Origin of the sequence: Ornithinimicrobium sp. (genome assembly GCF_051004135.1) — a bacterium.
GTDB lineage: Bacteria > Actinomycetota > Actinomycetes > Actinomycetales > Dermatophilaceae > Ornithinicoccus.
Genome location: NZ_JBPCKQ010000145.1, coordinates 1 through 51,588 on the forward strand (window position 1 = coordinate 1; position 51,588 = coordinate 51,588).

Annotated in this window: 51 protein-coding genes and 1 other RNA gene; 33 read left to right on the plus strand and 19 right to left on the minus strand. The window is 70.6% G+C overall.

All coding sequences use genetic code 11. From position 1 onward, the window contains the following. The coding region (locus tag ACR2FV_RS09550; RefSeq protein ID WP_434015507.1) for a DEAD/DEAH box helicase at positions 1 to 842 on the minus strand (842 nt) is incomplete at its 3' end. Continuing rightward, a complete protein-coding gene (locus ACR2FV_RS09555) occupies positions 839 to 1,066 on the minus strand; it encodes a hypothetical protein (RefSeq protein WP_434015461.1) in 228 nt (75 codons plus the stop codon). The genes ACR2FV_RS09555 and ACR2FV_RS09550, both read right to left, overlap by 4 nt. A gap of 215 nt (positions 1,067 to 1,281) precedes the next feature. Between ACR2FV_RS09555 and ACR2FV_RS09560 the strand changes: the two genes are divergently transcribed. Together ACR2FV_RS09560 and ACR2FV_RS09565 are read left to right on the plus strand one after the other, a co-directional pair. Beyond that, positions 1,282 to 3,348 carry an ABC transporter transmembrane domain-containing protein gene (locus ACR2FV_RS09560; protein ID WP_434015462.1) on the plus strand — a complete coding sequence of 689 codons (2,067 nt, stop codon included), beginning with the start codon at positions 1,282 to 1,284 and terminating at the stop codon, positions 3,346 to 3,348. A gap of 29 nt (positions 3,349 to 3,377) precedes the next feature. Further along, a complete protein-coding gene (locus tag ACR2FV_RS09565) occupies positions 3,378 to 5,297 on the plus strand; it encodes an ABC transporter ATP-binding protein (RefSeq protein WP_434015508.1) in 1,920 nt (639 codons plus the stop codon). Positions 5,298 to 5,321: 24 nt separating this feature from the next. On the opposite strand, the gene ACR2FV_RS09570 is transcribed toward ACR2FV_RS09565, so the two are convergent. Then, entirely contained in the window at positions 5,322 to 5,957 is a 636-nt protein-coding gene (locus tag ACR2FV_RS09570; RefSeq protein ID WP_434015463.1) for an HAD family hydrolase, read from the minus strand. A gap of 75 nt (positions 5,958 to 6,032) precedes the next feature. Between ACR2FV_RS09570 and ACR2FV_RS09575 the strand changes: the two genes are divergently transcribed. Beyond that, positions 6,033 to 6,254, plus strand: coding sequence for a DUF3046 domain-containing protein (locus tag ACR2FV_RS09575; protein WP_434015464.1), 222 nt, complete (start codon positions 6,033 to 6,035; stop codon positions 6,252 to 6,254). A gap of 112 nt (positions 6,255 to 6,366) precedes the next feature. Here ACR2FV_RS09575 and ACR2FV_RS09580 read toward each other — a convergent pair whose 3' ends face one another. Both ACR2FV_RS09580 and ACR2FV_RS09585 read right to left on the minus strand, forming a co-directional pair. After that, entirely contained in the window at positions 6,367 to 7,488 is a 1,122-nt protein-coding gene (locus ACR2FV_RS09580; protein WP_434015465.1) for an aspartate-semialdehyde dehydrogenase, read from the minus strand. Further along, positions 7,485 to 8,765 (minus strand): aspartate kinase, encoded by a 1,281-nt coding sequence (locus ACR2FV_RS09585; RefSeq protein WP_434015466.1) that lies wholly within the window; start codon positions 8,763 to 8,765, stop codon positions 7,485 to 7,487. Before ACR2FV_RS09585 ends, ACR2FV_RS09580 begins: the two co-directional genes overlap by 4 nt. A 155-nt stretch (positions 8,766 to 8,920) precedes the next feature. Between ACR2FV_RS09585 and ACR2FV_RS09590 the strand changes: the two genes are divergently transcribed. From ACR2FV_RS09590 to ACR2FV_RS09600, 3 genes are read left to right on the plus strand one after another with little or no spacing between them, the layout of a single operon-like run. Next, positions 8,921 to 9,844 carry an ABC transporter ATP-binding protein gene (locus ACR2FV_RS09590; protein ID WP_434015467.1) on the plus strand — a complete coding sequence of 308 codons (924 nt, stop codon included), beginning with the start codon at positions 8,921 to 8,923 and terminating at the stop codon, positions 9,842 to 9,844. Next, a complete protein-coding gene (locus ACR2FV_RS09595; RefSeq protein WP_434015468.1) occupies positions 9,844 to 10,650 on the plus strand; it encodes an ABC transporter permease in 807 nt (268 codons plus the stop codon). The genes ACR2FV_RS09590 and ACR2FV_RS09595 overlap by 1 nt, the downstream gene beginning before the upstream one ends. Next, positions 10,647 to 11,474, plus strand: coding sequence for an ABC transporter permease (locus ACR2FV_RS09600; RefSeq protein ID WP_434015469.1), 828 nt, complete (start codon positions 10,647 to 10,649; stop codon positions 11,472 to 11,474). The genes ACR2FV_RS09595 and ACR2FV_RS09600 overlap by 4 nt, the downstream gene beginning before the upstream one ends. A gap of 4 nt (positions 11,475 to 11,478) precedes the next feature. Here ACR2FV_RS09600 and ACR2FV_RS09605 read toward each other — a convergent pair whose 3' ends face one another. Further along, on the minus strand, positions 11,479 to 12,030 hold the full coding sequence (locus ACR2FV_RS09605; RefSeq protein ID WP_434015470.1) for a Uma2 family endonuclease: 552 nt from the start codon (positions 12,028 to 12,030) through the stop codon (positions 11,479 to 11,481). Between the two features lie 164 nt (positions 12,031 to 12,194). Continuing rightward, positions 12,195 to 12,776, minus strand: coding sequence for an MOSC domain-containing protein (locus ACR2FV_RS09610; protein WP_434015471.1), 582 nt, complete (start codon positions 12,774 to 12,776; stop codon positions 12,195 to 12,197). A gap of 47 nt (positions 12,777 to 12,823) precedes the next feature. Between ACR2FV_RS09610 and ACR2FV_RS09615 the strand changes: the two genes are divergently transcribed. From ACR2FV_RS09615 to ACR2FV_RS09625, 3 genes are all read left to right on the plus strand, one after another. Next, positions 12,824 to 13,960, plus strand: coding sequence for an NYN domain-containing protein (locus ACR2FV_RS09615; protein ID WP_434015472.1), 1,137 nt, complete (start codon positions 12,824 to 12,826; stop codon positions 13,958 to 13,960). Between the two features lie 203 nt (positions 13,961 to 14,163). Next, entirely contained in the window at positions 14,164 to 15,243 is a 1,080-nt protein-coding gene (gene recA / locus ACR2FV_RS09620) for a recombinase RecA (RefSeq protein WP_434015473.1), read from the plus strand. A 278-nt stretch (positions 15,244 to 15,521) separates the two neighbouring features. Next, positions 15,522 to 15,977 (plus strand): regulatory protein RecX, encoded by a 456-nt coding sequence (locus ACR2FV_RS09625; RefSeq protein WP_434015509.1) that lies wholly within the window; start codon positions 15,522 to 15,524, stop codon positions 15,975 to 15,977. Between the two features lie 32 nt (positions 15,978 to 16,009). On the opposite strand, the gene ACR2FV_RS09630 is transcribed toward ACR2FV_RS09625, so the two are convergent. Continuing rightward, positions 16,010 to 16,510, minus strand: a complete 501-nt coding sequence (locus ACR2FV_RS09630; protein WP_434015474.1) for a DUF5709 domain-containing protein — start codon at positions 16,508 to 16,510, stop codon at positions 16,010 to 16,012. Positions 16,511 to 16,621: 111 nt separating this feature from the next. On the opposite strand from ACR2FV_RS09630, the gene ACR2FV_RS09635 reads away from it, so the two are divergent. The 6 genes from ACR2FV_RS09635 to ACR2FV_RS09660 all read left to right on the plus strand — a co-directional run bounded on the left by ACR2FV_RS09635 (position 16,622) and on the right by ACR2FV_RS09660 (position 21,238). Continuing rightward, on the plus strand, positions 16,622 to 17,368 hold the full coding sequence (locus ACR2FV_RS09635) for a TSUP family transporter (protein WP_434015475.1): 747 nt from the start codon (positions 16,622 to 16,624) through the stop codon (positions 17,366 to 17,368). A 51-nt stretch (positions 17,369 to 17,419) separates the two neighbouring features. After that, positions 17,420 to 18,976 carry a tRNA (N6-isopentenyl adenosine(37)-C2)-methylthiotransferase MiaB gene (miaB, locus tag ACR2FV_RS09640; RefSeq protein ID WP_434015476.1) on the plus strand — a complete coding sequence of 519 codons (1,557 nt, stop codon included), beginning with the start codon at positions 17,420 to 17,422 and terminating at the stop codon, positions 18,974 to 18,976. An 85-nt stretch (positions 18,977 to 19,061) separates the two neighbouring features. Further along, positions 19,062 to 19,853 (plus strand): MBL fold metallo-hydrolase, encoded by a 792-nt coding sequence (locus tag ACR2FV_RS09645; RefSeq protein WP_434015477.1) that lies wholly within the window; start codon positions 19,062 to 19,064, stop codon positions 19,851 to 19,853. A 6-nt stretch (positions 19,854 to 19,859) separates the two neighbouring features. Continuing rightward, a complete protein-coding gene (locus ACR2FV_RS09650) occupies positions 19,860 to 20,456 on the plus strand; it encodes a gamma-glutamylcyclotransferase family protein (protein ID WP_434015478.1) in 597 nt (198 codons plus the stop codon). 174 nt (positions 20,457 to 20,630) lie between these two features. Next, the gene (locus tag ACR2FV_RS09655; RefSeq protein ID WP_434015479.1) at positions 20,631 to 20,855 is read left to right on the plus strand and encodes a hypothetical protein; all 225 of its coding nucleotides are present in this window, start codon (positions 20,631 to 20,633) and stop codon (positions 20,853 to 20,855) included. Next, positions 20,852 to 21,238, plus strand: coding sequence for a type II toxin-antitoxin system VapC family toxin (locus ACR2FV_RS09660; protein WP_434015480.1), 387 nt, complete (start codon positions 20,852 to 20,854; stop codon positions 21,236 to 21,238). The genes ACR2FV_RS09655 and ACR2FV_RS09660 overlap by 4 nt, the downstream gene beginning before the upstream one ends. Before the next feature lie 13 nt (positions 21,239 to 21,251). Here the strand turns inward: ACR2FV_RS09660 and ACR2FV_RS09665 are convergent, their stop codons facing one another. Both ACR2FV_RS09665 and ACR2FV_RS09670 read right to left on the minus strand, forming a co-directional pair. Then, positions 21,252 to 22,040, minus strand: a complete 789-nt coding sequence (locus ACR2FV_RS09665) for a DUF1295 domain-containing protein (RefSeq protein WP_434015481.1) — start codon at positions 22,038 to 22,040, stop codon at positions 21,252 to 21,254. Positions 22,041 to 22,043: 3 nt separating this feature from the next. Then, positions 22,044 to 23,363: a class I SAM-dependent methyltransferase gene (locus tag ACR2FV_RS09670; protein ID WP_434015482.1), complete on the minus strand. Its 1,320-nt coding sequence runs from the start codon at positions 23,361 to 23,363 to the stop codon at positions 22,044 to 22,046. A 50-nt stretch (positions 23,364 to 23,413) separates the two neighbouring features. Here ACR2FV_RS09670 and ACR2FV_RS09675 point away from each other — a divergent pair, with 50 nt between their 5' ends. Then, complete coding sequence (locus ACR2FV_RS09675; protein ID WP_434015483.1) at positions 23,414 to 23,797, plus strand: hypothetical protein; 384 nt, start codon at positions 23,414 to 23,416, stop codon at positions 23,795 to 23,797. A gap of 9 nt (positions 23,798 to 23,806) precedes the next feature. Here the strand turns inward: ACR2FV_RS09675 and ACR2FV_RS09680 are convergent, their stop codons facing one another. Next, positions 23,807 to 27,922: an FtsK/SpoIIIE domain-containing protein gene (locus ACR2FV_RS09680; RefSeq protein WP_434015484.1), complete on the minus strand. Its 4,116-nt coding sequence runs from the start codon at positions 27,920 to 27,922 to the stop codon at positions 23,807 to 23,809. 185 nt (positions 27,923 to 28,107) lie between these two features. Here ACR2FV_RS09680 and ACR2FV_RS09685 point away from each other — a divergent pair, with 185 nt between their 5' ends. From ACR2FV_RS09685 to ACR2FV_RS09765, 17 genes are all read left to right on the plus strand, one after another. Then, positions 28,108 to 29,340, plus strand: coding sequence for a CpaF family protein (locus ACR2FV_RS09685; protein ID WP_434015485.1), 1,233 nt, complete (start codon positions 28,108 to 28,110; stop codon positions 29,338 to 29,340). Continuing rightward, positions 29,337 to 30,203 carry a type II secretion system F family protein gene (locus tag ACR2FV_RS09690; RefSeq protein ID WP_434015486.1) on the plus strand — a complete coding sequence of 289 codons (867 nt, stop codon included), beginning with the start codon at positions 29,337 to 29,339 and terminating at the stop codon, positions 30,201 to 30,203. Before ACR2FV_RS09685 ends, ACR2FV_RS09690 begins: the two co-directional genes overlap by 4 nt. Next, positions 30,203 to 31,135 (plus strand): type II secretion system F family protein, encoded by a 933-nt coding sequence (locus tag ACR2FV_RS09695; RefSeq protein ID WP_434015487.1) that lies wholly within the window; start codon positions 30,203 to 30,205, stop codon positions 31,133 to 31,135. Before ACR2FV_RS09690 ends, ACR2FV_RS09695 begins: the two co-directional genes overlap by 1 nt. Before the next feature lie 124 nt (positions 31,136 to 31,259). Then, a complete protein-coding gene (locus ACR2FV_RS09700) occupies positions 31,260 to 31,478 on the plus strand; it encodes a hypothetical protein (RefSeq protein ID WP_434015488.1) in 219 nt (72 codons plus the stop codon). Further along, complete coding sequence (locus ACR2FV_RS09705) at positions 31,475 to 31,867, plus strand: TadE/TadG family type IV pilus assembly protein (RefSeq protein WP_434015489.1); 393 nt, start codon at positions 31,475 to 31,477, stop codon at positions 31,865 to 31,867. Before ACR2FV_RS09700 ends, ACR2FV_RS09705 begins: the two co-directional genes overlap by 4 nt. Beyond that, a complete protein-coding gene (locus tag ACR2FV_RS09710; protein ID WP_434015490.1) occupies positions 31,867 to 32,298 on the plus strand; it encodes a pilus assembly protein in 432 nt (143 codons plus the stop codon). The genes ACR2FV_RS09705 and ACR2FV_RS09710 overlap by 1 nt, the downstream gene beginning before the upstream one ends. Before the next feature lie 8 nt (positions 32,299 to 32,306). Beyond that, entirely contained in the window at positions 32,307 to 32,798 is a 492-nt protein-coding gene (locus tag ACR2FV_RS09715; protein WP_434015510.1) for a pilus assembly protein TadG-related protein, read from the plus strand. A 263-nt stretch (positions 32,799 to 33,061) separates the two neighbouring features. Further along, on the plus strand, positions 33,062 to 33,874 hold the full coding sequence (locus tag ACR2FV_RS09720) for an HAD-IA family hydrolase (protein ID WP_434015491.1): 813 nt from the start codon (positions 33,062 to 33,064) through the stop codon (positions 33,872 to 33,874). Between the two features lie 179 nt (positions 33,875 to 34,053). Beyond that, a complete protein-coding gene (locus ACR2FV_RS09725; RefSeq protein WP_434015492.1) occupies positions 34,054 to 35,517 on the plus strand; it encodes a nitronate monooxygenase in 1,464 nt (487 codons plus the stop codon). 30 nt (positions 35,518 to 35,547) lie between these two features. After that, the gene (prfB, locus tag ACR2FV_RS09730) at positions 35,548 to 36,669 is read left to right on the plus strand and encodes a peptide chain release factor 2 (RefSeq protein WP_434015493.1); all 1,122 of its coding nucleotides are present in this window, start codon (positions 35,548 to 35,550) and stop codon (positions 36,667 to 36,669) included. Between the two features lie 101 nt (positions 36,670 to 36,770). Further along, entirely contained in the window at positions 36,771 to 37,481 is a 711-nt protein-coding gene (ftsE, locus tag ACR2FV_RS09735) for a cell division ATP-binding protein FtsE (protein ID WP_434015494.1), read from the plus strand. Next, a complete protein-coding gene (gene ftsX, locus ACR2FV_RS09740; protein WP_434015495.1) occupies positions 37,478 to 38,401 on the plus strand; it encodes a permease-like cell division protein FtsX in 924 nt (307 codons plus the stop codon). The genes ftsE and ftsX overlap by 4 nt, the downstream gene beginning before the upstream one ends. A gap of 82 nt (positions 38,402 to 38,483) precedes the next feature. After that, the gene (locus tag ACR2FV_RS09745) at positions 38,484 to 39,947 is read left to right on the plus strand and encodes a peptidoglycan DD-metalloendopeptidase family protein (protein ID WP_434015496.1); all 1,464 of its coding nucleotides are present in this window, start codon (positions 38,484 to 38,486) and stop codon (positions 39,945 to 39,947) included. Between the two features lie 100 nt (positions 39,948 to 40,047). Further along, on the plus strand, positions 40,048 to 40,524 hold the full coding sequence (gene smpB / locus ACR2FV_RS09750; protein ID WP_434015511.1) for an SsrA-binding protein SmpB: 477 nt from the start codon (positions 40,048 to 40,050) through the stop codon (positions 40,522 to 40,524). A 158-nt stretch (positions 40,525 to 40,682) separates the two neighbouring features. After that, positions 40,683 to 41,050: a transfer-messenger RNA gene (ssrA, locus tag ACR2FV_RS09755) on the plus strand. Between the two features lie 210 nt (positions 41,051 to 41,260). After that, a complete protein-coding gene (locus ACR2FV_RS09760; RefSeq protein ID WP_434015497.1) occupies positions 41,261 to 41,944 on the plus strand; it encodes a hypothetical protein in 684 nt (227 codons plus the stop codon). Continuing rightward, a complete protein-coding gene (locus tag ACR2FV_RS09765; RefSeq protein WP_434015498.1) occupies positions 41,935 to 42,435 on the plus strand; it encodes a tyrosine-type recombinase/integrase in 501 nt (166 codons plus the stop codon). The genes ACR2FV_RS09760 and ACR2FV_RS09765 overlap by 10 nt, the downstream gene beginning before the upstream one ends. A 298-nt stretch (positions 42,436 to 42,733) precedes the next feature. Here the strand turns inward: ACR2FV_RS09765 and ACR2FV_RS09770 are convergent, their stop codons facing one another. The 8 genes from ACR2FV_RS09770 to ACR2FV_RS09805 all read right to left on the minus strand — a co-directional run. Continuing rightward, the gene (locus tag ACR2FV_RS09770) at positions 42,734 to 43,366 is read right to left on the minus strand and encodes a sarcosine oxidase subunit gamma family protein (protein WP_434015499.1); all 633 of its coding nucleotides are present in this window, start codon (positions 43,364 to 43,366) and stop codon (positions 42,734 to 42,736) included. Positions 43,367 to 43,382: 16 nt separating this feature from the next. Continuing rightward, on the minus strand, positions 43,383 to 46,181 hold the full coding sequence (locus ACR2FV_RS09775; protein WP_434015500.1) for a 2Fe-2S iron-sulfur cluster-binding protein: 2,799 nt from the start codon (positions 46,179 to 46,181) through the stop codon (positions 43,383 to 43,385). A gap of 47 nt (positions 46,182 to 46,228) precedes the next feature. Further along, positions 46,229 to 46,495 (minus strand): sarcosine oxidase subunit delta, encoded by a 267-nt coding sequence (locus tag ACR2FV_RS09780; RefSeq protein ID WP_434015501.1) that lies wholly within the window; start codon positions 46,493 to 46,495, stop codon positions 46,229 to 46,231. After that, positions 46,495 to 47,778: an FAD-dependent oxidoreductase gene (locus ACR2FV_RS09785; protein WP_434015502.1), complete on the minus strand. Its 1,284-nt coding sequence runs from the start codon at positions 47,776 to 47,778 to the stop codon at positions 46,495 to 46,497. Before ACR2FV_RS09785 ends, ACR2FV_RS09780 begins: the two co-directional genes overlap by 1 nt. Beyond that, complete coding sequence (locus tag ACR2FV_RS09790) at positions 47,771 to 48,652, minus strand: methylenetetrahydrofolate reductase (protein WP_434015503.1); 882 nt, start codon at positions 48,650 to 48,652, stop codon at positions 47,771 to 47,773. The genes ACR2FV_RS09785 and ACR2FV_RS09790 overlap by 8 nt, the downstream gene beginning before the upstream one ends. After that, the gene (locus tag ACR2FV_RS09795; RefSeq protein WP_434015504.1) at positions 48,639 to 49,694 is read right to left on the minus strand and encodes a homocysteine S-methyltransferase family protein; all 1,056 of its coding nucleotides are present in this window, start codon (positions 49,692 to 49,694) and stop codon (positions 48,639 to 48,641) included. The genes ACR2FV_RS09790 and ACR2FV_RS09795 overlap by 14 nt, the downstream gene beginning before the upstream one ends. After that, on the minus strand, positions 49,691 to 50,899 hold the full coding sequence (locus ACR2FV_RS09800) for a glycine cleavage T C-terminal barrel domain-containing protein (RefSeq protein ID WP_434015505.1): 1,209 nt from the start codon (positions 50,897 to 50,899) through the stop codon (positions 49,691 to 49,693). Before ACR2FV_RS09800 ends, ACR2FV_RS09795 begins: the two co-directional genes overlap by 4 nt. A gap of 58 nt (positions 50,900 to 50,957) precedes the next feature. Continuing rightward, on the minus strand, positions 50,958 to 51,588 hold a 631-nt coding region (locus ACR2FV_RS09805; RefSeq protein WP_434015506.1), incomplete at its 5' end, for a hypothetical protein.

Consider the following 51,588-nt stretch of genomic DNA (forward strand, 5'->3'; position numbering starts at 1 on the left):
TGGCGGTTCTGGTTGTAGCCACCTTTGTGTCGGGGGGCATAGCAGCTCCACCCACCCAAACCGGTCCCCGGCCCGGCCGGGTTCGAGTCGTGCGGACGCCCGGGGTCGGTCATGTCCGGCACCGGCACGGTGACCTGCAGGTCCCACCGCTTGGCCGACGGTGGCTGCACCGTCGTGACCGGTCGGCCTCCAGTCAGGTAGCGGGCGACCTCTTCGACGGGGCGGACCGTGGCGGACAGTCCGATCCGTTGGGCGGGGCGCTCCAGCAGAGCGTCGAGCCGGTCAAGGCTCAGGGCCAGGTGCGCGCCCCGCTTGGTGCCGGCGACCGCGTGCACCTCGTCGACGATCACCGTCTCGATCCCGCTCAGCGCGCTGCGGGCAGCAGAGGTGAGCAGCAGGAACAACGACTCCGGGGTGGTGATCAGCACCTCCGCGCCCTGCTTGGCGAAGGTGCGGCGCTCGGCGGCCGGAGTGTCCCCGGATCGGATGGCGACACTGACGTCGGGCAGGCTCTGGCCGAGCCGGGTCGCGGCGTGCCGGATGCCGACCAGGGGCGAGCGCAGGTTGCGCTCGACGTCGACGGCCAGTGCCTTCAGTGGGGAGACGTAGAGCACCCGGCAGCGCGGCTGGTCATCCGCTCTCGGAGTGGCCCAGATCCGGTCGATGGCCCACAGGAACGCCGACAGCGTCTTGCCCGAGCCGGTCGGGGCCACCACCAGGGTGTGGTCACCGTCGCTGATCGCCTCCCAGGCGCCGCGTTGGGCCGCCGTGGGCTCGGCGAAGCTGGCGCCGAACCAGGCTCTGGTGGGGGCGGAGAACCGCCCCCACACCTCCTCGCTCAGTGCTGCCGGTCCTCACGCTGCGGCACTCGGCGTGGCTGCTGGGGGCGCACCACGATGTTGCCGTATGCCCCGGTGACCGGCGGCGGCGTGGGGCGCTCCATCTCCTTCATCACATGATGCATGGTGCGGTGCGGCGGCCGCCAGATCTTCAGCGCGACCAGGCCCTTCTGCCACCAGGCCAGCTCTGGGTCGGGCGGTCGCTGCGTGCCGAACGTTCCTGGCATGGGTCCTCCGTGGTCGTGAGCAGCTTCGTCGTGGACAGCTCGTCGTGGACAGCGTCCTCGTGGGCAACCGTTGTCCGGCCATCATCGCACCCCGGTCCGACGGGTGTGGCGCATTGCCGCGGGCCCCGACAGGCACGGGGCCCAGCCGCAGGCCACGCACGGCCCGACGAAAACCCGTGGCCGGTGTCGGGGGGCGAACCTAGGCTGGTGCTGCAATGCGCGACTTCCCACCGCCGGTCTCGGCCTACACCGGGGACGCCCCGCAGCGCCCTGACGCGCGCTCACCGCGACACCTGTTGTGGTGGTTGGTGCGCCAACAGGGCGATCTGCTGGCGGCGGCCTCGGTCTTCAGCGTGCTCTGGATGCTGCCCACGGCACTGACCCCCTGGGTGTTCGGACAGGCCGTGGACGAGGGGATCGACACCGGCGACGCCGGCCAGGTCGTCGGCTGGCTCGGGGTGCTGCTGCTGATCACCGTCCTAGGCGCGAGCAGTGGCATCTTCTATCACACCGTCGTGGTCCGCTCCTGGCTCGTCGCGCTCTACGGCACCACTTCCCACGTCACCCACCAGAGCGTGGCGTTGGGCCATGTGCTGCCCCGGCGCAGCCCCACCGGTGAGGTGCTCAGCGTCTCCGGCAGCGACGGCGACCAGTTCGGCGGGTTCATGGAGATCCTCAGCCGGGCCATCGGCAACCTCGTCGCGTATGCCGTGGTCGCCCTCATCGTGCTGTCCGTCTCCGTCGAGCTCGGCCTGGTCGTGCTGCTCGTGGCCCCCCTGTTGGTGCTCACCTCGGCGCCGCTGCTGCGCCCGATGGGCCGCGCGCAGACCCAGGAGCGCTCCCGGGACTCCGAGCTGACCTCGCTCGCGACCGACATCGTCGCCGGTCTGCGCATCCTGCGCGGCATCGGCGGGGAGCGGGTCTTCGGCGACAACTACGCGAGCCAGTCCCAGCGCGTCCGCGTCGCCGGCGTGCGGGCCGGCCTGTGGCAGGCGATCGTCGAGGCGGTCGGGGTGCTCTTCTCCGGCTTGTTCGTGGTGGCGCTGATGTGGCTGGGTGTCCGGGAGCTGGCGCAGGGGCGCCTCACCATCGGCGAGCTCATCGCCTTCCTCGGCTACGCGCTGTTCTTGGTGCAGCCGATCCGGGTGTTCTTCGAGTTCGCCCAGAAGGTCACCCGCGCCCGGGTCTCGGCGCGCAAGGCGATCGCGGTGCTCGGTCAGCCCGACCCGTGGCCGAGCGCGCGACATACCAAGGCCGCACCCGCGCAAGGGTCCACAACAGCGTCCGCACCCGCGCAAGGGTCCGCACCCGCGCAAGGGTCCGCACCCGCGCGAGGGGCGCCAACATCCGCCGCGCCCGCACTGTCCGGCAACGCCGAGCTGTATGACGCGGCCTCGGGACTGCGGGTCGCTCCAGGAGTGCTGACGATGGTGGTCAGTGCCGTGCCCGACGAAAGCGCCGCCCTGGCCGACCGGCTCGGGCGCTACCTGCCCGGCGGCCCGGAGCCGACTCCGCTGGACCCCGGCGAGGAGCTCACCGGCCGGGCCGCGCGGGAGGCGCGCCGGGCCGCGGAGCAGCAGCGCCGCGACCTCATCGGCCGCGACGCAGAGCGGGCGTCGAGCGCGTGGCGGGTGAGTCTGGGCGGGGTCGACCTCGCCGACGCCGACATCGCCCGAGTGCGCGAGACCATCCTGGTCAGCGACACCGGTGCCCACGTCTTCGCCGGCACGCTGCAGCAGGCCGTCGACCCGCACAGCCGGCTCACCCGGCAGCAGGCCGAGCGGGCCCTGCACACCGCCGCCGCCGAGGACGTCTACGACATCCTGCCCGGCGGCTGGCAGGGCGTGCTCGACGAACGGGGCCGGGGACTATCCGGTGGACAGCGCCAACGCCTGGTGCTGACCCGGGCGCTGGCCGCCGACCCGCCGATCCTGGTGCTGGTCGAGCCCACCTCGGCCGTCGACGCGCACACTGAGGCCCGGATCGCGCAGCGGCTGCCCGCCGCGCGCGCCGGGCGCACGACGGTGGTGATGACCGCTTCGCCCCTGCTGCTGCACCACGCCGACGACGTCGCGCTGCTGATCGACGGGCAGGTGCGGGCGGCCGGCACCCACGACGAGCTGATGGCGAGCAGCACCGCATACCGCCGGGTGGTCATTCGGGGTGATGACCGGCGGGTCGACGACATGGCCCCCACGCCCGGCCACTCGCACGAGTCCGACCGTCCGGAGCAGATCGACCCGGCCCCCGGCACACCACATGAGGAGGTGACCCGACCGTGAACACCCCCAGTGACTCCCTCGACGAGCGCATGCTCGCCGACTCGGCCCGCACCTGGGCGCCCTCGGGCGGGGCGGACCCGGCTGTGCCTGAGGGCCTGCGGCCACCGGGCGAGGGGAGCCTCGGCGACCGGTGGCAGCACCTGTGGTCACGGCACCGGATCCGGGCCGGGCTCGCGAACGACTACCTGGCCGGTGCCCTGGACCCTGACCGCGGGCTACCGGTGGCCTCCAGCCGCACGGTGCTGGCCTACCTGCGATCGTTGCTGCGCGGTCAGCGCCGGCTGCTGCTGGCCGTCATCCTGGCCAACGCGCTCGCAGCCACCAGCGCCCTCGCCGTGCCCTATCTGCTGGGGCGCCTGGTCCAGGCCACGGTGGAGGCCGACGGCGCGGTCGCGGCGGGCACCGTGCAGCGACTCGTCCTGCTGGTCGTCGCCGCCCTGGTCGCCCAGGCCGTGCTGACCTTCCTGGCCAAGTGGATGGCGGCGGTGCTGGGGCACGGCGTGCTGGCGCAGGCGCGCGAGCACGTCATCCGGGCCGTCCTCCGGTTGCCCCTGGGCCGGGTGGAGAGCGCCGGGACCGGCGACCTGGTCACCCGGGTGACCCGGGACGTGGGCTCGATGAGTGAGAGCGTGCGCTGGGCGCTGCCCGAGTCGATCATCGGCGCGGTCACCGTCGTGCTGACGATCACAGCGATGGTGTTCAACAGCTGGCTGCTGGCCGTGCCGACCCTGGTCATGGTGTCGCTGTCGACGATCCAGATCCGGCGCTACCTGCGTGACGCCCCCGCGGGCTACCTCAAGGAGGGCTCCACCTACTCGCGGATCAACACCACGCTGACCGAGACCGTCGAGGGCGCCCGGACCGTCGAGGCGCTCGGGATACAGCCGGTGCGTCGGCAGGCGGCGGCCGAGGACATCGAGGTGTCCGCGCAGGCCGAGCGCTACACCCTGACCCTGCGCAACCTGCTCTTCGCCGCGATGGACATGGCCTTCAGCCTGCCCCGGGTGCTCACGCTGGGCATGGGCGCGATCGGCTACAGCCAGGGCTGGGTCGACCTGGGCCAGATCACGACCGCGATGCTCTACATCGAGACGTTCTACGGACCCTTCGACCGGCTGGTCTCGACCATCGACCACCTGCAGGTGGGGGTGGCCTCGACGACCCGGCTGCTCGGCATCGCCGAGGTCCCGGCGGACCGGACCCCGAAGGACGCCCGCCCTGAGGGTGACGAACTGGTCGGTCGCGACCTGCACTACGCCTACCGGGAGGGTCACGACGTGCTGCACGGCATCGACCTGAGACTGCGGCACGGCGAGCGGCTGGCCGTGGTGGGTCCGTCGGGGTCGGGCAAGTCCACGCTCGGCCGGCTCCTGGCGGGCATCCACGCACCCACCGCGGGCAGCGCCACCGTCGGCGGCGTCGAGCTCACCGACCTGCCGCTGCCGGTGCTGCGCACCGAGGTGGCGCTGGTCACCCAGGAGCACCACGTCTTCCGCGGGTCGGTGCGCGACAACGTCGTGCTGGCCCGGGAGGGCTCGCCCGACGAGGTGCTGGTGACCGCGCTGCGCACCGTCGACGCGTGGGACTGGGTCGCGGCGCTGCCCGAGGGTCTGGCCACCCGGCTGGGCTCTGGCAACCAGGCGCTGACGCCGGCGCAGGCCCAGCAGATCGCCCTGGCCCGGTTGATCCTGGCCGACCCGCACACCCTCGTGCTCGACGAGGCCACGTCGCTGATCGACCCGCGCACGGCCCGGCACCTGGAGGGCTCGATGAGTGCGCTGCTGACCAACCGCACGGTCGTCGCGATCGCGCACCGGCTGCACACCGCGCACGACGCCGACCGGATCGCCGTGGTGCAGGGGGGCCGGGTGATCGAGCTCGGCAGCCACGACGAGCTGATGGCGACCGGTGGGGAGTACGCCGCGCTCTGGCGAGCCTGGACCTCCTGACCCGCCTGGTCGATGCCCGCGCCGTCAGTCGGCGGGCAGCGCCCCCAGCTTGGTCAGCTGCGCGCGCAACGCCGGGCTGTCGGTGAATGTGACCGTGCTGAAGCCGAGCCGGGCAGCGGCATCGGTATTGGCGGGTTGGTCGTCGACGAAGACGGTGCGGGCGGGGTCGAGACCGAACCGGTCGAGCGCCAAGGTGAAGATCGCCGGGTCTGGCTTGACCAGGCCGACCTCCCCGGAGACCAGCACCTGCTCCAGCTCTCCGATCACCGGCGCCGCGGGCACCGCGTGCTCGAACAGCTCGGCCGACCAGTTGGTCAACCCCAGGGTGCGCGCGCCGCAGCGGTGCACGTCGCGGACGATGTCCGCGCTTCCGGGTATCGGTCCGGTCAGGGTCCGCGGGAAGCCGGTGACGTAGGCGTCGAGGTACGGCACGCAGTGAGGTGCGGAGGCAGCGACCTCGGCGCGTGCCTTCGCCCACGGGCGACCGGCGTCCTGCCGGCGGTTGAGCGCCGGGAAGTCGACGGCGTCGAAGAACTCCTGGATCTGCTCGGGGGTGTAGTCGTGCGTCAAGGCCCCCGCCGGGTCCCAGCCGACCAGGACGTTGCCCAGGTCGAACACCACGGCATCGAACGCCGCGGGTCGTGGCCTGGCCTTCGTCACCGGCCACACGGTACGCGCAGGCAGGGGAGGTCGCGGGGCTCGGCGATGTCGTGGCGACCGCGTTACGTTAGCGGTATGCGGTTGAGTGAGTTCTGGGCGTTGATGGAGCAGGAGTTCGGGGGACCCTACGGTCGCTCGGTCGCCGGCTCGCATGTCATCCACGCGCTGGGCGATCGGACTGCCGTCGATGCCATCGACGCGGGGGTGCCGGTCCGGCGCGTGTGGGGCGCCCTGTGCGACGACCTGCAGATCCCGCCCGAGCGTCGCTATCCGGCAGACCGCCGCAGATCTGGTTGACGCGCACAGGGATCGGCGCCGTCGTCGTCCACCTGCAGCGAGTGCACCGCCGGAAGGGCCGGGCTGCGGTGCGGATGCTGCCGCTCGATGAGAGCGCGGCGGCACGCGGGACTCAGTGGCCGACCAGGCCCCGCTGCGCCAGCGCCTCGACGATCTGCACGGCGTTGAGGGCCGCGCCCTTGCGCAGGTTGTCGCTGCTGACGAACAGCACCAGACCCCGGCCGCCCGGGACGGACTGGTCGACCCGGATGCGACCGACATACGACGGGTCGTGGCCGGCCGCCTGCAGTGGCGTGGGCACCTCGAGCAGCTCGACACCGGGTGCCGCCCGCAGGATCTCCGTCGCCTCCTCGGGGGTGATCGGCTCGGCGAACTCGGCGTGGATCGCCAGGCTGTGCCCGGTGAACACGGGGACCCGCACGCAGGTGCCGGCGACCGCGAGCTCCGGCGCGCCGAGGATCTTGCGTGACTCCTCGCGCAGCTTCTGCTCCTCCGTGGTCTCCCCGGAGCTGTCGTCCACGAAGTCCCCGGCCAGCGGCAGCACGTTGAACGCGATCGGTGCGGTGTAGACGTCGGGCTCGGGGAGGTGCATGGCCTCACCCTCGTGGGTGAGCTCCTCCAGCACGCCGGCCACCGCCGCGCGGGCCTGACCGGCCAGCTCGGAGACGCCGGCCAGTCCGGATCCGGAGACCGCCTGGTACGTCGCCACGACCAGCCGCTCCAGCCGGGCCCGGTCGTGCAACGGCTTGAGGACCGGCATGGCCGCCATGGTGGTGCAGTTGGGGTTGGCGACGATGCCGATGCCGTGCTCGGACACCGCCAGCTCCAGCGCCTCCGGGTTGACCTCGCTGACCACCAGCGGCACCCGCTGGTCCATTCGCCAGGCCGAGGAGTTGTCCACCACGACCGCACCGGCCTCGACGAATCGCGGTGCGTGCTCCCGGGAGGTGCCACCCCCGGCGGAGAAGATCGCCACGTCGATCCCGCTCAGGTCCGCCGTGGCCACGTCCTCCACGACGACCCGGCGGCCCGACCCGGCATACCCCGCTCCGTTGGTGCTCCCCTCCCAGGCGAGCTCCGTGCCGGCCGAGCGGGCCGAGGCGAAGTAGCGGACGCCGGCGACGGGCACCCCGCGCTCGGCGAGCAGCCGACGCACGACGGCGCCGACCTGACCGGTGGCCCCGATCACGGCCACGCACAGACCGGCGGGAAGCTGCTCGTCGTGGTTGCTCATCGTCCGGTCCCTCCGTAGACCACGGCCTCGGCGTCGGCGTCGAGGTTGAAGGCCGTGTGCACCGAGCGCACGGCGTCGGCCAGGTGCTCCTGGTCGGTGATGACCGAGATGCGGATCTCGCTGGTCGAGATCATCTCGATGTTGACCCCGGCCTGCGCCAGCGCACCGAAGAACCGGTGCGCGACGTCGGGGTTCGACCGCAGCCCTGCCCCGACGAGCGAGATCTTGCCGATGTGGCTGGTGTAGAGCACGTCGGCGAAGCCCATCTCGTGCTGCAGGTCGCGCACCGCGGCCACCGCCCGGGCGCCGTCGCTCTCCGGCAGCGTGAACGAGATGTCGGAGGTGGCGCTGTGGGAGGTCGAGACGTTCTGCACGATCATGTCGATCGACACCCCGACCGAGGCGACGGCGCCCACCACCTTGGCGGCGGCGCCCGGGCGGTCCGGGATCCCGACGGCGGTCACCTTGCCCAGGGACTTCTCGTGCGCGATTCCGGAGATCAGGGGATCTTCCATGGGGTCCTCCACAGCGGCGGTGAGGGGGCGGCCGACCAGGATCCAGGTGCCCTCCTGGTCGGAGAACGAGGAGCGGACATGCAGCGGCACCTTGAAGCGGCGGGCGTACTCCACGGCCCGCAGGTGCAGGATCTTGGCGCCGTGCGCCGCCATCTCCAGGGTCTCCTCGACGGTGATCCGGGTGACCCGGCTGGCCGAGGGCACGATCCGCGGATCGGCGGTGTAGAGGCCGTCGACGTCGGTGTAGATCTCGCAGACGTCGGCATCGAGTGCGGCGGCCAGCGCGACGGCGGTGGTGTCCGACCCGCCCCGGCCCAGGGTCGTGACGTCGTCGTCCTCCGAGACGCCTTGGAAGCCGGCGACGATCGCGACGGCGCCCTCGCGCAGGGTCGCCTGCACCCGGTCCGGGGTGACCGACAGCAGGCGGGCCCGTCCGTGGGAGCTGTCGGTCCGCATACCGGCCTGCTCGCCGGTGAAGGACCGGGCCCGGACGCCCTGGTCGGCGATGGCCATGGCCAGCAGCGCCATCGAGATCCGCTCGCCGGCGGTGAGCAGCATGTCCATCTCGCGCTCCGGTGGCGGCCCGGGACTAATCGCGATGGCCAGTTCCAGCAGCTCGTCGGTCGTGTCGCCCATCGCCGAGACGACCACGGCCACATCGTGCCCGGCCCGGTGGGTCTCCACGATCCGCTGCGCGACGCGCCGGATGGCGGCGACGTCGGCGACCGAAGAGCCGCCGAACTTCTGGACGAGCAAGGCCATGGGTGAGCGTTCCTGGGCATCGTGGGGACGGGGGTATGCAGGGGGGCAAGGCTGGCGCGGTCGTGCTCGGCCGGGCCGGCGGCTCAGTCTAGAGCCCGCCGCGTGACGTCCGGTAAACCGGTGGTCCGGGGGTGCCGGCATCTACAGTCGTCAACATGACCGAGCTGATTCAGGCGCGGGGCCTGAGCAAGACGTTCGGTGACCTGGTGGCCGTCGACGGCATCGACGTGACCGTGCAGCAGGGTGAGGCGTTCGGCTTCCTGGGGCCCAACGGCGCCGGCAAGTCCTCGACGATGAAGATGGTGGCGGCCACCTCGCCGCCCAGCGGCGGCGAGCTGCGGCTGTTCGGCCTCGACCCCGCGACCCACGGCCCGCAGATCCGGGCCCGCCTCGGTGTGGTGCCGCAGCGGGACACTCTCGACGAGGAGCTGACCGTCGCCGAGAACATCGAGATCTACGGCCGCTACTTCGGGCTGAGCCGGGCGCACGTGCGGCGACGGGCCGCGGAGCTGCTGGACTTCGCCCAGCTCACCGAGCGGGCGGGGTCGCGCGTCGAGCCGCTGTCCGGAGGGATGAAGCGGCGGCTGACCATCGCCCGCTCGCTGGTCAACGACCCCGAGATGCTGCTGCTCGACGAACCCACGACCGGGTTGGACCCGCAGGCCCGGCACGTGCTCTGGGACCGGCTGTTCCGGCTCAAACGCTCCGGGGTGACCCTGGTGCTGACCACGCACTACATGGACGAGGCCGAGCAGCTGTGCGACCGCCTCGTCGTGATGGACCACGGCCGTATCGTGGCGCTGGGCTCGCCGCGCGAGCTCATCGCGACGCACGCCACGCGGGAGGTGCTGGAGCTGCGGTTCGCCCAGGACGACCTGACCGGCCCGGCGGCTGCGGTCGAAGGGGTGGGTGAGCGGGTCGAGGTGCTGCCCGACCGGCTGCTGGTCTACACCGCGGACGGTGACGCGGCCTCCGCCGAGGTGCACCGGCGCGGCGTGCTCGCCGTGTCGTCGTTGGTCCGCCGCTCCACGCTCGAGGACGTCTTCTTGCACCTGACCGGGCGAACGTTGGTCGACTGATGCTTCCGCATACCGACGAGCGGGCGGGATCCGCGCCCCGCTGGACAGCGGCCTTCGAGATGTGGTGGGCGCAGTATCTGCGGGTCTGGAAGGGCAACCTGGTCAGCCGGTTCGCGCTGCCCGTCATGTTCCTGGTCTCGATCGGCATCGTGCTCGGCGGTGTCGTCGACGACCGCGCCGGCGGGGTCGACGGGGTGCCCTACCTGCAGTTCGTGGTGCCCGGCATCCTGGCCGCGCAGGCGATGTTCGTGGCGATGGGGGAGTCGACCTACTCGGTGACCGGAGCCATCCGGTGGAACATGCAGTACCACGCGATGCTCGCTACCCCCCTGACCGTGACCGACGTCCTGCTCGGGCACCTGGCGTATGTCGCCGTGTCGGTGAGCATGGCGGCGGTGGTCTTCGTCGGAGTGGGCGCGGTGTTCGGGGCCTGGGCGTCGTGGTGGGTGCTCGCGGCCATCCCGCTGGTGGTGCTGACCGGGATGGCCTTCTCGGTGCCGTGCTTCGCCTTCGGCGCGCAGGTCCGCGACAACACCGAGCTGGGCTACTCGCTGCTCTTCCGCTTCGTGATGACCCCGTTGTTCCTGTTCTCCGGCACGTTCTTCCCGGTCGAGCAGCTGCCGGCGCTGTTGCGCCCGGTCGCCTGGGCCACGCCGCTGTGGCACGGCGTCGCGGCCTCCCGCGACCTGGCCCTGGGGTCACCGGACTGGGGCATGCTCGCGCTGCACACCGCATACCTGCTGGTGTTCGTGGGCCTGTCCGGGGTGTGGGCGCTGCGGGCCTTCCGCAAGAGGCTGGTCGTATGACGTCCGGCTCGCCGCCGCGTGCCGTCCAGGCACTGGCCCGGGCGCTTCCGGTGCCGGCTGGGGCGGGCATGGCCCGGGTGCTGGTCGAGCGCAACGTCGTCGCGTTCCGCCGGGGTTGGGTGGTGCTGCTGTCCGGGTTCGTGGAGCCGGTGTTCTACCTGTTCAGCCTCGGGGTCGGGCTCGGTGCCCTGGTGCAGACGGTGACCACCGATTCGGGGACGGAGGTGCCTTATGCCGTGTTCGTGGCTCCCGCGCTGTTGGCGGCCTCCGCCATGAACGGGGCGATCTTCGATTCGACCTTCAACGTCTTCTTCAAGCTGAAGTACGCCCGGCTCTACGACTCGGTGCTGGCTACCCCGCTGGGGCCGCGCGACGTGGCGGTGGGCGAGATCACCTGGGCGTTGATGCGCGGGGCGCTGTACTCTGCGGCCTTCCTGGTCGTGGCGGCGCTGGCCGGTTTCGTCGAGTCGTGGTGGGCGCTGCTCGCGCTCCCGGGGGCGGTGCTGATCGGCTTCGCGTTCGCCTCGGTCGGCATGTTCGCCACGACCTACATGCGCTCCTGGGTCGACTTCGACTATGTGACCCTGGCGATCCAGCCGATGTTCCTGTTCTCGGCCACCTTCTATCCGTTGTCGGCCTATCCGGAGACGCTGCGCTGGGTCGTCGCCTGGACCCCGCTCTACCAGGGGGTGGCGCTGGAGCGTGCGCTGCTGCTCGGCGAAGTCGGTGCCGGGTTGCTCGTCCCGGTGGTCTATCTGCTGGTGATGGGACTGCTCGGGGTGCTCGGCTCGGCCCGGCGGATCGAGCGGCTGTTGCTGTCGTGACCGATCAGTCGAGCAGGGCGGCGAGATGTATCTGCACGGCAAACGGACGGGCCAGGGTCACGTCTGCTGGCGCCGTGGAGTCCGCCACCAGCTGGTAGCTGCCCTTGCGGAGCTCCCACGCGGTCAGGCTCGGAGCCTCGGGATCGACGACCCAGTAGCTCGTGCACCCGGCCCGCTCGTATCGCGCCTTCTTCAGCGTCAGGTCGATGGTGCGGGTGCTGGGAGAGAGCACCTCGACGGCCAGCACCGGATGCCGCACGTAGCGATCCCCGACGTCCGGTCGGGCAACGACCAGGATGTCGGGCTGCAGGACGGTCATGTCGTCGATGCGCACGTCGAGGGGGGCCATCAAGACCTGCAGATATGCGGGCACGGCCGCATGCAGCGTCCGGGCCAGAGCGAACGCCACGATCTGGTGTCTGGGAACCGGTGCCGGGGTCACGATGAGCGATCCATCGATGAGCTCATAGCGGTGCCCGTCCTCGACCTCGCGCAACGACTCGAGGTCCAGCGCGGTCAGCGGCCGACTCTGCGGCAACGCGGTCATGCTGTCCATGGTGCCTCCTCGCTCTCATCATGGCCACTCTCCCCGATCGGCGGGGGACGTGGGTCGGGTTGTCCACAGGCGGCATACGGTGACGGCGTGGGCAAGGCCGGGTGGGGTCGGGTCGGTTCGGGTCGGCTGGATCGTGCACGTGCGCACTTTGGCCGATGAGCGGCCTACACCGGGGCCAGTAGTTGGTGTGGGACGGCAGGAAGGTGCACGCCGATCGGCATACCCGGTCGCACCGGTCCACCGCGTGTCACAACGGCCATGATGCCCACCTTGCGGATCAAGGTGCCGTCGGGTCTCTGCTCCAGAGCGACCCGGAGCAGGCCGTCCTGGAAGCGGTCGATCTGCCGGCACGGGTTGCGCAGCCCGGTGACCTCGATGGCAGCACAAGGATCGTCGCTGCACTCACCAAAGGTCAGCATGGTCCCCTGCGGCAGACCCAGCAGGTCGAGCCCGGCGGTGAGCACGTTGTCACCCAGCGCACCCGGACCAACGGCATACCCCCACTCGGCGGCCTCGGCCAGGAACTCCTCGGCGATCAGGTGGACCTGGCGCAGGTTGGGTGCGTCGGCGTCGCGGCGCAGCCGGGACCGGTGCTGGATGGTCCGACCGGCGTGCGCATCACCGGCTACTCCGAGCCCCTCGACGAGCTCAATGCCCCCGACCGGTTCCTTGCTGAATCGGTGTGCGGCGTCCCTGGCCACCGACCGGACGACCGGACCGGATGAGGAGGACCCGGCGCACGACATACCTCATGGTGGCAGGCCGGGCGACCGGTGGCGCGTAGGGTCGAGGGGTGGACGACGAAGACCGGATTGCCCTGTTCCTGGACTACGAGAACCTCGCGCTCGGTGCGCGGGACCACCTCGGCGGCGCGTTCGACCTCAAACCGGTCAGCGACGCGCTCGCCGAGCGAGGGCGGGTCGTGGTGCGCCGGGCGTATGCCGACTGGTCCTACTTCGACGAGGACCGCCGGATGTTGACCCGCTCGCACGTCGAGCTGATCGAGATGCCGCAGCGGATGGGGGCCTCGCGCAAGAACGCCGCCGACATCAAGATGGCCGTCGATGCCATCGAGCTGGCTTTCGTGCGCGACTACGTCTCGACCTTCGTGATCTGCACCGGTGACAGCGACTTCACCCCGCTGGTGCACAAGCTGCGCGAGCTCAACAAGCGGGTGATCGGCGTCGGGGTGCGCGACTCGACCTCCAAGATGCTGCCACCGTCGTGCGACGAGTTCCTGTTCTACGACAACCTCGAGGGCGTGGAGCCGGCGCCCGAGTCCGGCCCGCAGAAGGGCGGCGGTCGCTCCCGTCGTGGCCGGGGCGAGGCCGCCAAGTCCGCAGCCAAGGGGGAGAAGGCGGGCGCCGCGTCCGCGAAGGAGCCGACCGAGCCCGCCGAAGCGGTCGAGCCCGCCGAGGTGGAGAGCGAGGACACGCCGCGCGACCAGACCGACGTGGCCGTGCTCGTCGCCCAGACCGTCGCGGGGGTGCAGCAGTCGTCCGGGGGAGCGGTGACGGCCTCGGTGCTCAAGCGCACGCTGATGCGCAAGGACCCGACGTTCAGCGAGACCGACCACGGCTTCCGCGCCTTCGGAGACCTGTTGGAGCACCTCTCCGAGCGCGGGGTGATCGAGCTCGCCACCGGACCGGCCAAGGGCGACCCGGAGATCCTGCTGCCCGAGGTCGGCGACGGGACTGATGCCTTCACGTTGCTGCGGGGGGTTGTGGCCGAGCGCTCGGACGCCGGCGAGACCGTCGGTCTGTCGGGTCTGAAGAACCAGCTGCGCCGCAGCCAGCCGGGGTTCAGCGAGAAGAAGCTGGGCTACCGCTCGTTCCTGCAGTTCTGCAAGGCCGCGGACGCCGCAGGGATCGTCTCGTTGGAGTGGAGCGAGGACGAGGACGACTACCTGCTCACGGTGCCCGCCGGCTGAGCCCCCCGGCCGCCTTGGGGGTCTCGGCGTGTCGCGCTTCTCGTACACACATTCGATCTATCGTGGTCCACAGGTGACCACGAGACGTCGTTGTCCACAGGTCGTATGCCGTGTGCCTGCGGTGTGTCGGTGGCCTCACCTAGCGTCTGACCTCACGGCGGTCGAAGGTAGGCGCGCTCACCCACGACGTGAAGGAGCAACAGATGGCACAGCCCAGCAAGGTCACCTCTATCGGCGGCGACAAGTTCAAGGCCCTCGACACCGTGATGGCTCAGATCGAGAAGACCCACGGCAAAGGGTCGGTGATGCGCCTCGGCGATGACATCCGCCCGCCGATCGCGGTCATCCCGACCGGCTCGATCGCGCTCGACGTCGCGCTCGGCATCGGCGGTCTGCCCCGGGGGCGCGTCGTGGAGATCTATGGCCCCGAGAGCAGCGGCAAGACCACGGTCGCGCTGCATGCCGTGGCCAGTGCCCAAAAGGCGGGCGGCATTGCGGCCTTCATCGACGCCGAGCACGCGCTGGACCCTGAGTACGCCAAGAAGCTCGGGGTGGACACCGACTCGTTGCTGGTCAGCCAGCCCGACACCGGTGAGCAGGCGCTCGAGATCGCCGACATGCTGATCCGCTCCGGTGCCCTGGACGTCATCGTGATCGACTCGGTCGCCGCGCTGGTGCCCCGCGCCGAGATCGAGGGTGAGATGGGCGACAGCCACGTCGGGCTGCAGGCCCGGCTGATGTCGCAGGCGCTGCGCAAGCTGACCGGCGCGTTGAGCAACACCGGCACCACCGCTATCTTCATCAACCAGCTCCGCGAAAAAATCGGGGTCATGTTCGGAAGTCCTGAGACGACCTCCGGAGGCAAGGCATTGAAGTTCTATGCCTCGGTCCGGATCGACGTGCGACGGATCGAGACACTCAAGGACGGCACGGACGCGGTCGGCAACAGGACCCGCGCCAAGATCGTCAAGAACAAGGTGTCCCCGCCGTTCAAACAGGCCGAGTTCGACATCATCTATGGCCACGGCATTTCCCGTGAGGGTGGCTTGATCGACATGGGTGTCGAGCAGGGCTTCGTGCGCAAGGCGGGAGCTTGGTACACCTACGAGGGTGATCAGCTCGGTCAGGGCAAAGAGAACGCACGCAGTCATCTCCAGGACAACCCGGACATCGCTGATGAGATCGAGCGCAAGATCAAGGACAAGTTGGGCATCGGCCCCCGCTCAGAGGAGGTCCCTGAAGGCGTCGATCCGGTGACCGGTGAAGTCTCGGTGAGCTTCTGATCACGATGACTGTCGAGACAACGTCGACACCGGATCGGCCGATGGGGACGAGCGCCTCGCCGGACGACGAGCCGGGCCGCCTGCAGAGCCCCCCGGCGGATCGTCTGGCAGCTGCGCGTCAAGCGTTGGCGGCTGCGGAGGAGGCCGCTGCCGCCGAGGCACCTGCTGTCACCGGGTCCGCCGTCACCGAGCAGGCATCGGACGGTGGCGCGGCACCAACCGATGGTGGGTCTGCCTCGCAGGACGCGACGTCTGAGGCGCTTAGTGCGGCCCGGCAGATCGTCTTGCGCCAGTTGGCGATCGGTCCGCGCACGCGTCATCAGCTGGCGACGAAGTTGAGCGATCGCGGGTGTGCCGACGACGTCGCGGCGCAGGTGCTCAACCGGATGACTGAGGTCGGTCTGGTCGATGACCAGTCGTTCGCGGAGATGATGGTTCGCTCGCGCCAGGAGACCAAGGGTCTGGCTGCACCGGCGTTGCGGCATGAGCTGAGACGCAAGGGCGTGGCCGACGAGGTGATCGAAGGTGCGCTGCAGGACGTAGATCCGCACCGGGAGCGCGCTCAGGCCGAGGAGCTGGTCGCCAAGCGGCTGCGCACCATGCAGGGTCTCGATCGAGAAGTGCAGACCCGCCGACTCGCCGGCTTCCTGGCGCGCAAGGGGTATGGCGCCGGAGTCTCCTACGAGGTCATCCGAGACGCTCTCGACACCCTGCCGGAGCACCGCCGCGACTGACGGCAGCGACCGACTGGGAGACGGCGGCCGGCTCAGCGCTGCGTGGGGTCGTCCTCGAGCACGGTGTGCATGGCCTGCTCCTCGGGCGAGCCGCTGTCGACGGCGGGCTCGCTGTGGGCGATCTCGTCCTTCTCGGTGTCCTGCTCCGCCCCGGCGTCGGGGGAGATGAGCTGCCCCACCGCATCCCGCTCGTCACCGACGAAGTCCCGCTCGGCGGGGATCGCATCCGGTTCGTCGCCGCCCGCCATCTCGGGTGCGTCCAGGCCGCTTTCGTTGTCAGGGGCGCCGTATGCGGTGTCCGGATCGGGGACCTCTTGGTGGATCCGCTGCTCGATCGTCTCCTCCTGGCTCTGCTCCTCGGCGGTGGTGCCGAAGGCCAGCGAGCCGTGCAGCCGGTCCGGCGTCTGATAGCCCTCGTCGAGGGGATCGCCGCTGCCCACCAGGGTGTCCTCGGGTTGCAGCTGGTCCTCGCCGTCGACGCTGTAGGTGCTCAGGTCGTCCTCGATGTTCTCGCGTCCGGGTTGGTCGCTCATGTCACCACTCTCGTCGCAGGCTCTTCTCGCCCGCTTAACGGGGCCCCCTGAGCCTAGGCGTGGCGGTTACCGTGTGCAGGTGCACCCCCTCGCCACTGCTGCGGACCCGTGGTGAGCCTCGGGGCGGCACTGGCCATCGCCGCCGCGCTGATCGCCGGATCGGCCCTGCAACGCATCGCCGGGATGGGCTTCGGCCTAGTGGTCGCGCCCGTGCTCACGGTCGTGCTCGGCGCGACCACGGGTGTCATGATCAGCAACGCAGGGGCGGTCCTGAACGCCGCGCTCATCTGGATCGCGCTGCGCTCCGACGTCGACTGGCGGCGATTCGTCCGGATCGCTCCGTTGCTCCTGCTGGGCTCGGTCCTCGGTGCGCTGACCATCCAAGCGATCAGCAGCGCCTGGCTCGACGTGCTGGTCGGAGGGACGGTGCTCCTCGCGTTGGCCTGGACGCTCCTGGTGGGGGCACGGGTGGGGGCGCACGGCACGCCGCCTGCCCTGGCGGCCGGCACGGTGGGCGGCTTCATGAACACCACAGCCGGCGTGGCCGCTCCCGCGCTGACCGTGTATGCCGTGGCCACCGACTGGCAGCAGCGCTCGTTCGCCGCCACCCTGCAGCCGATCTTCCTGGTCGCCAATCTCAGCGCGCTCATCGCCAAGGCGAGCCTCGGAGCCATTCCGCTCAGCGTGGGCCTGCCGTGGTGGGTCTGGCTGGTCGTGCTCGTGGCCGTCCCTGCCGGCGTGGGGGCCGGGGGGTTGGCCGCCCGCTGGGTCTCCGGGCGAGCGGCACGGCATACCGCCATCACCGTCGCCTTGCTCGGCGGGGCGGTGACCCTGCTCCGCGGGCTGAGCGGTCTGTGAGGGTTGGCGCGGACCCCGCACGACGCCCCCGCCGTTATCCTGGTGGGTGCCATGAGCACTGCGACCGACCTGCACGCCCCCGAGGCGGCACCCAAGACCTATGACGTGCGCACCCACGGGTGCCAGATGAACGTGCACGACTCCGAGCGCCTCTCCGGTCTGCTGGAGACGGCGGGGTACGTCGACTTGGCCAGCCTCCCGCAGCCGCAGCGCCCGCAGACCGCCGACGTCGTCGTCTTCAACACCTGCGCGGTGCGCGAGAACGCCGCCAACAAGCTCTACGGCAACCTCGGTCAGCTGCGCCCCGCCAAGCAGGCCAACCCCGAGATGCAGATCGCGGTCGGGGGGTGCCTGGCGCAGAAGGACCGCTCCACCATCGTTGAGCGTGCACCCTGGGTCGACGTGGTCTTCGGCACCCACAACATCGGCTCGTTGCCGGCCCTGCTGGACCGCGCGCGGCACAACAAGGCGGCCGAGGTCGAGATCCTGGAGGCGCTGGAGACCTTCCCCTCCACCCTGCCGACCCGGCGCGACTCCGCATACAGCGGGTGGGTCTCCATCAGCGTGGGTTGCAACAACACCTGCACTTTCTGCATCGTGCCGGCGTTGCGCGGCAAAGAGCGCGACCGTCGACCCGGGGAGATCCTGGCCGAGGTCAAGGCCCTGGTCGCTCAGGGGGTCATCGAGATCACGCTGCTGGGGCAGAACGTCAACACCTACGGCGTGGAGTTCGGCGACCGGCTCGCCTTCGGCAAGCTGCTGCGGGCCTGTGGCGAGATCGACGGGCTGGAGCGGGTGCGCTTCACCAGCCCGCATCCCGCAGCGTTCACCAGCGACGTGATCACCGCGATGGCGCAGACGCCCAACGTGATGCCGAGCCTGCACATGCCGCTGCAGTCGGGCTCCGACCGGGTACTGAAGGCCATGCGCCGCTCCTACCGCAGCGCCAAGTTCCTGCGCATCCTCGACGAGGTCCGCGAGCAGATCCCCGACGCCGCGATCACGACTGACATCATCGTCGGCTTCCCCGGCGAGACCGAGCAGGACTTCGGCGACACCCTCGACGTGGTGCGGGCCAGCCGGTTCTCCAGCGCGTTCACCTTCCAGTACTCCATCCGCCCCGGCACCCCGGCCGCCGAGATGGACGGGCAGCTGCCCAAGGCCGTCGTCCAGGAGCGCTTTGAGCGGCTGATCGCGGTCCAGGAGGAGGTCTCCTGGACCCGGAACCGGACCCAGGAGGGCCGTGAGGTCGAGGTGCTGGTGGCTCCCGGCGAGGGACGCAAGGACGCCGAGACGCACCGTATGTCGGGTCGCGCGCGGGACAACCGGCTGGTGCACTTCGCTGTACCGGACGGTGCCGAGCGGCCGCGTCCCGGCGACCTGGTCACGGTCGGTGTCACCTACGGTGCGCCGCATCACCTGGTCGCGGACTCCGGTGCTCAGAGCGGGCGGTATGCCGTGCGCCGCACCGCGGGTGGGGACGCCTGGGCCGCGTTGCAGGACCAGCCGGATGCGGGCCGGCCGGCGGTCACCCTGGGGATGCCCTCGGTCGGCCGGCCCAGCGCGTCGGAGGCCCTGTCGGCGCCTTGCGGCGTTGCCGGCGGCTGAGCGGCCCGGCGGAACGTGTGACGGATCGGTGAGCGTCGGATCCGTGCCCTGTGCCGCAGTGGTCGCACCCCGGCATACTCGATGGATGACGATCATCCTCACCCGGCGCCTGTTGTTGCGCTCCGGGGTGGGGGGTCTGGCGCTCGGGGTGGTGACGATCACCGCCGGCTGCAACAGTGACAAGCCCTCGCCGGGTTCGGGCTCGGGCTCGGGCTCGCCGGAGGCCACCGGCGCAGAGACCGCCGGGCAAGACGGGACCGACGCGGGTGACCAGACTTCAGCCACCGCAACGGCCGGCCCGGCGAGCTGGTCCCGGGTCGACCTCGGCTTCGTCTCGGCCTACGTCCTGGTGCGGGCGGGCCAGGCCGTGGTGGTGGACACGGGCACCAAGGGGTCCGAGTCGGCCATCGAGGGGGTCTTGACCTCGCTCGGTGTCGGCTGGGCGGATGTCGGCCATGTCGTGCTCACCCACCAGCACGGGGACCACGTCGGCAGCGCCCCCGCGGTGGCACAGGCCGCCCCGGACGCGACCTTCCACGCCGGCGCCGCCGACGTGCCGGCGATCGACATCGGCCGGCAGGTGAGCCCGGTGGCGGACGGTGACCGGGTCGCCGAACTCACGATCGTGGCCACCCCCGGGCACACCCCGGGCCACGTCAGCGTGCACGACACCGCCAACGGCGTCCTGGTGGCCGGCGACGCACTGATCAGCACCGACGGCCGGTTGGCCCTACCGGATCCCGACTTCGCGTCGGACTACGGCGAGGCGCTGCGCTCCGTCGCTCTCCTGGGCGACCTGGAGTTCGCCGCGGCCTATGTCGGGCACGGCCAGCCGGTGCTGCGTGGTGCCGCCGATCAGGTCCGAGCGCTGGGCTGAGTGCCGATGGGTGTCGCGGTCTTCGGCTACGGCTCCCTCGTCGATCCGCGCAGCGCCGCGGCGACCCTCGGCAGACCGGTTGGCGAGGTGTGGCCCGCCCGGCTGAGCGGTTGGCGCCGACGGTTCTCCACAGTCCGGGACAACCTGACCAGCGAGAAGGCGTTCGCCCGGGTGAGCGACGGGTGGTTGCCCCCCATCGTCCTGGCGCTCAATCTGGAACGTGACACATCGATCACAGCGGACCCGCCCAACGGCGCCCTCGTCGAGGTCGAGCCGGCGGAGCTCGACCGCCTGGACCGGCGTGAGCTGCGCTACGACCGGATCGACGTGACCGACCAGGTGCGGGCTGCATCGGACATCGGGCAGAAACGGACTGCTCAGGTCTTCGCCTATGTCGCCAAGGCCGAGCAGCTGGCCGTTCATCCGCCTCCGGGTGCTGTGGTCCTGGCGAGCTACGTGGCCGCGGTGGAGGCAGCCTTTGAGAGCCTCGGCAGGCGCGAGCTCGCGATCTACCGGCGGACCACCGGGTCACCACCGGTCGAGGTCATCGACGCTCGGCTGATCCGAGGCGAAGTCCCGGACGGCAACCCGCGGGCCTGGTGAGTGTGCGGAAGGAAGATGAATGTGACGTTTCGGACACCTCAGCGACATCTGTGTCGCATTCATCCGCGACGCCACCCGAGGAGGGCGTCGACGGGGCTTAGCCAGTCGCCCGCGTGAGTTCGCAGCAGCAGTTCCGGCAATAACACATGTTGCATACTGCTAGCATTACGCAACATGCGGACACTATATCTGCGCAACGTGCCCGACGACGTCGTCGAGAGGCTCGAGTCCCTGTCCCGGGAGGCCGGCATGTCGGTCTCCGCGTATGCCGTCAAGGGACTGGGTGCCCTCAGCGCGCAGGAGCACAACCGTCGAGTCTTCGCGCGGCTTCAGCCGGTTGCGGGCCCATCCCTGGACGACGTCGTGGAGGAGCTGCACCGGGGCCGCGAGAGCCGGTGATCGTGCTCGACGCATCGGTCGCCGTCGGTGCCGCACTCGGCCGGCGAGTCGTGCTCGGCGAGCTGAGCCGCCACGACCTCCTGGTGGCCCCGCACCTGGTCGATGCGGAGGTGTTGCACACCCTGCGGGGACACCTGCTAAGTGGCAAGCTCTCCGAGCCTGCCGCTGCTCAGGCCGTCGCCAACTGGAGCTCGATCAGCGTCCAGCGCAGGACGTCTGACGAGCTGAGCGGCCGGGTCTGGGAGCTGCGGCACAACGTCACGGCCTACGACGCGACCTACGTCGCCCTGGCTGAGTCCTATCGCTGCACCCTGCTGACCGCCGACCGCAGACTGGCGGCCGCGAGCGGCCCGAGATGCGCCGTCACTGTCCTGCGGGAGTGAGGCGCCACCACGGTCAGCGCTTCGGCGGGCGGGGGAAGAAGTAGGCGGTGCGCTGCATGTACTCCTGGAACGCCGGACGCTGCGACATCGACTTCTCCAGCAGCTTGGCGCCGGAGACGTTGCGCAGGAAGTGCGTCATGGCCAGCGGAGCGATCACGGTCCACACCACCCCCCAGGTGCCCGCCGAGAGCACGATGACGAACAGTCCCCACCAGACGCACGCGTCGCCGAAGTAGTTGGGGTGCCGGGTCCAGGCCCACAGGCCCCGGTCCATCACCTTGCCCTTGTTGTCCGGGTCGGCCTTGAACGACTTCAGCTGCGCATCGCCGACGGACTCGAAGAGCAGCCCGGTGGCCCAGATCAGCACCCCGACCACCAGCAGCAACACCCACAGGCCCTCGGTCTCGTCGGCCGCAGCGGAGGCCTGCAACGGCATGGAGATCACCCACTGCAGCGCGCCCTGCACCCCGAAGACCCGCAGGGCTGCCACCAGGGGCGTCTTGTCACCGTAGAGCTCGGCGTAGCGCGGGTCCTCGCCCTTGCCCTGCGAGCGCTGGTAGATGTGCCACGACAGCCGCAACCCCCAGATCGCGACCAGCACGGCCAGCAGCAGCCGCCGGGTGAGTCCGCCCGAGCCTGCTCCCAGGGCGACCAGTCCCACCACCGCGAAGCCGGCGCCCCACACGACATCGACCACTGCAAGCTTGCCCGCCTGCTTGGACCACAGCCACGTCGCGGTCTGCATCAAAGCCAGGGCCACCAGGCTCAGCCCGCTGACCAGGGCGAAGTTGGACCAGTCCATCGCTCAGCCCTCCTTCGAGGTCGACCAGGTGGTCGGTCGGCAGTTCGGCAACCCGCTGGGACCGTCGTCGTGGCGACGGGCCAGCAGGATCTGGTCGACGCCCATCCGGCCCTGCTCGAAGGTCAGCGCTCCTCCGGCCAGGTAGAGCTCCCAGACCCGGCAGACCTCCTCGCCGACCAGCGCGACCAGCTGCTCCCGGCGCGCCCGGAACCGCTGCGCCCAGGTCCGCACCGTCCACACGTAGTGCTCGCGCAGCGCCTGCACGTCGCGCACCTCCAGACCGCCCATCTCCAGCAGGGCCACCGTCTGGCCGAGCGGACGCATGCTCATGTCCGGGGCGATGAAGGACTCGATGAACGGCCCCCCGCCGGGGTGCTTGCCGGGCCGGGACATCTGCTGTACCAGCACCCGGGCGCCCGGCGCGGCCAGCCGGTGCAGCGCCCGTGCATACGTGGGGTAGTTGCCGTCGCCGACGTGCTCGCCCATCTCGATGGAGGTGACCGCGTCGAAGCCGGTCTCGGGGACCTCGCGGTAGTCCTGCAGCCGGATCTCCACCCGGTCGGCGACGCCCTGCTCGGCAGCGCGCTTGCTGATGAACGCCTGTTGCTGCGCGGAGATGGTCACGCCGAGCACCTGCGCGCCGTACTCCCGGGCCGCGTGCAGCGACAACGAGCCCCACCCGCAGCCCACGTCGACCAGGCGCATACCCGGGCGGGCCTCGAGGCCGACCTTGCGGCAGACGAGGTCCAGCTTGTCGCGCTGCGCGTCCTCCAGGGTGTATGCCGGGTGCTCGCCGTCGCGCGCCAGGTCGACCGAGTCGTCGGTCACGTAGGCACAGGAGTAGGCCATCTGCTCATCGAGGATGGCCTCGTAGAAGTCGTTGGACAGGTCGTAGTGGTGGCTGATGGCGGAGCGGTCGCGCCCGAGCGTGTGCAACCAGCCGCGCAGCCTGGCCTGGGAGGCGGGTGGCTCCGGCGGTGCACCGAGAACGCCCAGGTCCTTCGCGGCGCGGGCGCCCTTGGCCAACAGCGGCGGGGAGGGGCGCAGCGAGGTGACCCCCGCCTCGGTGAGCCGGCGCCGCACCTCGCGCAGACCGTCGCCGAGGTCGCCCTCGACCTCGACCTCACCGGTGACGTAGGCCTGGGCTGCGCCGAGCTCGCCGGGGTGCCACAGCAGCCGACGCAGCGCATCGGGGGAGGCGATGCGCACGTGGGGCGCGTCGTCGGGGCCGGCGCTGCTGCCGTCCCACGCGGTCAGGTGGCAGGGCAGCTCGCCGCCGGTCAGCGGGCTGATCAGGTCGGCGAGGGTCGAGGCGGCAGTCACACACCTGAGGGTATGCGCTGTGGCTCGGGCGTGGTGGCTACCCTCGGCCTGTGACCGAGTCCCCCGCCCCGACTCCTGCGCAGGTCCGGACGGGTCAGCTCGCGGGTGCCCTGGTCGGCGTGGAGGCGGTCGCGCTGGCCGGCTTCGCGGCGTTCTATCTGATCGAGCTGCTGCGCGGCGAAGGCAGCGACCCGGTCGTGATCATCATGACGGTGGTGATGATGTTGATCTTCGTGGTCGGGCTGGGCTACGTCGCCTACGGCCTGTGGACCCGGCACCCACGCGCGCAGGCACCGGCGATGGCCGCCAACGGTCTGCTGGTGCCGCTGGGGATCGCGATGTTCCAGTTCGCCCCCGTGTGGCTGGCGGGCTCGGTCCTGCTGGGGGCCGTCCTGGTGATCGTCTCGAGTCTGCGGATGGGCCAGCTCGACTGAGCGCAGGGGTCAGCTCGAGTGGTCTGCGGCGCCCTGTGCCACCTGGAGGGGGGTCACCACTCCGCGGTGCACCAACACCCCGCGGCCGGGCACGACCGGGCCGCCCGTGGGCGCGGCGATGCCGAGCACGGAGCCTTCGGTGGCCGACTGCGGGGACAGCACGATCCCGGTGCGGTCCCGGGCCGCGAGGGGGACCAGGCCACGGTATGCCGACCCGGCCCGCTCGCTGTCCGCTGCCACCACGAGCGCACCGCCACAGGTGCTCAGACCTGCGGTCCAGGTCAGCAGGACCTCCTCGACCGTGCTGTCGCTCAGCCGCTCGGTGTCGTCCACGGTCACCACGGCGCCAGGGTGCGCCGTCAGTCGGTCGCGCAGGAGCTCGGCGTCCTGACGGAGGGTGTCACCGTCGACCTCGACGACGGCCAGGCCTGCCCCCCGGGCAGCCTCGGCGATCGTGCGCAACGTCGTGCTGCGGCCGGTGCCGGCAGCACCGACCACGACGGCGCAGCCGCCGACGGCGGTGTCCAGCGGGATGACGATCGGGCCGCCGCCGTCACCGCCGACCCCGATGACCAGACCGCCCGAGCTCACTGGGGGCTCCAGCTCACCGACTCTCAGCTGCGCGAGCAGGTCGGCGAGCCGACAGGTTGCGGGCAGCTCGACCACACGCCAGGGACGGCGCTCGGGGGACACCGTCTCGTCCCGGTCCTGAGTGCGCTCCAGGATCTGCTGCACCCGGGTGACCTGGGCGGACCCGCCCGGGTCGGAGCCGAGGACTACCCCTTGCGCCACCACGGCGTCACGAAGCCGGACCACCCGCCCCGGTGGCATCCCGAGCGGGATCTGCTCGCGCCGTAGCCCGGCCATCAGCAGGTCGGTCGGGTCGCTCAGCCGCAGCGACCAGACCGAGGGCAGCGTCGGAGCGACCCGGCCGGAGCGCAGGCTGCGATCACCGGCGAGCACGGCGACGATGCCCACGCCGGGTCCTTCGGCCAGCAGCCGGTGAGCGGACTCCAGGCCGGCCCCCCGGGCGTGCTCGGACTGCACTTGGGCGAAGCGGCCCCATCCGTCGACCACCCATACCACCAGGGGCCACGGGTCGGCCCCGCCTCGCTGCTCGGTGAACGACGTCAGGCCCCTGCTCGCCAGGGCTCGCTGCCGGTGTTGCAGGGTGTCCACAAGTCGCTCCAGCACCCGGGCGGCTCGCACCGGCTCCTCGGCGGTGACCAGTGCCCCGGTATGGGGTGCATCGCGCAGCACCCGCATACCACCGCCGTTGTCGAAGACGTAGAGGTGGACCCGACCCGCGTCGTGCCGGTCGATCAGCTGGGCGCACACCGTGCGCAGCAGGGTCGAGTGGCCCGCCCGGGGGGCGCCCATCACCGCGAAATGACCCTCGTCCACCGGGTCCCACCGGGCCACCTCCTGGCGCTGTTGCTGCGGCAGGTCCAGCAACCCCCACGGCACCGCGAAGTCGGCGTCGGCCTCCGCGCCCCGTGCCGATACCTCCGCTGCCTCCCCGGGGTGCCCTGCTGCCCGCGTGACCTGCGCCAACGGCAGGACCGCGGGCAACGGCGCCAGCCACGGCGACGGCGGCGCGGCGACCTCCAGTGCCTGCGCTGCCTCCTGGGTCGCCGCCGCGATGCGAACGGCCAGCGCGCTGCCCTCGTCACCGACCGGCTCCCCGCGCTGCGTCGCCGGCGCGTCGGCCCACAGGCTGGGCAACACGTGCACGGAGACCGGTGGGCCGGATCCGGCCGTGGCGTCCATCACCCGCGCGACCTGGAGCATCCGCGGCGCGTCGGCGCCGGTGCGCAGCAGCGCCCGGCCCGGCACCCCCTCGGGCAGTGCTGCGGCCTCGGGGGACTCCAGCACGTCGTAGGAGTCAGCGGTGTCCCGCATCCGCAACGCGATGCGCAGGTTCATGTTGGCCCGCACGTCGGCCGAGACGATGCCGGTCGGTCGTTGCGTGGCCAGCACCAGGTGCAGACCCAGCGAGCGGCCGAGCGCTGCGATGCGGACCAGGCCGTCCACGAAGGCCGGCAGCTGCTCGGCCAGCGCGCGGTACTCGTCGATCACCAGGACCAGCCGGGGCAGCGCCGGCATGCCCTCCTTGGCCTGGTATGCCGACAGATCCCTCGCGCCAACGTCGGCCAGCAGCCGTTCGCGCCGCTTCAGCTCGGCTCGCAGCGACGTCAGCGCCCGGTCGGCGAGGTGTGGGTCCAGGTCGGTGACCAGGCCGACGCAGTGCGGCAGCTGCGCGCACTCGGTGAAGGCCGACCCGCCCTTGTAGTCGACCAGGACGAACACCAGCTGGTCGGGCCGGTTGCCCAGCGCCAGCGCGGTGACCATGGTGCGCAGCAGCTCGGACTTGCCCGCTCCGGTGGTGCCGGCGACCAGGGCGTGCGGCCCGTCGACCGCCAGGTCGATCTCGACCGGCCCGGCGGCTCCGAGACCGAGCCGGCAGCGCGTGCTGCTCGGACGGTGCTCCCAGCGGCGAAGCACCGCGGTGACATCGTCAGCGCCGGGATGAATCGCGGCCAGCGGCACCGAGCGGGGCACCACCCCGGCCCCGGCGTCACCGGCGCGCTCCGGGGTGCGCCAGCCCGCGACTCGACGCAGCATCCAGCGGGCGAGGTCGCGGGAGGTCAGGTCAGGGCAGAAGGCCACCGGGTCCGTGCCACCGCAGGCGTGCCAGCAGGCCGATGTGGGGTCACCGACCTCGACGAGATCGTCGACGGCGCCGAGCTCCTCCCGGGTCCGGGCCAGCCGCAGCACCGCGGTCGCGGAACCAGCGCACGAGTCGTCGGGGCGGTCCAGCCGGTCGTCCAGGAGCACCTGGGCACAGCCCGGAACGGCGGGACGCGCCGCCCAGGCCAGCCAGTCCCACTCCGGGTCCGGGTGGACCGCACCGATCACCAGGGTCTGCGGGTCGTGGGTCAGCACCACCTGGCACAGCAGGGTGCGCGCCAGCGCACGCACGAGGCTCGGCGGGCCGACGATGCCCAGGGTGCCCGTCCAGGCGTGCAGCAGCGGTGCGTCGTCGGCCGGCACGGGCTGCTCGTCCAGCTGCACCGACGTCGGCAGCCGCGCGCGGCCCAGCCGGAGCACGAGTGCGCCGGGGGCCGCCGCGCGAGACCACAACGGCTCGGCGGGCCGCTCCCGGACCACCGCGCACCAGCGGGCGACGTCGAGGTGCGCGGTGCGGACCAGTCGCAGCTCGCGGGCGACCGCTCGTCGGACCTGGTCGTCCAGCGCCGTCATCTCCTCGGTATGCCGCTTGCTCGCCCGGCTGTGCTCATGGCGGCGGTGCCGCCGCTCGCCGAAGTGGCTGCCCAGCATCATCGCCGGGGCCATCAGCCCGAACAGCAGCAGCATCGGCATCCGCAGCACCAGCGCCAAACCGACTGATACCAGGAGCGGCAGCGCCCAGGCCAGCACCGGCGGCGCCGTGGGCCGGCTCATCGTGGGAACGGCCGGGGTGTGAAGCGCGACCGCCGGGGGCACCGCCGGTCGCGGCGCTGTCGGTGTCACCACCAGATAGCCGGCTCCGTCGGCCTCGGTGCGCAGCGGGAGCGGGGGAGCAACGTCGAGCTCAAGGACCGAGGAGCCGACACTCAGGCGCTGGCCGGGAGTCCATCGGGTCTGGTCCAGCACGAGCCGCCCGTCCAGCTGTGCACCGTTGGTCGAGCCGAGGTCGGTGACCAGGACACCCTGCCGGGTCGCGGTGACGGTGCAGTGCCGTCGGGACAGTGCCGGGTCCTGGATGCTGGCCCGACACGAGGGGTCTCGCCCGACCGAGAGCCGCGCCCCGGCCGGCAGCGGCCACCAGCGGCCACAGTCGGGTCCCTCGACGGCGACCATCTCGGCGGGCGCCGGGGCCGAGGGACGGCTCCGGCCGGCGACCGCCTCCCCGGACAACAGCCCGGCGCCGTGCAGCAGCGGTGGGTCCCCTAGCCTCGACGTGGGCGAGAGACGCCGCGGACCCTGCGGGGAGGGCACGGCATACGCGGTGGGGTCGGCAGGCCAGCCGGCCGGGAGCCGACGGGCGACCTCACCCCACGGCAGGCCGGGCGGACCGCTGAGGGCGACGTGCTGCACCCGGTGCCCGTCCGAGAGCGTCATCCGCAGGTCCATGAGCCGAGCCTTGCAGCAATGAGCCGACATGGACCTCGTCTGTCCACAGTTATCCCACGTGTCACACGAGTTATCCACACATCTGTGGATCGTCAAGTTTGTCCCGGCAAAGTCTGGTTTGCTGTCGGCAGAAGCACTAGCGTGTCCGCGTCCGGTAAAGAAGGGGCTCTCCCATGGCATCCACGGTCATGCTCTCGCTGGAGGAGGATGTCCGCGAGCTGATTCGTCGGCGCCACCTGGACCCAGCTCGCGACGACCATGCGGTCCGGCACCTGATTGCCGAGACGGTGACCGACTACGAGGAGCGCTCGTTGCTGGGTGGGCTGGTGCCGCTGGCCGACCCCGAGGAGACCCGGCGTCTGCTGCTCGAGGCGGTGGCCGGCTACGGACCGCTGCAGCCCTACCTGGACGACCAGGGCGTCGAGGAGATCTGGATCAACGAGCCGAGCCGTGTGTTCGTCGCCAGGAACGGTCGCTCCGAGCTGACCCCCACCTTCTTGACCCAGGAGCAGGTGCACGACCTGGTCGAGCGGATGCTGCGCACGTCCGGACGGCGGGTGGACCTCAGCTCACCGTTCGTCGACGCCTCGCTGCCCGACGGCTCCCGTCTGCACGTCGTCATCCCGGACATCACCCGGCGCCATTGGGCGGTCAACATCCGTAAGTTCGTCGTGGCTGCCGATGAGCTCGACGACCTGGTGGGTCTCGGCACCCTGACGCCGTCCGCGTCCCGCTTCCTGGCCGCCTGCGTCGCGAGCGGACTCAACATCCTGGTCTCCGGGGGGACCCAGGCGGGCAAGACCACCTTGCTCAACTGCCTCGCGGCTGCGATCCCGCAGCAGGAGCGAGTCGTGACGTGCGAGGAGGTCTTCGAGCTCAAGATCCCGCTGCGCGACGTGGCGTCGTTGCAGTGCCGGCAGCCGAGTCTGGAGGGCACCGGGGAGATCCCGCTGCGACGGCTGGTCAAGGAGGCGCTTCGGATGCGGCCTTCTCGTATCGTCGTGGGGGAGGTCCGGCAGGCGGAGAGCCTCGACCTGCTCATCGCTCTCAACAGCGGACTGCCCGGGATGTGCACCGTGCACGCCAACAGCGCGCGTGAGGCGGTGACCAAGATGTGCACCCTGCCGCTGCTGGCCGGCTCCAACGTGAGCAGCAGCTTCGTGGTGCCGACGGTTGCCGCCTCGGTGGACATCGTGGTGCAGATTGCCCTGCAGGCCGATGGCCATCGCGCTGTCCAGGAGATCGTGGCACTGCCCGGTCGCACCGAGGGTGAGATCATCGAGGTGGCCGACCTGTTCGTGCAGCGGGACGGCGACCTGGTCCGGGCAGAAGGCTATCCACCGCACGAGGAGCGCTTCCGGCGCGCCGGCTTCGACGTGCCGCTCCTCCTGGGTGGCCGGACATGAGCGGGGTGCTCCTGGGACTGACCTTCGGTCTCGGTCTGGCCTGCATCTGGTGGTCGTTCTGGCCGCGCGCGCAGCGTCCCGTGGGTCGGGTGCGCCGGTCGTTGCTCACGCGGCTGGCGGACGAGATCGTGCTGGCCGGCATCCGTGGGCTGCGGCCCGGGGTGCTGCTCGCCGGCAGTCTGATCATCGCTCTGGTCGTGCTGCTCGCCGGCCTCGCGGTCACAAAGGTGCCCGCCGTGTCGCTGGCCTTCGCGCTGATGGCCGGTTACGCCCCGGTCGCCGTCGTGCGCGGTCGTGCGCGCCGCCGACGCAGCCAGCTGCGGGAGCTATGGCCGGACGTGGTCGACCACGTCGCCTCGGCGGTCCGTGCGGGACTCGCACTGCCCGAGGCTCTGGTCCAGCTGGCCGATCGTGGTCCGGTGGAGCTGCGCGAGTCGTTCCAGGGCTTCGCCGACGACTACCGGTCGAGCGGGAGGTTCTCCGAGGCGCTGGACCGGCTCAAGCTCCGGCTCGCCGACCCGGTGGCCGATCGCCTCATCGAGGCGCTGCGCATCGCCCGCGAGGTCGGCGGCAGCGATCTGGGCCGGGTGCTGCGCGCCCTGTCCTCCTTCCTTCGTGAGGACGCCCGGTCGCGGGCCGAGCTGGAGGCGCGGCAGAGCTGGACCGTCAACGCCGCACGGCTGGCGATGGCCGCGCCTTGGGTGGTGCTCCTGCTGATGGCGACCCGCGGCTCGGCCCTGCTCGCCTACCGGCAGCCTTCCGGCGTGCTCGTCCTCCTGGTCGGGGCCGGACTCTCGGCGCTGGCGTATCGACTGATGGTCCGGCTCGGTCGGCTGCCGAACGAGCAGCGGGTGCTGCGGTGATGCCCGTCGACCTGTCCTGGTGGGGTGCGCTGTGCGGGGCGGGGATCGTCGTCGGCCTGCTGCTGGTCGTCGCGGGCGCTCCGCTGACCCGCGGGATTGACCTGCAGCGACGCATCGAGCCCTACCTGGACCAGGCCCCCCGGCGCTCCCGTCTTCTGCACGACGACGCGGGAGGTTGTTCCACGAACGACCTGCTGGCTCCGCTGACCAGGCGAGCTGCAGCCGGTGTCGACCGGCTGCTCGGTGGCCGCGAGTCGGTCAGTCAGCGGCTGCAACGAGCGGGTCTGGCCGACGACGTCGAAGGTTTCCGGGTGCAGCAGGTGCTCTGGGGCATCGCCGCCGGTGTCCTGACCGCTGGGCTGGGCTCGTTGCTGTGGTGGGTGCGCGGCGCCAGTCTGCCGGCGCTGCTCGTCGTCGTGGCCTGCGCCGTCCTGGCCGGTGTCATGGCGCGGGACGGCCTGCTGTCCATCCGCGCCCGTCAGCGGGAGGCCAGGATGATGGCCGAGTTCCCTGCCATGGCCGAGCTGCTGGCGCTGGCGGTGACCGCGGGCGAGGGCACCGCCCAGGCACTGGAACGCGTGGGACGACTGGCGACCGGCGACTTCTCCACCGAGCTCGAGCTCGCGCTGGCGCAGACCCGGACCGGGACGCCCTTGGTGGAGGCACTGCAGGGGATGAGCGACCGCACCGGTCTGCCCGCGCTCAACCGCTTCGTGGACGGCATCGTGGTGGCCGTTCAGCGAGGGACCCCGCTCGGTGAGATCTTGCGCGCGCAGGCTCAGGACGCCCGGGAGTCTGCCCGACAGAGTCTGATCGAAGAGGGCGGCAAGCGGGAGATCGCCATGATGATCCCGGTCGTCTTCCTGGTGCTACCGGTCACCGTCCTCTTCGCCGTCTACCCCGGCCTGGCCCTGTTGCGGATCTCCGTATGAGGCACCGCACCTGCCCTCGCGCCGAACCGATACCGATCCGACCCGAACCGATCCCGATCCGACCCGAACCGATCCCGAACCGACCCGAACCGAACCGATCCCGGTCCGATCCCAGGAGAGCACGATGAAGCCTTCGACCCTGCGCACCACCCGCGACCACCTGCAGGCCGAGGCCTGGTGTCGCCTGTCGGCCTGGTGTCGGCGACCGGATCGAGGTGACGTGCCCGGCTGGGTGCTGATCACCGTCATGACAGCGGGCTTGGTGGCCGTGCTGTGGGCCCTCGCGCAGCCCCTGCTGACCAGTCTTTTCAGCGACGCGGTCTCCGGCGTCAGCGGCCCATGACCGGGCGGCAGCCCGGGCGTCGCGACGCAGGGGCTGCTGTCGCGGAGTTCGCGCTGATCGCAGGTGTGGTCGCCTTGATGTTCTCGGCCGTGCTCCAGGTGGCCTATGCCCTGCATGTGCGCAACACCGCGACGGCTCATGTCATCGAGGGGGCCAGAGTGGCCGCACGCGCCGACGCCACCGAGGCCGACGGTGTCGCCCGCGCCCAGGAGCTGCTGGCCACGACCCTGCCCGGACGCTACGGCACTTCGGTTGAGGCGCAGCGAACGAGCGTGGCCGGAGTCTTCGTGATCCGGCTGACCGCGGACATCCCGCTGCCCGTGGTCGGCCCGCTCGGGGTGCCCGGCACGATGACCGTCACCGGCCAGTCCTTCGCCGAGGACCAATGATGCAGGTCCGCTCCGAGCGCGGCTCGATGCTCGTTGAGATGGTGTTCCTGATGGTGCTGCTGATGGTGCCGCTGCTCTACCTCGTCGGCACCCTTGGCCGGCTGCAGGCCGGTGCCTACGCCTCGTCCGCAGCGGCCCGCGAGTCCGGCCGTGCCTACGTCACCGCTGCCACGGACGGGTCCGCACCGGGTCGCGGCGCGGCCGCGGCCGCCCTGGTCTTCGACGCCTTCGGCTTCGACCAAGGGCAGGGATCGGTCAGCATCACATGTGCTGTCGATCCCTGTCTGACTCCCGGTGGTCGAGTTCGAGTGGACAGCACGGTCGACGTGGCCGTGCCACTGGTGCCCGACTTCATGTCCGGAGTGATCCCCACCACCATCACCATGACCTCCAGCCACACCGAGCCGGTCGATGAGTTCCGGGAGGGGTGAGCAAAGGAGTGCTGCCCAGACGCGACCACGGGAGAAGTGGTGAGGCAGCGGGCAGGCCCCGCTCGAATGAGGACGGTCAGATCGGAGTCCTGCTGATCGGCATGGTCGGCATTTGTCTGACCCTGATCATGGGCATCGTCGGAGTGACCTCGGTGCAGCTGAGCCGGATCCAGCTGCTCGACGCCGCGGACGCGGCGGCCCTTGACGCCGCCGACGCGGTGTCGCCCGACACCGTCTACGGCGAAGGGGTGGGCGCCGGCGTGCCGCTGACGGACGCCGGAGTGATCGAGGCCGCTACGAGCCACCTGGCGGCTCGGGAGGCACCGCCCCAAGTGAGCGACTGGAGGCTGGTGGGTGACAGCGGCACGCCGGATGGTCGCACCGCCGTCGTTCAGCTGCGGGCACAGGTGCGCATCCCCGTCGTCAGTCAAGCGCTGCAGCAGTTCGGCGGCAGCGTGGGCGTGACCGTGCGCTCGACGGCTCGGTCGGAGCTGGAGTAGCGACCCCGGTGGATCACGACCCGGCACTCCGCATACCCGGCACTCCGCATACCTGGCACCCTGGATACCTGGCACTCCGCATACCCGGCACGCCTCGCTGATCCGCCACTTGAGCGAATTCCTTGGTTAGTCTGTAGGTTGTGTACTAGGCACTGACTTGTCACTGACAGTTCGAAGACGTCGAGCTGACTGCGTCTTGGAATCCATGCGCCGGCGGGGGCGATGACCACGCGGCGCATCTGCACGGAAATTGAGGTGCTGCAATGGCACTGTCCTCTCTGCGAGCCGCTCTGCGACGCGCGTCCTCCGGCGGTGCGGCCGGCATCGTGACCTGGCACGACGACTTCGAGTTCGAGGGAGCGCAACTGCTGTCCGGCGGACCGGGGGGCGGCGCCGCACATGTCGAGCCACGGCACAATTGGAGGATGACGCCGAGGGTGACCGACCGCCGCTTCGCTGCGGTGCTGCTGGACAACGACGGCACACTGATCGACTCCACACCCGCCGTGGTGCGCTCCTGGAGCACCTGGGCGGCCGAGCACGACGTGGACCTGCAGACCCTGGCCGGCTACCACGGGATGCCGGCTGGAGCGATCATCGATGAGGTGGCCCCCCACTTGGACCGGGATGCGGCCCTGCAGCGCATCATCGACCTCGAGGAGGCCGACACGGACGGGGTGCGGGCCCTGCCGGGGGCGGTCGCCGCGTTGACGGCCTTGGCCGATCACGCCGCCATCGCCACCTCCGCGACGCGCAGGCTGGCCCTGGCCAGGCTCGGCGCGGCCGGAATCCCGGTGCCCGAGGTCCTCGTCACGGCCGATGACATCGTGCGCGGCAAGCCGGACCCCGAGCCCTACCTGCTCGCCGCCATGAGACTCGGTGTGGACCCCGCCGAATGTCTGGTGGTGGAGGACGCGCCGAGCGGGCTGAGGGCCGCCCGCGCCGCCGGATGCGCGACGCTGGCCGTACTGACCACCTCGTCCCGCGACGAGGTGAGCGCCGACCTGGTGGTCGATGACCTGTCCGACGTGATCTTCACCTGCGCGTCCAAGGGCGTCCAGGTCGCCCTGGCCTAGACCCGCGAGCACATCCCGCCACTGGTGAGCGCACCGAGCCGGTGGCCGAAGATCGGGGGTGGTGGCGCCGCGTGCCCTCGTCAAGGGCGACATCTGCGCAGGCTTACGGTACCGTAAGTTACGCAAGCGAAACCTACGCGATCGTAGGTCTCGACCTCATACACACCGAGGAGGCCTGTGTGGCTCCGACTGACCTGCCCGTCGTAATCCAGGGAGGGATGGGGGTGGCCGTGTCCTCGTGGCATCTGGCCCGCGAGGTGTCCATGTCCGGCCAGATGGGCGTGGTCTCCGGCACGGCGATGGACGCCGTGCTGGCCCGCCGACTCCAGGAGGGTGACCCCGGTGGTCACATGCGGCGCGCGCTGGCCGCGTTTCCCTCACCCGAGATGGCTGCCCGGGTCCTCGACAAGTTCTACATCGAGGGCGGCAAGGCCCCCGACGCGCCCTATCGCCCGCTGCCCAAGCTGACGCTGGACACCTCCCGTGCGGCCTCCGAGCTGGCCGTGGTGGCCAACTTCGCCGAGGTGTGGCTGGCCAAGGAGGGCCATGACGGGGCGGTCGGCATCAACTGCCTGGAGAAGCTGCAGGTGGCTACACCCACTGCCCTGCTCGGTGCCTCCCTGGCGGGGGTCGACTACGTGCTGATGGGCGCCGGCATTCCCCGGGAGATCCCCCAGCTGCTCACCGACATCGCCGCGCACCGGGTCGGGCGGGTCACGGCCGACGTCGCCGGTGGCACCATCACCCGCTACATCGAGGTCGACCCCGTCGGCCTCCTGGGCGATGAGCTGCCGCCCATCCGGCGCCCACAGTTCCTGGCGATCGTCTCGGCCGAGGTGTTGGCCAACTACCTCTACCGTGACCCCGAGATCCGCCCGGACGGCTTCGTGGTGGAGGGCCCCAGCGCAGGCGGTCACAGCGCGCCACCGCGCGGCAAGATGCAGCTCGACGACGGCGGCGAGCCGATCTACGGCCCGCGGGACCTGGCCAACCTGGCCAAGATGGTCGACCTCGGCCTCCCGTTCTGGCTCGCCGGCGCCTACGGGACCCCGGAGAAGGTTGCCGAGGCGCTCGACGCCGGCGCCGCGGGTGTGCAGGTCGGCACCCTGTTCGCGCTGTCCAACGACAGCGGCCTGACGCAGCAGACCCGCGAGGAGATGCTGACCCAGCTGCGCGAGACCGGTGACGTCGCGGTGCGCAACGACCCCCGCGCCAGTCCGACCGGCTTCCCGTTCAAGGTCGCCACCTTGCCGGAGACCGCGAGCCAGGAGCCGGTCTACCAGGCCCGGCCCCGGCTGTGCGACCTGTCCTACCTGCGCACGGCATACGAGAAGGACAACGGCAGCATCGGTTACCGCTGTCCCGCCGAGCCGATCGACATGTACCTCAAGAAGGGTGGGTCGCAGGAGGCGACCGAGGGCCGCAAGTGTCTGTGCAAAGGGCTGATGGCCAACGTCGGCCTGGGTCAGAAGCGCAGGGACGGGTATGCCGAGGACCGGCTGGTCACCCTGGGGCAGGATCTGGCTGGGGCGCTGTGCCTGATCAAGGACCACATGCGCGGCTGGAGCGCTCGGGACGCGGTGCAGTGGTTGGTCTCACAGGTGCCTGCGGCGCGGCTGCGGACGGTGCAGCTCGTCGGCTGAGCGGGTGCGGCTCGCGTAGGCTGTCCGATCGTGACGGTGGACTTCGACGGCGAGATCAAGCAGCTGCGGGCGACGATGGCGACGGTCCGCGAGGTCACCGACCTGGAGCGGCTGCAGGTCGAGATCCAGGAGCTGGAGGCGCAGGCCTCCGTGCCGGACCTGTGGGACGACGTGGAGCGCGCGCAGAAGATCACCTCGCGAATGTCGCGGCTCAAGGCCGAGCACGACCGGGTGACCGGGATGGACGACCGGATCGAGGAGCTGGAGGTCTTGGTCCAGCTGGGTCAGGAGGAGGACGACGCCGAGACTCTTGCGGAGGCGCAGCGGAGTCTGAGCGGCCTGCACAAGGCCGTCGACCAGCTCGAGGTCCGCACGCTGCTCAACGGCGAGTTCGATGCCCGCGAGGCGGTCGTGACGATCCGCTCGGGCGCAGGTGGGGTCGACGCCGCCGACTTCGCCGAGATGCTGATGCGGATGTATCTGCGGTGGGCCGAGCGACATGACTACCCCACCTCGGTCCTGGACACCTCCTACGCAGAGGAGGCCGGGCTGAAGTCTGCGACGTTCGAGGTCAAGGTGCCGTATGCCTTCGGCACCCTGGGCGTCGAGGCCGGCACCCACCGGCTGGTGCGGATCAGCCCGTTCGACAACCAGGGCCGACGACAGACCAGCTTCGCCGCCGTGGAGGTGGTGCCGCTGATCGAGTCCACCGACCACATCGAGATCCCTGAGGCCGACCTCAAGGTCGACGTGTTCCGCTCCTCCGGTCCGGGCGGGCAGTCGGTCAACACCACCGACTCCGCGGTGCGGATGACCCACCTCCCGACGGGTGTCGTGGTGTCCATGCAGAACGAGAAGTCGCAGATCCAGAACCGGGCTGCCGCGCTGCGCGTACTGCAGTCCCGGCTGCTGCTGCTGAAGAAGCAGGAGGAGGACGCGACCAAGAAGGAGATGGCCGGCGACATCAAGGCCTCCTGGGGGGAGCAGATGCGGTCCTACGTGCTGCACCCGTACCAGATGGTCAAGGACCTGCGCACCAACTATGAGGTCGGCAGCACCGCAGCGGTCCTGGACGGCGACATCGACGCGTTCCTGGAGGCCGGCATCCGGTGGAAGCGCTCGCTGGAGCGCGCCGAGGCCGCGCAAGGCTGATCCTGCGCCCGACACCACGGTGTGTCGGCTCCCCAAAAGACAGGAGCCTCATGGGTAACATCGAGGACGGCAGGTCCCCGACAGGAGCGATCCTTAGGCCCATGATCTCCTTCGAGAACGTCAGCGTGCGCTACGCCAGAGGCGACCCCTGGGCGCTGCAGGAAGTCACCATCGACATCTCGCGGGGGGAGTTCGTCTTCGTGGTCGGTGCCTCCGGCTCGGGCAAGTCGACCCTGCTCCGGTTGATCATCCTGGAGCAGGGCACTGATTCGGGAAGGGTGCTCGTCGCGGGCCACGACCTGGGATGCATGTCGCTGCGGCGGGTGCCTGCGCTGCGCCGACAGGTCGGCACGGTCTTTCAGGACTTCCGGCTGCTCAGCGGCAAGACCGTCTATCAGAATGTGGCCTACGTCCTGCAGGTCCTGGGCACGCGCGGCCACGTGATACGGCAGACCGTCCCCGAGACGCTCGAGCTGGTGGGCCTGCAGGACCGGGCCAAGCGCCTGCCGCACGAGCTCTCCGGCGGCGAGCAGCAGCGCGTGGCGATCGCCCGAGCGATGGTCAACCGGCCTTCGATCCTGCTGGCCGACGAGCCGACCGGCAACCTGGACCCCCACACGAGCCAGGAGATCGTGGCCATCCTGGACCGGATCAACCGGACCGGCACCACCGTGGTGATGGCCACGCACGACACGACCATCGTCGACACGTTCCGTAAGCGCGTCGTGCAGCTGCGCGACGGACTCGTCGTGCGCGACCAGGCGGACGGTGCCTACGCGCCGGTCGAGCTGGAAGGGGTGGGCCGCCGGTGAGACCGGCCTTCCTGCTCACCGAGGTGATGGGCGGTCTACGCCGCAACACCTCGATGTTCGTCTCGGTGGCCCTGGTCACCATGGTGTCGCTGTTCTTCCTGGGCACCGGGCTTCTGGCCCAGCAGCAGGTGGACACGGCCAAGGGCTACTGGTACGACCGCGTGCAGGTCTCCATCTTCTTGTGCACGCCGGACGCCACGGATGTGCCGGCGTGCGCTGCCGGCGGCGTCACGCAGGCACAGAGCCGACAGCTCAGCGCGGATCTGGACAGCCTGGAGCCACTCGTGGAGAAATACTGGCACGAGTCCAACGACGAGGCCTACCAGCGCTTCCGGGAGCAGTTCCAGGGGTCACCGGCGTTGGACACCATCCCCAAGCAGGCGATCCCGCAGAGCTACCGAGTGCAGCTGTCCGATCCGACGAAGTACGACGTCATCGCCGGGGCGTTCCAGGGCGCTCCGGGGGTGGAGAGCGTGGAGGACCAGCGAGAGGTGGTGGACAAGATGTTCACCTTCCTCAACGTGGTCAGCGTGGTCGCTGGCGCTCTGGCCGCCGCCATGGTGCTGTGCGCCGGACTTCTGATCAGCACGACCATCCGGCTCACCGCCTGGTCACGGCGGCGGGAGACCGGGATCATGCGACTGGTCGGAGCCTCCGCCTTCACCATCCACGTCCCGTTCGTGGTCGAGACCGTGCTGGCCACCCTGCTGGGTGCGGGACTCGCGGTCGCGCTGCTCTGGGCCATGGTGGAGCACGGCATCAGCGGCTTCCTCAGCGATCTGCTCGCGGGGGAGAGCAGCCTGGTCAGCCTGGTCGGCGTGGACGACCTGTGGATGATCACCCCGGTGCTCGTCGGCGGCGCGGTCGTGCTGGCCGTGGCCACCTCGTGGATGGCGTTGCGCCGGTATGTCCGCCTCTAGCCGCGCGGCCCGGCGTTCTGCGCCGCACGACGGCGCGCAGGTCACGAACGGGCCCTCGTCCCACCGGCGACCACGCCGGCGGGTGAGCGCGACCCTGGTGCTCGCGCTGACGACGGGCCTGCTGCTCACCGCGCCGGCCCTGGCGGACGACCTCGACGACATCAGGGAAGAGATGGGGGAGGTGGAGCAGCGGCAGCGCTCGACCGAGCAGCAGCGCGGAGGCGTCGACGACCGAATCGAGCAGCTGGACGATCATGTCGACGAGACCTCGGCTGACCTCCAGCAGGCCGACGCCCGGCTGGAGCAGACCACCGGCAGGGTGGAAGCGGCGCAGGTGGCGCTGGCGGCGACGCAGGACGAGCTGCTCGCTGCCGAGGAGGAGACGGAGCGGATCGACGGCGAGCTCGAGGTGGCCCGCGCCAACGAGGTGAAGATCGAGGTCTCGCTGGCCGACAACGACGCGCAGCAGCAGGAGAGCCGAGCCGCGGTCGGCGCCATGGCCCGGGAGTCCTACAAGAACGGCGGGTTGGGCAGCGTCGCGATGACGCTGGACGTCCTGTCCGGTGACGGGGACGCGGTGCAGGAGATGGCCATGGCGCGCACCGTGCTGCGCGTCCAGGACCAGACGCTCGAGCGACTCCTGAGCCAGCAGGCCCAGGAGGTCGCCGAGGGTGACCGGCTGGAGGGGGTGCGTCAGGGCATCGCCCTGCTGCTTGCCCAGGCCGAGGTAAACGTGGTGCGCAAGCAACAAGCCCGCGACGGAGCGGAGCAGGCCAAGAGCGAGCTGGAGGACGTGCTGGCCCAGCAGGCGGCCGACCGGGCGAGCCTGGAGCAGGAGAAGGCCGCGCTCGAGCAGCAGCTCGGTGCCGCACAGCTGGAGTCCGAGGAGCTGGAGACCGAGCTCGTTGAGCTGGCCCAGCAAAAGCACGGACTCCAGGTCGCGGAGACCGCCGAGCAGCAGCGCATCGCCGAGGAGGAGGCCCGGCGCAAAGCCGAGGAAGAGGCCGATCGCCAGGCCGCCGAGGCAGCGCAGGAGGCCCGCCGGCAGCGCGAGCGGGAGGCAGCGCCGGAGCCGCCACCGGTCGCCGCCCCGGAGCCCGCACCAACCCCGGAGCCCGCACCAACCCCCGAGCCCGCACCTCCGCAGGTATCCTCTGGCTTCCTCTCGGCCCCCTCCCCGGCCGCGGTCGCCAGCACCTTCGGCTATCGGGTCCACCCGATCCTCGGCTACTCGCGGCTGCATGCGGGCATCGACTACGCCGGGGCCTGTGGATCGCCGGTGTACGCGCCGGCCGACGGGGTCGTCATCGGCGCTCCGTCCACGCAGGCCGGCGGCAACAAGCTGCTCATCGACCACGGCGTGCATCGCGGGGTCAACCTCGTGACGACCTATTCGCACCTGTCCGGATATGCCGTCAGGTCCGGCTCGGTCAACCGCGGCCAGCTGGTGGCCTACATCGGATCCAGCGGGCTGTCGACCGGGTGCCACCTGCACTTCGAGACCCGGGAGAACGGCATACCGGTCGACCCGTTCGGCTGGCTGTAGGCTGAGCGGTCGGGTCATGCCGACCGGGCACGCCACCCACCACAGCGCCACCCACCACAGCGCCGACCACCCCCGCATCGGACCGAGCCAGGAAGAGCAGATGTCCAAGAAGACCGGGCGCCAGCTCGTTGCCAGCAACAAGAAGGCCCGCCACGAGTACCTTATTGAGGACGTCGTCGAGGCCGGGCTCGTGCTGACCGGGACCGAGGTCAAGTCCTTGCGGATGGGTCGGGCCTCGCTCGCGGAGGGTTACTGCACCGACTACCGCGGTGAGCTCTACCTGGAGAACGTGCACATCCCGGAGTACACCCAGGGCACCTGGACCAACCATGCTGCCCGGCGGCGGCGCAAGCTGCTGCTGCATCGCGAGCAGATCGACAAGATGACCGCCAAGGCCGCCCAGGCCGGGCGCACCATCGTTCCGCTGGCGCTGTACTTCGTGGATGGCCGGGCCAAGGTGGAGATCGCCCTGGCCAAGGGCAAGAAGCTGCACGACAAGCGGCAGACGATGCGGGAGCGGCAGGACCAGATGGAGGCGCAGCGGGCGATGTCGGCGCACCTGCAGCAGCACGGCTGACCGACCTCGGTGCGGTGCCGGGAGACCTGGGCCGGGAATCCGGTGGCCTCCCCGTCCGTTGGACCAGTAGACTCGGTAGTTCTTGCCGAGCACAGTGGCATGCTGGAGCACAGTGGCATGATCTTGACAACTGCACAGTGTGATGTGGCCACCCCCATGGGGGTGATCGGTTTCGACGTTGTACGGCCAATCAGGGGAAGCGGGTCGAGGACGCAAGGTCATCTCGTCAACGCTCCTTGCAAAACCAATAGGTGCCGATTCCAAGCGCACCGACTTCGCCCTCGCCGCCTGAGCGAGTTCGCAAGTCCGTCAGCCTGAGCTAGTTCCCGACTCAGTGCCTGGCGTCATCTAGGGGACTTGCTGCGCGACCTTGTCGAGGGGTCGCGTGGGACTCTTACTCGACTGGGCCTGTCAGGGAACGTGTGCGTGCGAGCCCTGGGGCCGAGAAAATCCGTAGCGCACTGCACCCGGAGAAGCCCTGGTTCCCCGGCAGCGGACGCGGGTTCGATTCCCGCCACCTCCACCACAGTGGTAGGCCACGTCACAACTCAGCACGTCAGCCCCCAGTTTCCGCAGGTCAATGCGAAACTGGGGGCTTCGTGCGTGTGGACAGATGTAGCCACGCGAAGCCGTATGACGCCAGAATTTCTGTCACACTGCTGTCACAGCCTGGGTTCGGTGCCCATTGCGAGCACCCCCAAGTGGCCCCGGCCAAGCCGTCACACCTGGAGGATGCATGCCCCAACCCGCAAAGCTGCCAAGGGGGATCACCCGCTACCGGGGTCGCTACAGGGTGCGGATGACCCACGAGGGACGCACCCACGCGCTCGGCATGTTCGAGACCCTCACCGACGCGAGGGCGGCCCTGGACATCGCTCGCGGTGATGCCGTGCGGGACCGGTTCGTCCCACCGAGCGAGCACCGAGCAGCCCGCAAGGCGGAGGAGGTGAGGGCGGAGGCCGAGGCGGTGACTCTGAGGGAATGGTGCGAGATGTGGCTGGCTGGCCTGGAAGCCAACCACCACCGCTCGCGGGCCACCGTAGTCTCGTACCGCTCCGTGCTCAAGAACCACGTCCTGGAGGACCTGGGTGACATTCGGTTGGCCGCGCTGACAACTGAGCGTGTGAGCGAGCACCTGGCCACCCTGGCCAGCCGTCCTTCGGAACGACACCCCGGTGCCCGTGTGAACGGTGTCGCGCCCAACGTCGTGATCGTTCTCCGGTCGATGCTGAACGCCGCGGTGAAGGCCAAGGTCGGCGGGCTGGATGCCTTCGACTTCCCCAAATCGCCCAAGCACCGCCGAGTGCGCCCCGAGGACGAGCAAGGAGAGGTGGCTACACCCGAAGAGGTCAAGGCGTTCACCGAAGCAATGCCCCAGCGCCTGCGGATCGCGGTCCCGCTGGCCGCCTGGTGCGCCTGAGGATCGGGGAAGTTCTTGGCCTGCAACGCCGTGACCTGGAGAACCTGGATGACCCCGAGCGCGCGTTGCTGCATGTCCGGAGACAGTGGAACGTTAAGGCCAACGCGTTCACGCCGCCCAAGGCGGACAGTGTGAGGAGCATCGCCCTGCCCGCTGCCCTGTTGCCCGCTCTACGGCAGCACCTCGACATGTACGCGCCCATTCACCGGACAGCACCGGTCCTCGCCGGCAGCCGTGGCGTCCGCGTCTCCCAAAGCGCGCTTGATCGGGCTTGGAGGTCCGCGAGGGAGGATGCGGGACGGCCCGGTTTTCACTTCCACAACTTGCGGCACACCGGCTTGAGCAAGTACGCAGAGCAAGGAGCAACATTGGCCGAACTGCTTCACCGTGGCGGGCACACCGACGTCAGCGTGGCGCTGCGGTACCAGCACGCGACTGCCGAGCGCGACCGGGCTCTGACCCAGCGGCTGAGCAGTGACATCGAAGTTTGACCATGTGGACCAGCTGTGACACCGCGTATGACGTCGTCAGGGTGAACTCAGCTAGGGATCCTCGGTCGCTAGAACTCTGACGTTTGTCTTGAGTTCCGGGGCCGAGTACGCTGGCCAGGTCTGCTCCACAACTCGCAGGATAACCTCCTGACCAGCCACTTTGATGGCACGGCCGACTCCCTTGGAGCTCGGCACCTCGGCGCAGCAGACGGCGGCGGCCAGCCATATGGACCGCGGTGCCAATGTTCGCGTGCGCCCACAACCAGGCAGCCCGCACCTCGGCGGTCAGAGGCGGAGCTCACTGGATTCCGGGGGCGAGGAAGCCGTCGGCCTCGACCCCGAACTCGCGACCCGCGTCGAGCAGCGAGTCGAACAGGTACTGCCCCGATGAGCGCTCGCAGTGGAGCAGGTAGGACCGCGTCCCGCCCCGGTCGTCACGGAGGATGTCCGTGGCGACCCCAGCCACCAAGGACCTCAGGGCGCTGGCGTCCGGACAGACGGAATCGAGCAGGTCGACGCCGCATTCCTTGGCCAGGAGCCTCGGCGCGCTTGCCCCGGTGAGACGCACGAGCGCACGTCCGTGAGTCATGTCGAGGACGCTGACGAGCTCATCGGTCCGTGCCGCGGCATCCTCGAGCCAGCCGACGACCAGGGCCTGCTCCCCCGGCGCGGCCAGGGCCAGCCACTCACCGGGCGACGCTCCAGCCAGCAGCACGTGCGTGGTCGACGGCCCGACGTCCCAGGACGCACGCGCCGTACGCCCGAAGCGCACGCCCAGGGTCTGCGCCAGGGCACCGTCCCAGGGCGCCCTGATCGCGACTTTGGAGAGTGGGGTGTGGTCGGTCAGTGTCAGTGCGGCGGTGCTGTGGCGCGCGCTCACCGTCCAGCCGGAGACGACGGTTTCCGGCGACGCGGTCGCGATGGGGCTCATCGCGACGACAGACTCGTCAACCACGGAGCCTGCGCCCCTCCGGGTCGACCTGCGCGAGGTGCTCGGTGACGACAGCAGTGGCCGTCCCGCCGTCGAGCAGCCGCACCGTCACCCGGGTGCCGGGCTCGGCGAAGCGAGCCTCGACCTGGCCCAGGCACACGGACCGCCCGAGCGCCGGTGACAGCCGGCTGGAGGTCACTCGGCCGCAGATCAGTCCGTCGTGGTCGACGAGCTGGCTCCCCTCCACGGGCACGAGGGACTCCTGTGTCGTCTGTAGGCCGACGAGACGGGTCCCGTCGCGGGTCTCGTGCTGCCACCTCAGCTCGGGCAGGCCGGCGGCGTCGCCCTTGTCGAGCCTGACGAGGCCGTCGAGCCCCGCGCCGTACGCCCCGGTCAGTCCGTCGGTGTCCTGGCCGACGATCAGGTGCCCCTTCTCCAGCCGCAGGATCCGCTGCGCCTCCACCCCGAACGGTCGCACCCCGAGGTCGCGGCCCCGCTCGAGCAGCGTCTGCCAGACGTGCAGCCCGTAGCCCGCGGGGACGTGCAGCTCGAAGCTGAGCTCGCCGGTGAAGCCGATCCGCATGAGGACGCAGCCGTCCACGCCGGCGACGCGTCCCGTGCGGACGTGCATGTAGGGGAACGCCTCCGATTCGACCGCGACGTCGTCGACGACCAGCGCGAGCAGCTCGCGGGATCGAGGACCGGCGACATTCATGCTGGCGTAGGAGGTCGTGACCGGCGTGACGTGCACCTGCCACTCCGGGTGCTCGGTCTGCAGCCAGCTCTCGAGCCACGTCCAGACCGCGGCCGCCCCCGTCGACGTGGTGGTCATCAGGAAGTGCTCGTCGCCGAGACGCGCGGTGACGCCGTCATCGATCACCACCCCGTCCTCACCGCACATGACCCCGTAGCGGACGCGCCCCACCTCCAGCTTCGACCACTTGTTCACGTACACGAGGTTCAGCAGCCTGGTCACGTCCGGGCCGCGGAGGTCGAGTTTCCCGATCGGGGTGACGTCGATGACGCCGACGCCTTCCCGGACGTTGCGCGCCTCGCCCGCCGGGTCGCCGTAGTGCTCCGGACGGATCCACGCCCCGGCGACCAGCGGTACGGCGCCCTGTCGTTCGTGCCACGACTGCAGGGGCGAGCGGCGGACCGGCTCTCGCTCCCGGCCGGCCAGCGCGCCGAGGGTGACGGGCGCGTACGGCGGCCGCCAGGTCGTCGTCCCCGTCTCCGCGATCGTCCGGCCGGTGGCCTCCGCGACGATCGCCACCACGTTGACCGTCTCGAGCTTGCCCTGCACGGGGCCCATGGTGGCCGTCGTGTACCTCTTCGCGAGCTCCGCCGAGTCGTAGCCCTCCGCGACCGCTGCGAACAGGTCCTTCGATGACACGTCCTCGGAGAAGTCGACGATGCCGTGGGTGCGGCCGCGGACCAGCTCGGGATGCGCCCTCGTCGCCAGCTCGGGGAGCGGTCCCGCCGGTGCAGAGGCGGCCCGCCTGGCCGCCTCCCGACCCACCGCGTCGGCGTGGGCCACCAGCTCGTCGAGCGTCCCGTCACCCACCACGCCGCCGGTGGCCAGCACGTCCGGCGACCGCAGCGAGGGATCGGGCCGGAAGCGTGCGGCCCTCGGGTCGTAGCGCGGCACGTCGCCGGCCATCGTCAGCAGGGAGACCGCCGCCGTCCAGCCGGTCGCCGTCACCACCAGGTCGCACCCGAGCGTCCGGCCGTCGCCCAGCTCGACGGAGCGGACCCGGCTGCGACCGTGCACCGAGACGATGTCGCCGCCCTGACGGGCGTCCACGCGGACCACCTCGACCCCCACCCGCTCGAGGTCGGCGGCGGCGTCGTCCCCTTCGGCGTTGGCGGTGAGTACGACGGCCCGCTCGCCCGGCCTGACGGCGTACAGGTTCACGAGCCGTCGCACGGCCGTCGACAGCATCACGCCCGGGACGTCGTTGCCGGCGAACACGTACGGTCGCTCGATCAGCCCCGAGGCGACGACGAGGGTCTTCGCCCGCGCCTTCACCAGCCGCTCGTCGATGTCGGGCAGGCCGCGTTGCACGACCGAGACCAGGTTGCCGTCGTAGCGCCCCAGCACCACCGAGTCCGTCAGCACCTCGATCGCCGGTGTCGCGTCGACCTGCTCTCGCAGCTCGCGCAGGGCGGCCAGGTCGAGAGGGTCTCCCCACCGGAGGTGCCCACCAAGCTCGTGCTCCTCCTCCACCAGCAGCACCGAGGAGCCGGCCTGGGCCGCCGCGACGGCGGCCGCCATGCCGACCGGCCCGCCACCGGCGACCAGCACGTCGGGATGGGCATGGCGCTTGTCGTAGCGCACTTCGCGGCCGGCGGACGCCGGTCCGGACCCGAGCACGCCGCCGTGGGCGAACCGCTCCAGCACCCGCTCGTACGCCGGCCACAGCCGGCCGGGGCTCATGAACGTCTTGTAGTAGAAGCCCGGCGGCAGTGCTCGGCGGGCCAGCTCGTTGGCCGCCTTGACGTCGAGGGCCAGCGACGGCCAGGTGTCCTGCGAGCGCACGTCCATGCCCGACTCGACGAGCCGGTGCGCACCGCGGACGTTGGGCTCGTCCCCGACCTGCACCATGCACCCCGGGTCGAGGTAGCTGGCGGTGAGCAGCCCGCGCGGGCGGTGGTACTTGAAGCTGCGTGAGAAGACCCGCACCCCGCAGGCCGCCAGGGCCGAGGCGATCGTGTCGCCGACGTACGCCGGAAAGGTCCGGCCGTTCCAGTCGAATGTCAACGACGCCGCCCGGTCGATCACCTCACCGGGCTGGCGGGACAGCCGCTCGGACATGGTGGGAGACCCGCCCCGTCTTCGCGTAGCCGACCGGCCCCGGGGCGTCACGGCTCCGGCTCCGGCGCGACCTGGCCCGCAGGCCGCACCACGTTGGTGGTGGTGTCGCGCTCCACGAGCAGGTAGCGACGACACCCCATCCGGTGATACCAGCGCTCGGTCGTCCAGCCCGCGGCGTTGCGGCGCAGGTAGAGGTAGTCGCGCCACTGCTCGGTCGTGGTGGTGAGGGGGTTCGGTCGGCCGCGCGGCTCGCCGACATAGCCGAACTCCTCGGAGTCGCGAAGCCCGCACCAGGGGCAGGGCAGCAGGATCATCAGTGGCCCACCGCCGCGGCGCCCTTCTCGCCCACGAGCCGACCCTGCGCGAAGCGGTCGAGCCCGAAGGAGGCGATGAGCTCCGGCGGGCGGCCGGTCGCCACGCACTCGGCCATCGTCTCCCCGGCCACCGGGCCCGCCTTGAAGCCGTAGGTGCCCCAGCCCACGTCCACGAGGAACCCGTCCACGCCGGTCGGCCCCATGATCGGCGCAAAGTCGGGGGTCATGTCGCAGAGTCCCGCCCACTGGCGCAGCAGCCGGAGCTTCGCCAGGCCGGGCATCAGCGCCAGGACGTGACCGGCCAGCCCCTCGGTGAACTCGAGCGACCCGCGCGTCGAGTACGACGCGAACGGGTCCACGCTGGCCCCGAACACCAGCTCTCCGCGGGCGGTCTGGCTGACGTACACGTGCAGGGTGCCGGAGACGACGACGGTGCGCAGGAACGGCTTGACCGGCTCGGTGACGGCGGCCTGCAGCGGGAAGGTCTGCACCGGGAGCCGGACGCCGGCCAGGTCGGCGACGAGGGTGGCCCACCCCGCGGTCGCGTTGACGACGAGGGGTGCCGAGATGTCGCCGCGGGTCGTCCGCACCCCCTGGACCTTGCCCGCCGACACGTCGATCTCGGTCACCTCCGTGTCCTGGTGCAGGTGTACGCCGAGGCTGTCGGCGGCGCGCGCGTACCCCCAGACGACCGCGTCGTGCCGGATGATGCCGCCGGGCGGGTGGTAGAGAGCGCCGAGGATCGGGTAGCGGGCCTCGTCGGTGACGTCCATCTGCGGGACGAGCCGCTGCACGTCCGGCGGCCCGATGACCTCGGAGTCGACGCCGCACACCTTGTTGACCTCGGCCCGCCAGCGCATGGTCCGCAAGGAGGAGTCGCTGTGGGCCAGCGTGAGATGTCCCTTGCGCGAGAACATCACGTTGAAGTTCAGGTCCGCGGCCAGGCCGCGGTAGAGCTCGAGGGACCGGTCGTAGAAGCGCACCCCTTCCGGAGTCAGGTAGTTCGACCGCAGGATCGCGGTGTTGCGACCGGATCCGCCGCCACCGAGGTAGCCCTTGTCGAGCACCGCGACATCGGTGATGCCGTGGTTGCGGGCGAGGTAGTAGGCCGTGGCCAGCCCGTGGATGCCGCCACCGATGATCACGACGTCGTAGGTCCGTTTGAGCTCGTGGGTACGCCAGGCGGGCGCCCAGGGGTGGTCGACGACCCCGTGCTTCAGCAGCGCCAGGGCGGAGTAGCGAGCCGCTCCGTGGCGGCGTCCGCGACGGCCGGCCTCAGCCATAGCCGTCCTCGTCGGCGAGCCGGTCCAGCAGCTCCCGGCGCCACTGTTCGGTGGCTGCCACGTCGCCGAGCGTGTACACGTGCAGTCCCGCCACCGCGGGCGTCTGGGGTGCGGCGTTAGAGAGCAGCTCGCCGAGCAGCCCGTCCGGGCGGTAGCCGCTGACGCGGAGCAGCTTCGTGCCCCCGCGATGCTTGCGCAGGAACCGCAGGGAGTTCCCCACCCCGATCCGACTGGCGATCCGCAGCAGCTTGACGCGGTCCACAGCACCGGCGACGCCCACGTGCACCGGAAGCTGGACGCCCAGCTCACGGGCATGACCGATCCACCGTTGGACGGCGCCCGCGTCGAAGGACATCTGGGTGACGACATAGCTGCTCAGGGACTGCTTGGCCAGCAGGGCCCGGTCCAGCTCGGCCGGCGCGACGAACGGATGCCCCTCGGGGTATCCCGACACACCCAGGGACGCCGGCGTCCGACCGGCTGCGGATCGGCGGAGCCGGTCGATGGCGGCCAGGAGCTGGACCGAGTCGGAGAAGGCGCCCACCGGCTCTTCGCCGTCGCCGGCGACGATGAACGCGTCGCGGACGCCGGCATCGTCCAGCCGGGCCAGGATCTCGGCGAGTTGCCGCTCGTCGCGCAGCATCCTGGCCGCGAGGTGCGGGACCGCCGAGTAACCACCGCGGGCGAGCTCCTCGGTGAGCACGAGCGTCGGTTCCAGCCCGCGTCGGGGGGACGCGGTCACCGTCACCGGCAGAGCACTGGGCACGTGCAGCCCGACCTGGTCGGCGGTGCCGGGGAGTGGGAGCACCTCGTAGCGCGGCCGGTCCAGCAGCGCAGCGAGGGTGCTTACGTCCGCACCGCTAGAGACGGTCACGGTACTCGCGGTTGTGCTCTTGCAACCCGGGAGCGGTGCCGAAGAAGGCGTGCTTGGACATGTCGAGCGAGTACCCGCTCGCCGCGGGGGTGCGCCCCAGCGCCTCGGCCATGCTGCGCACGTGGTGCGGTCCCGCGCCGCAGCACAGGCCGAAGTAATGCACGCCGGCCTCCTGCGCCGACCTGGTGAAGTCGGCGACCTCGTAGCGGTTGCAGGTGAACGGGTCGAGAGCCGCCGGGAACGGCCTCCCGTCCGGCAGCAGGGAAGGGTCGGCCTCGCGCAACGACTGGAAGGTGGGCTGGTCCTCGGTGGTGCGGTAGGGAACGGGAAGCGCGGCGACGGGTACGTCGATCGCGGCGACGATCGCCGCCAGCAGCGGCAGCATGGTGGCCGGGCCGCGGATGCAGTTGAGCCCGACGACAGCGGCGCCCTCATCTGCGAGCCGTCGGCACGCGTCCGCCAGGGAATCGCCTTCCCGTGTCTCGGCTTGCTGCCCGACGGCGAGCGTGATGACGGCCGGCAGGCCCGCCTGGCGGATGACATCGAGCGCGATCTGACTCTCGCCGGCGTAGCGGAACGTCTCACCGATGACGAAGTCGACACCCGCCTCCGCCGCCCATCCCACCTGCTCCTCGAACATCGCGCGGGTCGGCCTATGGGAGTCGGAGTTCTGCGGGTCGTAGAGGTTGGTGTTGCAGACATTCCCGGCCAGCAGCGTGCCTGACTCGTCGGCCACTTCACGCGCGAGGGCGAGCGCCTGCCGGTTCATCTCCTCCAGCATCCCGTCCTTGCCGACCGCGCGCAGCTTCTCGCGGTGGGCGTAGTAGGTGAGCGCCTCGACCACGTCGGATCCTGCGCGGACGAAGTCGCGGTGCAGCGAGGTGACCTGCTCTGGGTTGTCAATCACCACCTCGGGCACGAACGCCCCGGCCTGCAGGTAACCGCGACGCTCGAGCTCGAAGAGATACCCCTCGGCGCACACCACCGGGCCTGCCTCGAGTCGCTCGAGCAGACCCGGACGGCGTGCGTCGGTCTCGCTCATGCACTCGCCTGGGCTGCCTGGACGCCCTTCGGGGTGTCCTTCTTCGGGTCGACGAACGGCCGCGGGACCACCATCGCGCCGAGGTCTCCGCGGGCCGCGGTGCGCACGGTCAGCTTGGTGCCGTTCTCGCTCTTCTCGACGGGGACGAGGGCGAAGCCGATGTTCTTCTCCAGGCGCGGGGACCAGAAGGCCGATGACACCTGGCCGATCTGCTCGCTGCCGTCGACGACCGGCACGTAGTCGTCGAGGTAGCCGATGATCGGGTCGCCACCGATCTCGAGGCCGACCACCTTGCGGCTGACGCCTTCCTCGGCGATGCGGGCCAGCGCCTCCTTGCCGATGAAGTCGGAGTCGCTGTCGAGGTCCACCGTCCAGCCCAGGCCGATCTCGTAGGGGTTCAGGAACGCGTAGTCGCTGTAGGCGTTGTTGTCCAGGGCGATGTCGGATCCATAGCTGAGGATGCCGGCCTCGACGCGGCGGATCTGGCAGGGACCGATCACGGCGAGATCGTGGGGTTGACCCGCCTCGAGCAGGGTGTCCCACAGCTTCATGCCGTCCCGGCTGGCGTTGCGCAGATAGATCTCGTAGCCGATCTCGCCGGTGTACCCGGTGCGGCCGACCACGACATCCATCCCGTTGAGCTCGAACTCCGCACTCCAGTAGTACTTGAGGTCGAGGACCTGGTCGCCGAAGAGGTCGCGCATCAGGGGCTGCGACTTCGGGCCCTGGATCTGGACGGGCGCCACGTCGGGCTCGGTGACGCGGACATCGAGACCGGCCTGGCTGGCCACCCCCTTCGCCCAGAGCAGCACGTCCCCGTCGGCGACGGAGAACCAGAAGCAGTCCTCGGCCAGGCGCAGCAGCACCGGGTTGTTGATCACGCCGCCGTCGACGTCGGTGTTGAGCAGAAACTTGTTCTGGCCGACCGCGCACTTGCTGAGGTCGCGCGGTGTGAGCATGTTGGCCAGCGTCAACGCGTCGGGCCCGGAGATCTCGACCTGCCGCTCGACGCCCACGTCCCACAGGGTCACGTCGCGGACGAGCTTCCAGTACTCGGCGAGCATGTCGTCGTAGTGCCGCGGGTGGTACATCCGGTTGCACACGGTGTAGGACTGCACGCCGTGCCGCTCCGAGGCATAGAAGTACGGCGACTTGCGGATGCGGCTGTACATGTGGATCTTCGGGACGTCGTAGGGGATGCGCATGGGTCTCTCTCTTCTTCTCAGGTGCTGCTGTCGGTCGAGGTTGGTCGGTCTGGCTTGGTCAGCTCCACGGGAAGGGAGAGCTGCTGGTGGGGTGCAGGTCGCCGGTTCGATAGCGGTCGAGGCGGAAGGGGGCGAGCAGCTCCTGCGGCTCACCGAGGAGCTCGCGGGCCACCAGTTCGCCCACTCCGATGAGCTTGTAGCCGTGGTTGGAGTCGGCGACGACGTGGACGTTCTGCCGGAACGTGTCGATGACCGGGAAGCTGTCGGGCGTGAAGCACCCGAGCCCACCGGAGTTCTCGTCCTTGTACAGGTGGCTCGTGCCCTCGAACCGCTGCTGGCAGTGCGCCAGCGCGGAGGTCCACATCCGAGCGAATCCACGGTCGGCGCGGCGCTCGGGGCTGGCCGGGCCGTACGGGTCCACCGCGACGTCTCCCGTCGGCACGTCGACAGCGACCGGCATCGCACCCCCCTGCACCCCGCCGAAGTTGAAGTCCGGCTTGTAGTAGATGCCCCACATTTCCTCGGTCACGAGGTCACCGCTCTCGTCGGACAGCGGGGCGTCGGAGTCGACGTGAATGACGGGGGGCAGGCCCCCCCGGGTGTCGGTGAACAGGCCCGGGTCGACGCCGAGCGTCCCCTCCTGGAGGAACAGGTAGGTCCACATGTCGACGCCGCTGTGCAGCTGCCCG

Bases quoted from the DNA above. Each gene is read 5' to 3' on its own strand.
- miaB (WP_434015476.1), top strand. From the start codon at position 17,420: ATGAGCACTGCGACCGACCTGCACGCCCCCGAGGCGGCACCCAAGACC.
- ACR2FV_RS09560 (WP_434015462.1), top strand. From the start codon at position 1,282: ATGCGCGACTTCCCACCGCCGGTCTCGGCCTACACCGGGGACGCCCCG.
- ACR2FV_RS09800 (WP_434015505.1), bottom strand. From the start codon at position 50,899: ATGCGCATCCCCTACGACGTCCCGAAGATCCACATGTACAGCCGCATC.
- ACR2FV_RS09775 (WP_434015500.1), bottom strand. From the start codon at position 46,181: ATGTCCGAGCGGCTGTCCCGCCAGCCCGGTGAGGTGATCGACCGGGCG.
- ACR2FV_RS09770 (WP_434015499.1), bottom strand. From the start codon at position 43,366: ATGAGCCCCATCGCGACCGCGTCGCCGGAAACCGTCGTCTCCGGCTGG.
- ACR2FV_RS09760 (WP_434015497.1), top strand. From the start codon at position 41,261: ATGCCCCAACCCGCAAAGCTGCCAAGGGGGATCACCCGCTACCGGGGT.
- ftsE (WP_434015494.1), top strand. From the start codon at position 36,771: ATGATCTCCTTCGAGAACGTCAGCGTGCGCTACGCCAGAGGCGACCCC.
- ACR2FV_RS09630 (WP_434015474.1), bottom strand. From the start codon at position 16,510: ATGAGCGACCAACCCGGACGCGAGAACATCGAGGACGACCTGAGCACC.
- ACR2FV_RS09600 (WP_434015469.1), top strand. From the start codon at position 10,647: ATGACGTCCGGCTCGCCGCCGCGTGCCGTCCAGGCACTGGCCCGGGCG.
- ACR2FV_RS09565 (WP_434015508.1), top strand. From the start codon at position 3,378: ATGCTCGCCGACTCGGCCCGCACCTGGGCGCCCTCGGGCGGGGCGGAC.
- ACR2FV_RS09585 (WP_434015466.1), bottom strand. From the start codon at position 8,765: ATGGCCTTGCTCGTCCAGAAGTTCGGCGGCTCTTCGGTCGCCGACGTC.
- ACR2FV_RS09685 (WP_434015485.1), top strand. From the start codon at position 28,108: ATGGCATCCACGGTCATGCTCTCGCTGGAGGAGGATGTCCGCGAGCTG.
- ACR2FV_RS09655 (WP_434015479.1), top strand. From the start codon at position 20,631: ATGCGGACACTATATCTGCGCAACGTGCCCGACGACGTCGTCGAGAGG.
- ACR2FV_RS09645 (WP_434015477.1), top strand. From the start codon at position 19,062: ATGACGATCATCCTCACCCGGCGCCTGTTGTTGCGCTCCGGGGTGGGG.
- ACR2FV_RS09605 (WP_434015470.1), bottom strand. From the start codon at position 12,030: ATGGACAGCATGACCGCGTTGCCGCAGAGTCGGCCGCTGACCGCGCTG.
- ACR2FV_RS09690 (WP_434015486.1), top strand. From the start codon at position 29,337: ATGAGCGGGGTGCTCCTGGGACTGACCTTCGGTCTCGGTCTGGCCTGC.
- ACR2FV_RS09580 (WP_434015465.1), bottom strand. From the start codon at position 7,488: ATGAGCAACCACGACGAGCAGCTTCCCGCCGGTCTGTGCGTGGCCGTG.
- ACR2FV_RS09720 (WP_434015491.1), top strand. From the start codon at position 33,062: ATGGCACTGTCCTCTCTGCGAGCCGCTCTGCGACGCGCGTCCTCCGGC.
- ACR2FV_RS09555 (WP_434015461.1), bottom strand. From the start codon at position 1,066: ATGCCAGGAACGTTCGGCACGCAGCGACCGCCCGACCCAGAGCTGGCC.
- ACR2FV_RS09610 (WP_434015471.1), bottom strand. From the start codon at position 12,776: ATGTCGTGCGCCGGGTCCTCCTCATCCGGTCCGGTCGTCCGGTCGGTG.
- ACR2FV_RS09710 (WP_434015490.1), top strand. From the start codon at position 31,867: ATGCAGGTCCGCTCCGAGCGCGGCTCGATGCTCGTTGAGATGGTGTTC.
- recA (WP_434015473.1), top strand. From the start codon at position 14,164: ATGGCACAGCCCAGCAAGGTCACCTCTATCGGCGGCGACAAGTTCAAG.
- smpB (WP_434015511.1), top strand. From the start codon at position 40,048: ATGTCCAAGAAGACCGGGCGCCAGCTCGTTGCCAGCAACAAGAAGGCC.
- ACR2FV_RS09595 (WP_434015468.1), top strand. From the start codon at position 9,844: ATGCTTCCGCATACCGACGAGCGGGCGGGATCCGCGCCCCGCTGGACA.
- ACR2FV_RS09680 (WP_434015484.1), bottom strand. From the start codon at position 27,922: ATGACGCTCTCGGACGGGCACCGGGTGCAGCACGTCGCCCTCAGCGGT.
- ACR2FV_RS09650 (WP_434015478.1), top strand. From the start codon at position 19,860: ATGGGTGTCGCGGTCTTCGGCTACGGCTCCCTCGTCGATCCGCGCAGC.
- ACR2FV_RS09785 (WP_434015502.1), bottom strand. From the start codon at position 47,778: ATGGCTGAGGCCGGCCGTCGCGGACGCCGCCACGGAGCGGCTCGCTAC.
- ACR2FV_RS09780 (WP_434015501.1), bottom strand. From the start codon at position 46,495: ATGATCCTGCTGCCCTGCCCCTGGTGCGGGCTTCGCGACTCCGAGGAG.
- ACR2FV_RS09700 (WP_434015488.1), top strand. From the start codon at position 31,260: ATGAAGCCTTCGACCCTGCGCACCACCCGCGACCACCTGCAGGCCGAG.
- ACR2FV_RS09705 (WP_434015489.1), top strand. From the start codon at position 31,475: ATGACCGGGCGGCAGCCCGGGCGTCGCGACGCAGGGGCTGCTGTCGCG.
- ACR2FV_RS09590 (WP_434015467.1), top strand. From the start codon at position 8,921: ATGACCGAGCTGATTCAGGCGCGGGGCCTGAGCAAGACGTTCGGTGAC.
- ACR2FV_RS09665 (WP_434015481.1), bottom strand. From the start codon at position 22,040: ATGGACTGGTCCAACTTCGCCCTGGTCAGCGGGCTGAGCCTGGTGGCC.
- ACR2FV_RS09575 (WP_434015464.1), top strand. From the start codon at position 6,033: ATGCGGTTGAGTGAGTTCTGGGCGTTGATGGAGCAGGAGTTCGGGGGA.
- ACR2FV_RS09795 (WP_434015504.1), bottom strand. From the start codon at position 49,694: ATGAGCGAGACCGACGCACGCCGTCCGGGTCTGCTCGAGCGACTCGAG.
- ACR2FV_RS09695 (WP_434015487.1), top strand. From the start codon at position 30,203: ATGCCCGTCGACCTGTCCTGGTGGGGTGCGCTGTGCGGGGCGGGGATC.